Source organism: uncultured Martelella sp. (genome assembly GCF_963677965.2).
In the GTDB taxonomy this organism is placed as follows: Bacteria; Pseudomonadota; Alphaproteobacteria; order Rhizobiales; family Rhizobiaceae; genus Martelella; species Martelella mangrovi.
In genome coordinates this window covers 1-57,671 of the sequence record NZ_CAXXFM010000001.1, presented here as the reverse complement: position 1 = coordinate 57,671, position 57,671 = coordinate 1, and the positions used below count along the sequence as shown (strand labels likewise).

48 protein-coding genes (1 of these 48 running past the window's edge) are annotated in these 57,671 nt (G+C 60.0%); 28 read left to right on the top strand and 20 right to left on the bottom strand.

All coding sequences use genetic code 11. The features are described from left to right. The 16 genes from ACHZCU_RS00240 to ACHZCU_RS00165 form a co-directional block, all read left to right on the top strand. On the top strand, positions 1-611 hold the 3' portion of the coding sequence (locus tag ACHZCU_RS00240; protein WP_319517179.1) for a DUF2163 domain-containing protein. It extends 280 nt beyond the left edge of the window; the window shows 611 of its 891 coding nt (coding positions 281-891); its start codon lies off the left edge, out of view; it ends in the stop codon at positions 609-611. After that, complete coding sequence (locus tag ACHZCU_RS00235; protein WP_319517178.1) at positions 608-1,066, top strand: NlpC/P60 family protein; 459 nt, start codon at positions 608-610, stop codon at positions 1,064-1,066. Before ACHZCU_RS00240 ends, ACHZCU_RS00235 begins: the two co-directional genes overlap by 4 nt. Before the next feature lie 97 nt (positions 1,067-1,163). After that, positions 1,164-5,021, top strand: a complete 3,858-nt coding sequence (locus ACHZCU_RS00230; RefSeq protein WP_319517177.1) for a glycoside hydrolase/phage tail family protein — start codon at positions 1,164-1,166, stop codon at positions 5,019-5,021. Positions 5,022-5,037: 16 nt separating this feature from the next. Further along, positions 5,038-5,247 (top strand): hypothetical protein, encoded by a 210-nt coding sequence (locus tag ACHZCU_RS00225; protein ID WP_106305020.1) that lies wholly within the window; start codon positions 5,038-5,040, stop codon positions 5,245-5,247. 143 nt (positions 5,248-5,390) lie between these two features. Further along, positions 5,391-5,636, top strand: coding sequence for a hypothetical protein (locus ACHZCU_RS00220; RefSeq protein WP_106305017.1), 246 nt, complete (start codon positions 5,391-5,393; stop codon positions 5,634-5,636). Positions 5,637-5,691: 55 nt separating this feature from the next. Further along, on the top strand, positions 5,692-6,354 hold the full coding sequence (locus tag ACHZCU_RS00215; RefSeq protein ID WP_106305253.1) for a response regulator transcription factor: 663 nt from the start codon (positions 5,692-5,694) through the stop codon (positions 6,352-6,354). Continuing rightward, positions 6,351-7,730: a HAMP domain-containing sensor histidine kinase gene (locus ACHZCU_RS00210; RefSeq protein ID WP_319517176.1), complete on the top strand. Its 1,380-nt coding sequence runs from the start codon at positions 6,351-6,353 to the stop codon at positions 7,728-7,730. Before ACHZCU_RS00215 ends, ACHZCU_RS00210 begins: the two co-directional genes overlap by 4 nt. A gap of 305 nt (positions 7,731-8,035) precedes the next feature. Beyond that, positions 8,036-8,308, top strand: coding sequence for a hypothetical protein (locus ACHZCU_RS00205; RefSeq protein ID WP_319517175.1), 273 nt, complete (start codon positions 8,036-8,038; stop codon positions 8,306-8,308). Between the two features lie 104 nt (positions 8,309-8,412). Further along, on the top strand, positions 8,413-9,549 hold the full coding sequence (gene ccmI, locus ACHZCU_RS00200) for a c-type cytochrome biogenesis protein CcmI (RefSeq protein ID WP_319517174.1): 1,137 nt from the start codon (positions 8,413-8,415) through the stop codon (positions 9,547-9,549). Beyond that, positions 9,546-9,995 (top strand): cytochrome c maturation protein CcmE, encoded by a 450-nt coding sequence (gene ccmE / locus ACHZCU_RS00195; RefSeq protein ID WP_319517173.1) that lies wholly within the window; start codon positions 9,546-9,548, stop codon positions 9,993-9,995. Before ccmI ends, ccmE begins: the two co-directional genes overlap by 4 nt. Next, positions 9,992-11,986 carry a heme lyase CcmF/NrfE family subunit gene (locus tag ACHZCU_RS00190; protein WP_319517172.1) on the top strand — a complete coding sequence of 665 codons (1,995 nt, stop codon included), beginning with the start codon at positions 9,992-9,994 and terminating at the stop codon, positions 11,984-11,986. Before ccmE ends, ACHZCU_RS00190 begins: the two co-directional genes overlap by 4 nt. Further along, positions 11,983-12,447: a cytochrome c-type biogenesis protein gene (locus ACHZCU_RS00185; protein ID WP_319517171.1), complete on the top strand. Its 465-nt coding sequence runs from the start codon at positions 11,983-11,985 to the stop codon at positions 12,445-12,447. Before ACHZCU_RS00190 ends, ACHZCU_RS00185 begins: the two co-directional genes overlap by 4 nt. Positions 12,448-12,555: 108 nt before the next feature. Beyond that, complete coding sequence (locus tag ACHZCU_RS00180) at positions 12,556-14,091, top strand: Do family serine endopeptidase (protein WP_106304996.1); 1,536 nt, start codon at positions 12,556-12,558, stop codon at positions 14,089-14,091. Between the two features lie 135 nt (positions 14,092-14,226). After that, positions 14,227-14,916 (top strand): response regulator transcription factor, encoded by a 690-nt coding sequence (locus tag ACHZCU_RS00175; RefSeq protein ID WP_106304993.1) that lies wholly within the window; start codon positions 14,227-14,229, stop codon positions 14,914-14,916. A 14-nt stretch (positions 14,917-14,930) separates the two neighbouring features. Next, positions 14,931-16,355, top strand: coding sequence for a HAMP domain-containing sensor histidine kinase (locus ACHZCU_RS00170; RefSeq protein WP_319517170.1), 1,425 nt, complete (start codon positions 14,931-14,933; stop codon positions 16,353-16,355). A gap of 93 nt (positions 16,356-16,448) precedes the next feature. Next, complete coding sequence (locus ACHZCU_RS00165) at positions 16,449-19,424, top strand: bifunctional [glutamine synthetase] adenylyltransferase/[glutamine synthetase]-adenylyl-L-tyrosine phosphorylase (RefSeq protein WP_319517169.1); 2,976 nt, start codon at positions 16,449-16,451, stop codon at positions 19,422-19,424. A gap of 15 nt (positions 19,425-19,439) precedes the next feature. On the opposite strand, the gene ACHZCU_RS00160 is transcribed toward ACHZCU_RS00165, so the two are convergent. Continuing rightward, positions 19,440-21,305 carry a hypothetical protein gene (locus ACHZCU_RS00160; RefSeq protein WP_319517168.1) on the bottom strand — a complete coding sequence of 622 codons (1,866 nt, stop codon included), beginning with the start codon at positions 21,303-21,305 and terminating at the stop codon, positions 19,440-19,442. 227 nt (positions 21,306-21,532) lie between these two features. Beyond that, a complete protein-coding gene (pepN, locus tag ACHZCU_RS00155; protein WP_319517167.1) occupies positions 21,533-24,181 on the bottom strand; it encodes an aminopeptidase N in 2,649 nt (882 codons plus the stop codon). Between the two features lie 189 nt (positions 24,182-24,370). On the opposite strand from pepN, the gene ACHZCU_RS00150 reads away from it, so the two are divergent. Further along, positions 24,371-25,318, top strand: coding sequence for a DMT family transporter (locus tag ACHZCU_RS00150; RefSeq protein WP_319517166.1), 948 nt, complete (start codon positions 24,371-24,373; stop codon positions 25,316-25,318). Positions 25,319-25,591: 273 nt separating this feature from the next. Here ACHZCU_RS00150 and ACHZCU_RS00145 read toward each other — a convergent pair whose 3' ends face one another. After that, positions 25,592-26,857 carry an MFS transporter gene (locus ACHZCU_RS00145; protein ID WP_319517165.1) on the bottom strand — a complete coding sequence of 422 codons (1,266 nt, stop codon included), beginning with the start codon at positions 26,855-26,857 and terminating at the stop codon, positions 25,592-25,594. A gap of 221 nt (positions 26,858-27,078) precedes the next feature. On the opposite strand from ACHZCU_RS00145, the gene ACHZCU_RS00140 reads away from it, so the two are divergent. Together ACHZCU_RS00140 and ACHZCU_RS00135 are read left to right on the top strand one after the other, a co-directional pair. Beyond that, the gene (locus ACHZCU_RS00140; protein WP_319517164.1) at positions 27,079-27,927 is read left to right on the top strand and encodes a hypothetical protein; all 849 of its coding nucleotides are present in this window, start codon (positions 27,079-27,081) and stop codon (positions 27,925-27,927) included. 220 nt (positions 27,928-28,147) lie between these two features. Then, the gene (locus ACHZCU_RS00135; RefSeq protein WP_319517163.1) at positions 28,148-29,434 is read left to right on the top strand and encodes a PAS domain-containing protein; all 1,287 of its coding nucleotides are present in this window, start codon (positions 28,148-28,150) and stop codon (positions 29,432-29,434) included. 122 nt (positions 29,435-29,556) lie between these two features. Here ACHZCU_RS00135 and ACHZCU_RS00130 read toward each other — a convergent pair whose 3' ends face one another. From ACHZCU_RS00130 to ACHZCU_RS00120, 3 genes are all read right to left on the bottom strand, one after another. Continuing rightward, positions 29,557-29,715 (bottom strand): hypothetical protein, encoded by a 159-nt coding sequence (locus ACHZCU_RS00130; RefSeq protein ID WP_181190713.1) that lies wholly within the window; start codon positions 29,713-29,715, stop codon positions 29,557-29,559. A gap of 236 nt (positions 29,716-29,951) precedes the next feature. Beyond that, positions 29,952-30,791 (bottom strand): uracil-DNA glycosylase, encoded by an 840-nt coding sequence (locus ACHZCU_RS00125; RefSeq protein ID WP_394705993.1) that lies wholly within the window; start codon positions 30,789-30,791, stop codon positions 29,952-29,954. Positions 30,792-30,844: 53 nt separating this feature from the next. After that, on the bottom strand, positions 30,845-31,633 hold the full coding sequence (locus tag ACHZCU_RS00120) for an SDR family oxidoreductase (protein WP_319517161.1): 789 nt from the start codon (positions 31,631-31,633) through the stop codon (positions 30,845-30,847). Positions 31,634-31,902: 269 nt separating this feature from the next. On the opposite strand from ACHZCU_RS00120, the gene ACHZCU_RS00115 reads away from it, so the two are divergent. Then, a complete protein-coding gene (locus ACHZCU_RS00115; protein ID WP_319517160.1) occupies positions 31,903-33,561 on the top strand; it encodes an electron transfer flavoprotein-ubiquinone oxidoreductase in 1,659 nt (552 codons plus the stop codon). Between the two features lie 35 nt (positions 33,562-33,596). Here the strand turns inward: ACHZCU_RS00115 and ACHZCU_RS00110 are convergent, their stop codons facing one another. Beyond that, entirely contained in the window at positions 33,597-34,610 is a 1,014-nt protein-coding gene (locus ACHZCU_RS00110; protein WP_319517159.1) for a zinc-binding alcohol dehydrogenase family protein, read from the bottom strand. Between the two features lie 110 nt (positions 34,611-34,720). Between ACHZCU_RS00110 and ACHZCU_RS00105 the strand changes: the two genes are divergently transcribed. After that, positions 34,721-35,107 carry a helix-turn-helix domain-containing protein gene (locus ACHZCU_RS00105; protein WP_319517158.1) on the top strand — a complete coding sequence of 129 codons (387 nt, stop codon included), beginning with the start codon at positions 34,721-34,723 and terminating at the stop codon, positions 35,105-35,107. A gap of 76 nt (positions 35,108-35,183) precedes the next feature. After that, positions 35,184-36,089, top strand: coding sequence for a diacylglycerol kinase family protein (locus tag ACHZCU_RS00100; RefSeq protein ID WP_319517157.1), 906 nt, complete (start codon positions 35,184-35,186; stop codon positions 36,087-36,089). 5 nt (positions 36,090-36,094) lie between these two features. Here ACHZCU_RS00100 and ACHZCU_RS00095 read toward each other — a convergent pair whose 3' ends face one another. Then, entirely contained in the window at positions 36,095-37,591 is a 1,497-nt protein-coding gene (locus tag ACHZCU_RS00095) for an AMP nucleosidase (RefSeq protein ID WP_319517156.1), read from the bottom strand. A 128-nt stretch (positions 37,592-37,719) separates the two neighbouring features. Between ACHZCU_RS00095 and ACHZCU_RS00090 the strand changes: the two genes are divergently transcribed. Then, positions 37,720-38,418: a glutathione S-transferase N-terminal domain-containing protein gene (locus tag ACHZCU_RS00090; protein WP_319517155.1), complete on the top strand. Its 699-nt coding sequence runs from the start codon at positions 37,720-37,722 to the stop codon at positions 38,416-38,418. A gap of 290 nt (positions 38,419-38,708) precedes the next feature. Here ACHZCU_RS00090 and ACHZCU_RS00085 read toward each other — a convergent pair whose 3' ends face one another. The 6 genes from ACHZCU_RS00085 to ACHZCU_RS00060 form a co-directional block, all read right to left on the bottom strand. Further along, positions 38,709-39,821, bottom strand: coding sequence for a pyridoxal phosphate-dependent aminotransferase (locus tag ACHZCU_RS00085; protein ID WP_319517154.1), 1,113 nt, complete (start codon positions 39,819-39,821; stop codon positions 38,709-38,711). A gap of 135 nt (positions 39,822-39,956) precedes the next feature. Further along, positions 39,957-40,295, bottom strand: a complete 339-nt coding sequence (locus ACHZCU_RS00080) for a DUF1127 domain-containing protein (protein ID WP_319517153.1) — start codon at positions 40,293-40,295, stop codon at positions 39,957-39,959. 85 nt (positions 40,296-40,380) lie between these two features. Next, on the bottom strand, positions 40,381-40,524 hold the full coding sequence (locus tag ACHZCU_RS00075; RefSeq protein WP_106304947.1) for a DUF1127 domain-containing protein: 144 nt from the start codon (positions 40,522-40,524) through the stop codon (positions 40,381-40,383). A gap of 49 nt (positions 40,525-40,573) precedes the next feature. Continuing rightward, on the bottom strand, positions 40,574-41,392 hold the full coding sequence (locus ACHZCU_RS00070) for an IS5 family transposase (protein ID WP_319519719.1): 819 nt from the start codon (positions 41,390-41,392) through the stop codon (positions 40,574-40,576). A 272-nt stretch (positions 41,393-41,664) separates the two neighbouring features. Beyond that, on the bottom strand, positions 41,665-41,808 hold the full coding sequence (locus tag ACHZCU_RS00065) for a DUF1127 domain-containing protein (RefSeq protein ID WP_106304947.1): 144 nt from the start codon (positions 41,806-41,808) through the stop codon (positions 41,665-41,667). Between the two features lie 531 nt (positions 41,809-42,339). Beyond that, positions 42,340-44,922, bottom strand: coding sequence for an EAL domain-containing protein (locus tag ACHZCU_RS00060; RefSeq protein ID WP_319517152.1), 2,583 nt, complete (start codon positions 44,920-44,922; stop codon positions 42,340-42,342). Positions 44,923-45,475: 553 nt separating this feature from the next. Here ACHZCU_RS00060 and mgtE point away from each other — a divergent pair. Both mgtE and ACHZCU_RS00050 read left to right on the top strand, forming a co-directional pair. Further along, positions 45,476-46,891, top strand: coding sequence for a magnesium transporter (mgtE, locus tag ACHZCU_RS00055; protein ID WP_319517151.1), 1,416 nt, complete (start codon positions 45,476-45,478; stop codon positions 46,889-46,891). Between the two features lie 53 nt (positions 46,892-46,944). Further along, a complete protein-coding gene (locus ACHZCU_RS00050) occupies positions 46,945-47,334 on the top strand; it encodes a MerR family DNA-binding transcriptional regulator (protein WP_106304938.1) in 390 nt (129 codons plus the stop codon). Positions 47,335-47,359: 25 nt separating this feature from the next. Here ACHZCU_RS00050 and ACHZCU_RS00045 read toward each other — a convergent pair whose 3' ends face one another. Both ACHZCU_RS00045 and ACHZCU_RS00040 read right to left on the bottom strand, forming a co-directional pair. After that, positions 47,360-48,304, bottom strand: coding sequence for a DUF1624 domain-containing protein (locus ACHZCU_RS00045; protein WP_319517150.1), 945 nt, complete (start codon positions 48,302-48,304; stop codon positions 47,360-47,362). After that, positions 48,301-49,014 carry a DUF599 family protein gene (locus ACHZCU_RS00040; protein ID WP_319517149.1) on the bottom strand — a complete coding sequence of 238 codons (714 nt, stop codon included), beginning with the start codon at positions 49,012-49,014 and terminating at the stop codon, positions 48,301-48,303. The genes ACHZCU_RS00045 and ACHZCU_RS00040 overlap by 4 nt, the downstream gene beginning before the upstream one ends. A gap of 559 nt (positions 49,015-49,573) precedes the next feature. Between ACHZCU_RS00040 and ACHZCU_RS00035 the strand changes: the two genes are divergently transcribed. Both ACHZCU_RS00035 and ACHZCU_RS00030 read left to right on the top strand, forming a co-directional pair. Next, complete coding sequence (locus ACHZCU_RS00035) at positions 49,574-50,986, top strand: L-serine ammonia-lyase (RefSeq protein ID WP_319517148.1); 1,413 nt, start codon at positions 49,574-49,576, stop codon at positions 50,984-50,986. A gap of 53 nt (positions 50,987-51,039) precedes the next feature. Then, positions 51,040-51,474: a DUF1489 family protein gene (locus tag ACHZCU_RS00030; RefSeq protein ID WP_319517147.1), complete on the top strand. Its 435-nt coding sequence runs from the start codon at positions 51,040-51,042 to the stop codon at positions 51,472-51,474. Between the two features lie 285 nt (positions 51,475-51,759). On the opposite strand, the gene ACHZCU_RS00025 is transcribed toward ACHZCU_RS00030, so the two are convergent. The 4 genes from ACHZCU_RS00025 to ACHZCU_RS00010 form a co-directional block, all read right to left on the bottom strand. After that, entirely contained in the window at positions 51,760-52,536 is a 777-nt protein-coding gene (locus ACHZCU_RS00025; protein ID WP_106304921.1) for an amino acid ABC transporter ATP-binding protein, read from the bottom strand. A gap of 24 nt (positions 52,537-52,560) precedes the next feature. Continuing rightward, positions 52,561-53,682: an amino acid ABC transporter permease gene (locus tag ACHZCU_RS00020; protein WP_394706086.1), complete on the bottom strand. Its 1,122-nt coding sequence runs from the start codon at positions 53,680-53,682 to the stop codon at positions 52,561-52,563. Between the two features lie 34 nt (positions 53,683-53,716). Beyond that, positions 53,717-54,910, bottom strand: a complete 1,194-nt coding sequence (locus ACHZCU_RS00015) for an amino acid ABC transporter permease (RefSeq protein WP_319517146.1) — start codon at positions 54,908-54,910, stop codon at positions 53,717-53,719. A gap of 97 nt (positions 54,911-55,007) precedes the next feature. Beyond that, on the bottom strand, positions 55,008-56,036 hold the full coding sequence (locus tag ACHZCU_RS00010; protein ID WP_319517145.1) for an amino acid ABC transporter substrate-binding protein: 1,029 nt from the start codon (positions 56,034-56,036) through the stop codon (positions 55,008-55,010). 370 nt (positions 56,037-56,406) lie between these two features. Here ACHZCU_RS00010 and ACHZCU_RS00005 point away from each other — a divergent pair, with 370 nt between their 5' ends. Further along, entirely contained in the window at positions 56,407-57,594 is a 1,188-nt protein-coding gene (locus tag ACHZCU_RS00005; RefSeq protein WP_319517144.1) for a cystathionine beta-lyase, read from the top strand. Positions 57,595-57,671 lie beyond the last annotated feature (77 nt).

Genomic DNA, 57,671 nt, shown 5'->3' with positions numbered 1-57,671 from the left:
GAGCGCGCGTGGAGGTTTTTCTTGTGAATTGGCAAGCGCCCGATCAGCACCAGATCATGCAGGTCTACGAGGTCGGCGAAGTTTCGCGCGAAGGTGGCGGCTTCAGTGCCGAATTGCGGGCGATCACCCATCGTTTGTCACAGCCGCAGGGGCGCAGCTTCACCCGGCGTTGCGATGCCGTGTTCGGGGATGCGGCCTGTGGCTTCAACCCGCAAAGCCCCGGCTTCTTCACGACCGGAACGGTTGCCGCGGTTGAAACCGATACCCGGATTTTGGTGACGGCAGGCGGCGATTTTTCCGAAGGGTTTTTCGCCCACGGTGTGTTGAGCTTTGAAAGCGGCAATCTTGCCGGGCGTCGTTTCGACATCGAAACCAACGCGCTTTCATCCGGCGACATGCGCATTGATCTGTGGTTGCCCCTTGAGAGCATGCCGCAGGCCGGTGATCAGGTGCGCCTGACGGCGGGGTGCGACAAGGCATTTTCCACCTGCCGGAACAAGTTCGCCAATCATCTCAATTTTCGCGGCTTTCCCCACATGCCCGGTGCCGATTTCGGCTATTCCTATGTGAATGGCGAAAGCACGCATGACGGAAGCCCGATCTTCAAATGACAATGATGGGGGCACGCGCCGTCGCCGAGGCCGAAAAGTGGATCGGGACACCCTATCGCCACCAGGCTTCGGAGATTGGTGTCGGTTGCGATTGTCTCGGGCTTATTCGGGGGGTGTGGGGTCGACTTTACGGTGAGGTTCCGGGTATCGGCGCGCCTTATGCTGCCGACTGGGCCGAACGCACCGGCCGGGAACGGCTGCTGGACGCCGCTGCCCGTTATTGCGGTACGGCGATCGCTCTCGAACAGATGGCCCCCGGGGATATCCTGTTGTTTCGCTGGCGCGCGCAGTTTGCCGCCAAACACGCCGGGATCCTGAGCGCAGACGATCAGTTCATCCACGCCTACGAGCAGGCGGGGGTGATCTGCTCGTCACTCGTTCCCGGATGGCGGCGGCGGATTGCCGGCGTCTACCGGTTTCCCGATTTTCCGCCCGTGCGGTCCGGCACTGACTGACGCAGCCTGCGTTCGCAATTCTTCAAATACAAAAAAAGAGACCGGCCCTGTCTGCCTCAGGCATGGCGCGGCCCGTTTCCGGATCGAGGTTCTGGCAATGGCGACAATCGTGTTTCAGGCGGCAGGCGCCGTGATCGGCAGTGTTTTCGGGCCCTTCGGCGCAGTTGCCGGGCGGGCGCTGGGGGCGCTGGCCGGCGCTGCCATCGACAATTCGTTGTTTTCCGGCGGGCGCAGGGTCAGCGGGCGGCATCTGCCAACAGCGCGCATGGGCGGAGCCGAGGAAGGGGCTGCGATACCGCGCGTCTACGGCACATCGCGGATCGGCGGCACGCTGATCTGGGCGACGCGCTTTGAGGAGGAAGTGGTCGAGGAACGGACGGGCGGCAAGGCAGCCGCCGGCCCCACGGTCGAAAGCTTTTCCTATTTCGGCAATTTCGCCTTCGGGATCTGCGAAGGACCTGTTGCCGCAATCCGGCGGGTCTGGGCGGACGGGCGTGAGCTGGATCTTACCACGATCGAAATGCGCTTTTATGCCGGCGATGACAACCAGTTGCCGGACCCTCTGATCGAGGCCAAGCAGGGAACGGGCAATGCGCCGGCCTATCGCGGGCTGAGCTATGTCGTCTTCGAACGTCTGCCGCTTGATACGTTCGGAAACCGGATTCCGGTTTTTCAGTTCGAAGTGTTGAGGCCCACCGGCGCGCTGGAAAACCAGGTGAAGGCCGTTGCCATCATTCCGGGCGCGACCGAGCACGGACTTTGTCCGTTTCCGGTGACGGAATCGCTCGGCAGCGGCCAGCAGCGGATTATGAACCGCAACACGCTTGTGCGGACAACGGACTGGGAAGCCTCCTTTGACGAACTGATGGCGCTCTGCCCCAATCTGGAGCGCGTCGCGCTGGTGGTTACCTGGTTCGGATCGGATCTGAGGGCCGGAGCGTGCAAGATCCGTCCAGGGGTGGAAATGCCGCATCGGGTCGCAGAAAGCACGCCCTGGCGGGTTTCGGGGATCGCCCGCGACGAGGCCTATGTGGTGAGCACCCATGAGGGTGGCCCGGCCTATGGCGGCACGCCCAACGATGCTGGGCTGATGGCGGCGATCGGCGATCTCAAGGCACGGGGCCTGAAGGTGTTTCTCTACCCTTTCATCATGATGGATGTGCCCCAGGAAAACGGTCTGCCCGACCCTTACGGCGGCGCGCAACAGGCGGTCTATCCCTGGCGCGGACGCATCACCTGTCACCCCGCAGCCGGACAACCGGGGACAACGGATCGTACGGCCGAGGCGCGGGCCGATGTCGAGGCGTTTCTGGGCACGGCCGAGCCGCATGATTTTACGCCGGGGGACGATGGCGTCGGCTTTGCCGGTTCCGATGCTGGCTACAGGCGCCTCATCTTGCACTATGCGCACCTGGCGACAGCAAGCGGCGGTGTTGATGGTTTCATCATCGGCTCGGAATTGCGTGGCCTGACTGCGATTCGCGACCAGAACGACGCCTTTCCTTTTGTTGAAGGGCTGGTTGAACTTGCCGCTGACGTGCGGGGTATTCTGGGACCGGAAACGGCGCTGACCTATGGGGCCGACTGGAGTGAATATTTCGGCTACCAGCCTGCCGATGGCAGCGGTGATGTCTATTTCAATCTCGATGCGCTTTGGGCAAGTCCGGATATTACCGCCATCGGCATCGACAATTACATGCCGCTTTCCGACTGGCGCGACGACGATCTTGCCGCCGATAACCCGGACGGTTTCCGGACTGCGACCGATCCGGCCGGGCTGGAGGGCCAGATTGCGGCCGGTGAGGGCTTTGACTGGTATTATGCCAGCGACGCCGACCGACGGATGCGTGCCCGAAGCCCGATCACCGACGGGCTGGCCGGCAAGCCATGGGTCTATCGCTACAAGGACCTTGAAGGCTGGTGGACCAATCTGCACTACAACCGGGTCGGTGGCAGCGAGGCGGCAACTCCGTCTTCCTGGACGCCGATGGCCAAGCCGATCTGGTTTACCGAACTCGGTTGCCCGGCCGTCGACAAGGGCAGCGGCCAGCCGAACGTGTTTGCCGATCCGAAATCGGCGGAGTCCGCCTATCCGTATTTTTCAAACGGCAGACGTTCGGATGACGAACAGCGCCGTTTTCTGGAAACTCATCTGGACTGGTGGGCCGGTGCACAGGCTCCGGCGGGCATGGTTGATCCCGACCATATCTTCCTGTGGTGCTGGGATATCCGGCCTTACCCTGCCTTTCCGCAAAATGGCGAATTGTGGAGCGATGGCGACAACTGGGCGACCGGGCACTGGCTGAACGGCAGGCTGGGGGCAACGACGCTTGCCGACACGGTGCGCACGCTGCTTGCCGATCATGGTTTTCATGATTGCGACACCCGTTTGCTGAGCGGCGATCTGGTCGGATATCAGCAGGCCGATATCGATGCGGCGCGCGATCTGATCGAGCCGCTGCTTTCACTCTATCTGGCCGACTGTATTGAAACAGCGGGGGGACTGGTGTTTCGCTCGCGCCAGCGCGCAAGCCTGCCGTCGCGGCAGATCGAAATCCTCGCAGAGCCCGATGAAGCTGCCGGCCTGTGGCGGGAAACGCGCCTTCATGACAGCGATCTGGCGGGTGAAGCCACCGTGACCTATCTGGACCCGGCAACCCGTTACGAACAGGCAAGCGCACGGTCGAGCCGCGCTGTTGCGGCAAATGACCGGGTATTGCGATACGGGCTGCCGACGGTTCTGCCCGAGGCGACGGCGATCGAACGTGCGTCGGCACTGTTGCGCGAAAGCCGGATCGCGGTGCGCACGCTTCAGCTTGACCTGTCGCCACAGGAACGCAGTGTGGAAATCGGCGACGTTATCGATCTCAAGGATGGCCCCGCCGGACGGTTCATGGTGACCAGGCTTGAACTTGCCGACACGATCAAGGTTGAGGCACGGTCGTTTTCGCCCGGTGCAGGCAATGTCGCAAGAGTGACAGACCGGTGGCATAGCCCGGATAACATGCCCTCCGAAGGTTTCTCTCCGCGCGTCATGTTCCTGGATCTGGCACGCGACAGGGCCGGCGCTTCGGAGGATTTCGCGCGGATTGCCGTTTTTGCCAGACCCTGGCGGCGGTGCTTCATTGCTTCATCGGCGACCACGGAGGGCTATCAGCCCGGCGCGGCCGCAGAGAGGCCGGCGGCGACCGCTACGCTGGTATCGCCGCTGATGCCGGGGATAAGCGGACGTTTCGATTTCACCCGCGAACTGGTTGTCGATCTGGACTTCGGCGGTCTTGCCTCGGCAACCAAGGCCGCGGTGCTGAGCGGGGAGAACCGGCTTGCCATCCGGGCCGACAACGGCGTGTTTGAAATCGTCGGATTTCTCGATGCCGCGGAACTGTCGCCCGGCCGTTGGCGCGTGGGCGGCCTGCTGCGCGGATTGCACGGTACGGAAGATGCGATGGCCGCCGGCGCATCTGCGGGGGCCGATGCCGTCGTGCTCAACGCATCGGTTGTTCCCCTTGGCATCAGTGCTCAGCATGTTGGCCTTGCGCGCAACTATGTCGTCGAAACGGCATATGGACAGATCGATCCGCAGGCGCCCTATAGCTTTGCCGGCGGTATCCGCGCGGAAACGCCGCTTTCGCCTGTCCACTTCAGGGGCCGGCGCCTGGCTTCGGGCGATGTCGCCTTTCGCTGGATACGACGCTCCCGCATCGATGCCGATGACTGGAGCGCTGCCGAAATCCCGCTCGACGAGGAAACGGAAGCCTACCGTCTGGAAATATTCTCCGGCGAAACACGCGTGCGCAGCATCGAGACGTCATCGCCGGAATGGCTCTATCCGGAGGTCGACCAGATTGCCGATTTCGGGACGCGGCCCGAGCTGATTTCGATTCGTCTTCGCCAGATGGGTCGGAAAGTGCCGCTTGGAACGGCACTCAATGCGCAGATTTCACTTCCAGGCTGAACAGAAAGGAAATGGCATGGATTACGCAAAAAAATGGTATCTCTCCAAGACCGTATGGGGCGCACTGCTTGCGGTTGCCGCTCCGCTCTTCCAGATGGGGGGAATCTATCTGGATGAGGGCATGCAGAGCGATCTGGCCACATCGATCACGACCTTCGCCGGTGCGTCCGGTGGATTGCTTGCCCTGTTCGGGCGTATTTCGGCAAAGGATACATTGGTTCGATAGTACTGTTTGCGAAATATCCCGCCGGGCTGGAAAACCCGGCGGGCAAGCGGTTTTGTTCGGGCGGACGGGACTATTCATTTGCAGTTCAGCCAACTATTCTTATGAGTGGTGGCTGAATGAACTGCTTTGGGAAAAACTGCGCGATGTTCAGAAAGACGCATGGAATACAGATCGTGTTGGCAAGCGTTCTGCTGTTTGCAGGGCAGGTCGGGCCTGCTGATGCGGCCTCCTGCGCGGCGGCGGCCAAGGCGGTCGTGAATAGCACGGGGGGCGAGCTGTTGTCGGCTGTGCCCGCGCCGGACGGGGACGGCTGTCTGGTGACGGTTATCGTGCCCGCAAGCAATGGCAATATGCCGCGCAAGGTGACCCGCCGTGTCCCGGCGCGTTGATCCGATCCGTGTGCCGTACCGCCGATCCTGACCGCAAAACAGTGAATTGACCGAAATGCGTATCCTTCTGATCGAAGATGACGAAAACCTCAACCGTCAGCTGGCCCAGATGCTCAGGGACGCCGACTATGTGGTAGACTGTGCCTATGACGGCGTCGAAGGGCACTTTCTGGGTGATACGGAGCCCTATGACGCGGTGATCCTGGATATAGGACTGCCGGCCATGGATGGCGTGACAATTCTGGAAAAATGGCGCAGTGCCGGGCGGAAGATGCCGGTCCTGATCCTTACCGCGCGTGACCGCTGGAGCGACAAGGTGGCCGGGATCGATGCCGGCGCGGACGATTATGTGACCAAGCCTTTCCATATCGAGGAGGTGATGGCGCGCATCCGGGCGTTGATCCGCCGGGCTGCGGGGCATGCAACAGGCACGATTACATGCGGGCCGATTGAACTCGATGTGAAGGCCTCAAAGGCGACCCTTGACGGCGTGCTGTTGCGGCTGACTTCACATGAATACAGGCTTCTGTCCTATCTAATGCATCATCAGGGCGAGGTCGTGTCGCGTACGGAACTGACGGAGCATCTGTACGATCAGGATTTCGACCGTGATTCCAATACGATCGAGGTGTTTGTCGGACGGTTGCGTAAAAAGGTAGGGCCCGAATTGATCGAGACCGTCCGCGGTCTCGGTTACCGGATGCAGGTTCCTGAATGAAATGGGCGAATTCACTCACGCTGCGCTCTCTGGCGCTGACGACCGTTTGGTTTGTCATGGCGCTTGTGGTGATCGCCGTGGTGATTTCAGCCCTTTACAGAAACACGGCCGAGCGTGGTTTCCGTCAGCTTCTGCAGGCGGAAATGTTCAATGTTGTCAATTCCGTATCAATCGATGAAAAAGGAGAACTTCAGGGCACGCCGCAGCTCGGCGACCTGAAATACAAGCGGCCGCAGACCGGGTGGTACTGGGTTGTCGATCCGCTTTACGACAATACCAAGGACCCGTTGCGCTCTCCCTCTCTCGGCGAGACGGACCTGCCGACAAGACCGGAAAGCGAAGTGCCCTATGATGGCGATTTCCGCCGCACCTATATGGTTCGCGATGAGCAGGGCAATGACGTGGCCGTCATGGAAACCGTGGTCGTTATGGACGACAATGACCGGGCAACCCGGGTTCGGGTTTCGGGCAACCGCAATGCGGTGGACAGCGATGTCCGTTGGTTTTCGCGCCGGCTTTATGTTGCGCTTGCTCTCTTCGGTGTGGCCAGCGTTCTGCTCAACGGGCTGATCATCTTGTGGGCGTTGCGTCCGCTCGACAGCGCACGGGCGGCGCTCAGCCAGATTTCCGAGCGCGGCGAAGGCGAGATGAAGGGGAAATTCGCCGTTGAAATTCAGCCGCTTGCAGATGAAATCAATGCGCTTCTCGCCAATAATCGCGCTATTGTCGAGCGTGCTCGCATGCAGGTCGGCAATCTGGCGCATTCGCTGAAAACCCCGATCGCCGTGCTGTTGAACGAAGCCCAAAGCATGGAGGGGCAGGGCGGCAAGCTGATCGCCTCTCAGGTGGTTATGATGCAGGCGCAGGTTCAGGCCTATCTCAACCGGGCGCGGATCGCTGCACAGACCGAGTCCGTTCTGACACGCTGCGAGGTGGGCCCGGTTCTGGAACGGCTGGTTCGCGTTATGCGCCGTCTCAACCCCGATACGGAATTCTCGCTGTCGTGTACCAAAGGGCTTGTGCTCGCAGCCGAGCAGCAGGACCTTGAAGAGGTTGTCGGCAATTTGCTCGAAAATGCGGCGCGTTTTGCAAAAAGCGAGGTCCGGGTCAGCGCACAACGGCTTGAAGCACCTGAAGATGCCGGCGATTGGGCCGAGATTACCGTTGTTGACGATGGTCCCGGCCTTACCCCGGAGGAAATCCAGACCGCGATGAAACGCGGTCAGCGCCTTGACGAAAGTGGCTCTGGTTCGGGACTGGGGCTTTCCATCGTTGATGATATTGTGCAGGCTTATGGTGGCCGGTTTGAGCTGACCGGCCTTGAAGGGGCCGGTTTGCATGCACGGATCGTATTGCCGGCAAAGTGCAGAAAATAGACGGTTGAACACTCCGATCCGGTTGGTTGCGGGCGAATTCTGGCCATAATCTGTTTTTACGTCCAGACGATACCGGGTTGTATTTCATGTTTTCTGCACGGCACCGTCATGGTATCGGGCAGCGTGTGCCGAGATGACTTTTTCAGGTTCAGGGGATCAAAAACATCGTGAAACGAATTTTTCTGCTTGTCGCCGTTGCATCTGTGATCGCGGGTTGTTCAACAACACAGCCTGTCCGACCAGCCGGATCGGCCCAAACGGTTACGCCCGCGCAATCCGTTCCTGCTGCCTCGTTTGATGGCGGTTTGGTGGACCGTTCCGGCGTTGCGCTTTCGCCGGCCGACCATGCAAAAGCGCTTCAGGCGGAACAGTATGCGCTTGCCTCGGCGCCGGCAGGTGAAACTGTTTCCTGGCAGGGTAGAGGTGCACAGGGCAGCGTCACGGCCGCCAGTCCCTATCAGGTCGGCGACCAGAACTGCCGGCAATATACGCAGAAAGTGATCGTCCAGGGGCGCGAATATGTCGGGCGCGGCGCCGCCTGTCGTGAACCGGATGGGTTGTGGACATTGTTGAACTAGCCTGTTTCCAAGGCATCCGTATCTGCGACTTTTTGTGGCAGAGTGGAGCAATAAGCCTTTAATCTATTGGCTATTTTGCGAGGGTGGCGTACGAAGGTAGTGTTATGATTTTCGCCACCGTTGCCCTCGTCATGCTCCTTGTTGCAGCCGTTGCGGTTGCGCTTCCGCTTTTTCGGCAATCGGGACTGGCCGAGGATGACGCAGCCGCCGGCCAGGCTGCGGTCTACCGCGATCAACTGCTGGAAATTGAGCGGGAACGTCGGGACGGGCTGCTCAGCGAGCAGCAATATGAGGCCTCGCGGGCCGAGATCGGAAGACGATTGCTCGCTGTCGACGATAGCAGCAGCAAGGCTGGCGGGCCCGGCGGCAATCAGTCCTTTATGCGGTGGGGCGCCATTGCCGCAATCGTGGTTTTGATGATTGGCGGGGGGCTTGTTTACCCGCTTGTGGGAAAGCCCGGCGCTTCCGATCAGCCGCTGGCTGCCCGAATGAACGCCGATGAGCCGGACCTTGCTGTTCTGGTGGCGCGCGTGGAACAACATCTGGCGGAACATCCCGACGACGGGCGCGGATGGGATGTGATCGCGCCGATTTATCTTCGTGAAAACCGTTTTGAGGATGCGCAGGACGCCTATGCCAATGCGATCCGTGTTTCCGGCCCCACTGCCGAACGCCTTGCCGGGCTCGGTGAAGCGATCGTTGCCGTGAACGCGGGCGTTGTTACCGACGAGGCGCTGGACGTGTTCCGGCAGGCCGAGGCGATCGATCCGGACGAACTGCGGACGCTCTATTTCATTGCGCTTGCGGCTGAACAATCGGGCGATTTCGCCGTGGCCGTCGAGCGGTTCGAACGTTTGCAGGCAGCGCTGCCGGCCAATTCCCCGTGGCGGGATATGGTTGCCAGCCGTATAGCGCAGAACAATCAGCAGCTTGCCGACAATGGCGTTGTTGCAAACGGACCGGATGAAGAGGCGGTTGCCGCCGCTGCCGAACTCTCCACGCAAGCGCGCGCGGACATGATTGACGGCATGGTCTCGGGGCTTGAGCAGAGACTGGATGAAAACCCCGATGATATCGATGGCTGGATGCGTCTGATACGGTCATATGCCGTGCTTGGGCAGCAGGACAAGGCGGCTTTGGCACTTGCAGAGGCAATCGGTTACTATGGAGAGGGAAGCGAAGTGGCCGCGCGTTTGACGGCCTTTGGGGACTCGTTGCAGGTTTCGGGAGTAGAGCCTTGAATCGAAAGAAGAAAAGGCTGGCGGTTATTGCTGGCGGTGTCGGTTTTATCGCAATTGCGGTGTTGCTGGTTCTGTTCGCGCTTTCGCGCAGCGTTTCCTATTTCTACATGCCTTCCGATCTTGCCGAAAAACCGGTCGGCGAGGGAACGCGGATCCGGCTTGGCGGGCTTGTCGAGGAAGGCTCGATCAAGCGCGTCGAAAATTCAAATGTGCTTTTTACCGTGACCGACGGTGGCGGTGCCGTTGAGGTGCGCTATGCCGGGATATTGCCGGACCTGTTCCGCGAAGGGCAGGGTGTGGTGACCGAGGGCCGGTTTGACGGCGACGGTGCCTTTCACGCCGATACCGTGCTTGCCAAGCATGACGAGAATTACATGCCCAGAGAGGTTGCCGAGCGTCTGAAGGAAGACGGCGTGTGGGAAGGCGAAGGGGAGGCCGCCCCGTGACGGTCGAACTTGGACTTTTCGCACTGGTTCTGGCACTTGCCGTTGCGCTGGCGACCTTCATCGTGCCGATGATCGGCGTCAGGCGAAACAGCCCGCAGCTGATGTCGGTTGCCGTCAGTGGCACGCTGACGCTCTTTGCTCTGGTGGCGCTCTCCTTCGGCGTGCTGATCCGCAGCCATCTTGTCTCCGATTTTTCGGTCCGCAATGTCTGGGAGAACTCCCATTCGCTGATGCCGCTGGTCTACAAGTTTTCCGGCGTCTGGGGGAACCACGAGGGATCGATGATGCTCTGGCTTCTGATCCTGACATTGTTCAGCGCGCTCGTGGCGGCCTTCAGCCGGAACCTCCCCGATGATCTTCGGGCCAATGTACTTTCGATCCAGGCGCTGATTGCGACGGCATTTCTGCTGTTCATTATTTCGACGTCGAACCCGTTCATGCGGTTGTTTCCGGTGCCCGGAGAGGGACAGGATCTCAACCCGGTTCTTCAGGATTTCGGTCTCGCGATCCACCCGCCTCTGCTCTATCTCGGCTATGTCGGCTTTTCGGTCTGTTTTTCCTTTGCGGTTGCCGCCCTTGTCAGCGGGCGGATCGACGCGGCCTGGGCGCTTTGGGTGCGGCCGTGGGCGTTGCTGGCATGGCTGTTTCTGACAGCCGGTATCGCGATGGGCTCCTACTGGGCTTATTACGAGCTCGGCTGGGGCGGCTGGTGGTTCTGGGACCCGGTTGAAAACGCCTCGTTCATGCCATGGCTCGCCGGCACGGCACTTCTGCATTCCGCGCTGGTGATGGAGAAACGTGAGGCGCTGAAGATCTGGACGGTGCTGTTGTCGATCCTGACATTTTCGCTGTCTCTGCTTGGCACCTTTCTGGTCCGGTCCGGCGTTCTGACCTCCGTGCATGCCTTTGCGACCGATCCCACGCGCGGGATTTTCATTCTGGCCATCCTGGCGTTTTTCGTCGGCGGGTCACTGGCGCTGTTTGCCTGGCGGGCGCCGCTTTTACGCTCGGGCGGGCTGTTTTCGCCGATCTCGCGAGAGGGCGCGCTGGTCTTCAACAACCTGATCCTGACGGTCGCTGCAGGAACGGTGCTGACCGGTACACTCTATCCGCTTCTGCTGGAAACGCTGACCGGTGACAAGATTTCCGTCGGTCCGCCCTTCTTCAACATGACCTTCGGGTTGCTGATGATCCCGCTTCTGCTTGCTGTTCCCTTCGGTCCGATGCTTTCCTGGAAACGGGGTGACCTGAAGGCTGCAAGCGAACGCCTGCTGGTTGCCGGCATTCTTGCGCTCGTGCTGGCTGCCGGCTTCATCTATTTCCATTCCGGCGGGCCTGTGCTTTCTCTCTTTGGCGTGGCGATCGCATTCTTCCTGATATTCGGCGCGGTGAGCGATCTCTGTTATCGCTCCGGGTTCGGCCGGATGCCGCTGTCGCGCGTGTGGCCAAGGCTTGTCGGCCTGCCACGTTCCGCTTTCGGTACGGCGCTTGCCCATTTCGGCCTCGGCGTGACGGTGCTGGGCATTGTTGCCGTGTCTCTTTATGAAACCGAAGCGGTTCTGGAAATGACACCCGGGACCACCGTTGATGCCGGTGGCTATACGGTGACCTTCGACGGCACGACACCGGTCAGGGGGCCGAACTATCTCGACGAACGGGGCATGTTCACGATCTCACAAGACGACCGTGTGGTCAGGAACAGCTATTCGGCCAAACGGGTTTATCTTTCCAACAACATGCCGACCACGGAGGCCGGAATTTCCACATTCGGTCTCAGTCAGCTTTATGTCTCGCTTGGCGATGAGCGTGCCGATGGCGCCTGGGTGGTGCGGGTGTGGTGGAGGCCTTTCATCCTGTGTATCTGGCTCGGCGGTGTCGCCATGGCGCTTGGCGGCGTGGTTTCACTCACGGATCGCCGGCTTCGCGTTGGTGCGCCGGAACGCAGCCGCAAGCGCCGCACAGTTGAGGCAAGGGCAGGGGCGCCAGGATGAGCTTTCGCGTTTTTGTGATCGCGCTTTTGCTGCTGTTGCCGCTGGCAACCGCCCGGGCGGTGACCCCTGACGAGGTGCTTGACGACCCGGCGCTGGAAGCCCGCGCGCGTGCGATTTCCGCGCAACTGCGCTGCATGGTGTGTCAGAACCAGTCGATCGATGATTCGAATGCGGATCTGGCGCGTGATCTCAGGCTGCTTGTGAGGGCCCGTCTTGTCGATGGCGACAGCGACGAAGAAGTGCTCGATTATGTCGTCTCCCGTTATGGCGAATTCGTGCTGCTGAAGCCGCGCCTTTCGCCCAAGACGTGGCTATTGTGGGGCGCTCCGGGTGTTCTGATTGTGTTCGGGGGGCTTGTCTTGTGGCGGCTTTCGGCAAGCCGCCGTGCGCCGGATCGCCCGCTTTCAAAGGACGAAGAGGCCCGCCTGAACCGTCTGCTGGCTGATGGCGACGAGAATTAACAATCCGTCATTTTGTGGACAGATTTCTGTAAGGTCGTAACCTTTATAGTGCCTTTATCCGATTTGAAGACAGCTTCAAAACAGTCACTAAAGGAAAAGGTAGACCAGATGTTCGACCAGACTTCCGGACACAACAAGTTCAAGCCGATTTTGAAAGCATCGGCGGTTGCCGGTGTTGCCGCCGTTCTGTTTTCGGCAGGTGCGCCGCTTACGGTTCCCGAAGCATACGCCGACGCGGTGCACGTCGATGCGCCGAAGGTACCGGGCTTTGCCGATGTGGTTGAAGCGGTATCGCCCGCCGTTGTTTCCGTTGTCGTTGAAAGCGATGTTCAGCCGGTCGCCCAGAATGATGGTTTCGGCTTTGGCTTCGGCGGTCGCGGCTTCGACAATCTTCCCGACGACCACCCCCTCAAGCGTTTCTTCCGTGATTTCGGCGCGCCCATCGAGCCGCAAAAGCCGCCGCAGCCGCGCAATGGCGGTCCGCGTCCGGTGGCCCAAGGCTCAGGCTTCTTCGTATCCGAGGATGGCTACCTTGTTACCAACAACCATGTTGTCCGCGAAGGCGATGCCTTTTCGGTACTGATGGATGACGGAACCGAATACGATGCCAAGCTCGTCGGAACCGACCCGCGCACCGACCTCGCCGTGCTCAAGGTCGATGCTGACCGTGACTTCACCTATGTGAATTTCGCCGATGATTCCAACCTGCGGGTCGGTGACTGGGTGGTTGCTGTCGGCAACCCATTCGGCCTTGGCGGCACGGTCACTTCGGGCATTGTCTCTGCGCTTGGACGCGATATCGCCTCCGGCCCCTATGACGACTACATTCAGGTCGACGCAGCGGTCAATCATGGCAATTCCGGCGGTCCGACCTTTGACCTCAACGGTGAGGTTGTCGGTATCAACACCGCAATCTTCTCGCCGTCGGGTGGCAATGTCGGCATTGCCTTCGCCATCCCGGCGCATCTGGCGCAGGATGTTGTCAACGATCTGATCGACGACGGCACGGTCGAACGCGGCTGGCTCGGTGTGCGCATCCAGCCTGTCACGGAGGATATTGCCGAATCGATTGGCCTTGCCAAGCCGGAAGGCGCGCTGATTTCCGAACCGACCTCCGACAGCCCCGGCGCGAAAGCCGGTCTGAAGCAGGGCGATGTGATTACCGCCGTTAACGGTGATGTCATTGAGGATGCCCGTTCGCTCTCGCGGATGATCGGCATGATGGAACCGGGCGACGATGTCGAGCTTTCCGTCTGGCGGGATGGCAGTTCCCAGACGATCGACGTCAAACTCGGTGAGTTCCCGACCGAAGACCAGCTTGCCGCATCCGAAGGACAGAGCGGTCCTGCCGAAAGCTCGCTGATGACCCAGATGGGCTTTGAGGTCCGGCCGGCAGATGACGGCAAGGGCGTGACTGTTACCGCGGTTGACCCGAATTCCGATGCTGCGGCCAAGGGGCTGAGCGAAGGACAGAAGATCCTGAGCGTGAACAACAAGGAAGTTGCTTCGGCTGGCGATATTCTCAAGCAGGTCGAGGATGCCGCGAGCAACGGGCGCAAGCAGGCCCTATTCCAGGTGGAAACCGAAAACGGCAGCATGTTCACCGCATTGCCGACCGGCAGTGACAACGAGGATGCCGGCTGACCGGCTCTGACGAAATGAACGAAGGGCGCACGGGAAGGCCCCGTGCGCCCTTTTTGTTCAGCCCCTTGTGGAGTTGCTGTGATGTCTTTTGATGAAACCCATGAGGCAGCTTGTAACGCGGATGACAATGGCGATATGGTCGCCGCCATGCGCGTACTGGTTATTGAAGACGATCTTGAGGCCGCTGCCTACCTGACCAAGGCCTTTCGTGAGGCCGGCATCACCTGCGAACATGCGGGCGATGGCGAGAGCGGTTTGTTCATGGCGAGCGAAAACGAGTATGACGTGCTGGTTGTCGACCGCATGCTGCCGCGGCGCGACGGACTGTCGGTCATTTCCGCGCTGCGTGCCCGCGGCGTTCACACCCCCGTTCTCATCTTGTCGGCGCTGGGCCAGGTCGACGACCGGGTCACCGGTCTTCGGGCAGGCGGTGATGATTACCTGCCCAAGCCCTATGCGTTTTCCGAGCTTCTGGCGCGGGTGGAAGTGCTCGGCCGGCGCAAGGGCGCGCCGGAGCAGGAGGTCGTCTACCGTGTTGGCGATCTGGAACTCGACCGCCTTTCGCACGAGGTTCGCCGGGCCGGGCGCGAAATCACGCTGCAGCCACGCGAATACCGGCTGCTCGAATATCTGATGAAGAATGCCGGGCAGGTCGTCACCCGGACGATGCTTCTGGAAAATGTCTGGGACTATCACTTCGATCCGCAGACCAATGTGATCGATGTGCATGTGTCGCGGTTGCGGTCCAAGATCGAGAAGGACTTCGACAAGCCCCTGCTCAAGACGATCCGTGGTTCCGGCTATATGATCAAATACGACGCGTAGCACTGTTGGGCGTGATGAAAGAGCGTTTGCGTCTTCTTTTCAAATCGACCGCAGTCCGGCTCTCGGCCGTCTATATCCTGCTGTTCGGGCTCTGCGCCGCGGTCATGGTCTTCTATGTCACGGCCGTCTCCGAAGACCTCGTTTTGCGCCAGACGCGGGAATCGCTTCAACATGAAGTTTCCCAGTTCGATCTTTCCTACGAAAAAGGCGGCATTCGGCGGGTTTTCAATATTATCGAGCGACGCGCGCGTCAGCCCGGTGCCAATCTCTACGTTATTGCCAGCCCGCAGGGCGAGATACTGGCGAGCAATGTCGCCTCGCTCCAGCCCGGTGTCCTGAGCAGGCTTGGCTGGATCGATCAGCCCTTCCGCTATGAGGGATTTGCCGAGAACAATAGCGGAGCCCATGAAAACCTTGCCGCGGGCTATGTCATCGAGCTCGACAACGGTATCCGGCTTTTGATCGGACGCGATCTGGGCGATCCCGAGCGGCTTCACATCATCATTCGGCAGGCCCTGTTACTGGCCCTCATCATCATGGGGGTCGGTGCGCTGGTGATCTGGTTTGCAATCGGCCGCAATGCGCTCAAGCGCATGGATCGCATGTCGAGCGCCAGCAGCAAGATCATGGCCGGCGATCTCTCCCAGCGCCTTCCCGTTGCCGGTTCCGGCGATGAATTCGACCGGCTGTCCAATGCCCTCAATCTGATGCTCGACCGGATCGTACGGTTGAACGAAGGGCTGCGTCAGGTCTCCGACAATATCGCCCACGATCTCAAGACACCGCTGACGCGTCTGCGTAACAAGGCCGCCGATGCCGCCGCAACGGAAAACCCCGAGGAACGTCGCACGGCGCTTGAGGGCATCATCGCCGAATCGGACCAGTTGATCCGCACCTTCAATGCGCTGCTGATGATTTCCCGCGTCGAGGCAGGGGCGGTTGCTGCCGAAATGTCTCCCGTCAGCCTGTCTGCGATTGTCGAAGACAGTGCCGAGCTTTACGGCCCTGTTGCCGAGGAGGCCGGCCTCGCACTCGATTGTGCCATCGAACCGGAACTGTCAGTCAGCGGCAATCGTGAGCTGATCGGCCAGGCAATCTTCAATCTACTCGACAATGCCATCAAATATTCCGAGGGCAGCGGTCAGTCGATCCATCTGTCGCTGAAACGCGAGGGGGACCGGGCCGTGTTCACCGTCGCCGATAACGGTCCCGGTATTCCGCCGTCGCGGATGGACGACGTCAAACAGCGTTTCTTCCGGCTGGATGAAAGCCGCTCCAAACCCGGAACCGGTCTCGGGCTTTCCCTCGTTGACGCGGTTGCGGCCCTGCACGGGGGCGTCTTCTCGCTCAGGGAGGCCAGGGATCTGGTCGACGGCTATGCCGGTCTTGCGGCCATGCTGAGCTTTCCGCTCATTGATGCGCAACACGGTTCCGATTGAGCTCGCCGGGCATTTCTGTTGCTCTTTTGCTTTAAGCCTGCTGCACACGATGTTAGAGCCTTTCAGGACTAAGACAGCATGGCGGAGGAAAACATGAGCGAACGGGCACACAAGACACTGCGTGAGTTTTCAGGAAAGCCTGTGTTTCCGCTGAATGACGAATTGTTCATGGCTGCCCGCAGCGAGCTGTCGGCTGCGGCGGAAAAACAGGACCTCCCGGCATTTCTCGCTGACGGAGATGATCGGCTGACGACGTTTCTCGCAACCGTCTTTTCGCTTTCGCCTTTCCTGTTTGACAGTTTTCGCGCGCATCCGGAGCTGCTTGAGCACATCGACGAGCCGTTCATTCCGCAGCTTGAACGCATCACGCAGCAGGCGCGTGATGCGTGGCGCGATCCGGAGGGAAAGACCGGCGACAGTGACATCATGGTGCGGCTCAGGACTGCAAAGCGGCGCATTGCATTCTTGACGGCGCTTGCCGATCTGGCCGGAATGATCTCGCCGGAAGAAACGACGGCCTTTCTGAGTGACTTTGCAAGCGCGGCCGTCGCCGCGACAGTCGACCACCTGCTGGTTTCAGCCGCCGGGGAAAACAAGCTGACGCTGAAGGATCCGGATGCCCCCTCCGCGCAATCAGGCATCGTCGTTCTGGGCATGGGCAAACTGGGCGCTTGTGAGCTGAATTACTCTTCCGATATCGATATTGTCGTCTTTTTTGATCCTGACGCCGGGATATTCAGTGAAGGGGATGACCCGCGCTCGCTTTTGCCCCGCCTGATGCGTCGCCTCATCCGCATCCTGCAGGAGCGCACCGGCGATGGCTATGTGTTCCGTACGGATATGCGGCTACGGCCTGATCCCGGTTCCACTGCTCTGGCGATCCCTGTGGAAGCTGCGCTTCTCTATTATGAAAGCCGTGGTCAGAACTGGGAGCGTGCCGCCTATATCAAGGCGCGGCCGATTGCCGGCGATCTTGCCGCCGGCGAGACCTTTCTGGGCGAGATGATTCCATTCATCTTCCGCAAATATCTCGACTATGCGGCGATTGCCGATATCCACTCCATCAAACGGCAGATCCATGCCCACAAGGGGTTTGGCCTCGTCGCCGTTCACGGGCATAACGTCAAACTCGGGCGCGGTGGTATTCGCGAAATCGAATTTTTCGTCCAGACCCAGCAATTGATTGCCGGCGGGCGCATGCCTGAATTGAGATGCCGCAGGACGGTCGACGCCTTGGAAGCCCTGCGCGAAGCACGCTGGATCGACAAGGCGACGACCGATGAACTGACCACGGCCTACTGGTTCCTGCGCAATGTCGAACACCGCATCCAGATGGTGCGCGATGAGCAAAGCCATGTGCTGCCCGAAGATGCCGACGGTCTGCTGCGGATCGCCCGGATGAGCGGGTTTGAAACGACCGATGCCTTTTCCGAAGCGCTTCTCGATGCCCTCAAAACCGTTGAGCGGCGCTATGCCCGGCTGTTCGAGCGGGAGACCACGCTTTCCGGCGAAGCCGGCAATCTTGTGTTTACCGGCGAGGATGACGATCCCGGCACGCTGGAAACCCTGAGAAACCTCGGCTTCGAACGGCCCGAGGATATTTCCCGTGTCATCCGCACATGGCATTACGGCCGCTACCGGGCCACGCAGACGGGCAATGCGCGCCAGCGACTCACCGAGATCATGCCCGAGCTTCTGAAAGCCTTCGGCACAAGCCGCAGGGGCGATGAGGCGCTGTTGCGGTTCGATCGGTTCCTGTCCGGTCTGCCGGCCGGCGTACAGCTGTTTTCACTGCTGAAGAACAATCCGAACCTTCTGCTGCTGTTTGTCGAGATCATGTCGGCCGCACCCCGGCTTGCCGAAATCGTCGCCCGCCGCGCCCATATCGTTGACGGCATGCTCGATCCGGCGCTGATGACGGAAATCCCGACACGCGAATATCTGGTTGAACGGCTTGAAGCCTTCATGACCGGAGCGGATATTTATGAGGAGCGCCTCGACCGGTTGAGGATATTTGCAGCCGAGCAGCGTTTCCTGATCGGCATCCGGCTGGTGACCGGATCGATCAGTGGCTTTGCCGCCGGTCGTGCGCTGACCATGCTGGCGACGCTTGTCATCGATGAGGCGCTGCAGGGCGTGCTTGCCCAGATGGAAGAGGCGCATGGCACGGTCGAGGGGCAGCGCACCTGCGTGCTGGCCATGGGCAAGCTCGGCAGCTCGGAGCTGACGGCGGGATCGGATGTGGACGTGATCGTGCTTTACGATTGCGACGATCCGCTTTCCATGTCCTCGGGGCCGAAGCAACTGGATGTGCCGCGGTATTTTGCGCGCGTGACACAGCGTCTGGTGGCGGCTCTCAGCGCGCCGACGGCCGAAGGCGTGCTTTATGAAGTGGACATGCGGTTGCGGCCTTCCGGCAAGGCCGGGCCGCTTGCAACGAGGCTGGCGGCTTTCGAAAAATACCAGATGAACGAGGCCTGGACCTGGGAGCATATGGCGCTTTCACGCGCCCATCCGCTGTGCGGCGACCCGTCGCTGATGGCGGATACCGGCAGCGTGATCGATGCCGTTCTGGGGATGCCGCGCGATCGCAACACGCTTGCCCGCGCCATCGCCGATATGCGCGCGCGCATCGAACGCGACAAGCCAGCCAGAAGCCAGTGGGATCTGAAACTTATTCCCGGCGGTCTGATCGATATCGAATTCATTGCACAGTATTGCCATCTGGCCTGCCATGTGCCGCGCGGCGAGATCGGTGGCCGCGAGGTGATGACCACGGATGACGTGCTGGCGCGCTTCGGCCCGGAAATCATGGAAGATGGTGATCTGGAAGCGGTCCGCAGGGCTCTGGCCCTTTATACCGACATCGCCCAGCTTACCCGCACATGCCTGAATGAGGGGTTCGAGCCGGACACGGCGCCCTCCGGTCTTCTTGAGCGTCTCTGCAAGCTGGCCGACTGCCCGGATATGAGTGCACTTGAAGCGCTGATCGCCGACCGGGCCGGCGAGGTGCGGGCGATCTTCGCAAAATTGCTGCCGGCCGCCGAGGATGATGAGGCCGCCGGATAACGGCTTGGCAGATGCTCAGGCGACGATGCGCCGCACGACCGGGCCGTCCTGGCTGCTGTCCGGCACACGTTCTCCGCCGTTATTTTCGAGGCGCTCGACCAGTGCGTGGAGCGCCTTGCCGCCGTCGTGAATGTGGCGGGCATATTCGCAAAGCTTGCCGTTTGGCGAACGGGTCTTTTCCGTTTCGGCAATCATCAGTTCCGAAAAACCGAGGACCGCGGTGAGCGATGTGCGGATTTCTGCTGAAACGCACGGAGTGGCTGCCGTTTCGGTTCCGGTGGTCAGGGCGGGGGTGTCGGCCTGTCTTTCCTGCGCGCGTTCCAGCGAGGCGCATCGCAGTTCAAGCTTGCGGCGGGTGCTGGCCATGGCGCTGACCTTTTCCCGCAGACGTTCCTGTTCTGCCTGCAGGCGGCCCTGTTCTTGCTTGAAGCGGGTAATGTCGGTGCCGACCGTCAGCGACGATCCGTTTGCGAAGCAGCGTTCTGCAAGCTGCATCCATTCCCCGCGAGCCGTCCTGATTTCGGTTGCATCGATATTGTCACCGTGGGCGCGCCGCACGACAACCGGCCGGTCGTGCTCCTCGGTGTCGAGCAGGTCGCGCCGGACCGGGGCGTTGGCGCCATCAAGGTCATAGGCCGCCTTGAAGGCATGGTTTGCAAGATCGAGGCTTCCATCCTTGCGCCACAGTGCAAGCGGCTGGGGAAGAGCATCAAAGGCCGTTTCCAGCATGCCGGCGCGGCGGGTTGCCGCCTCGAGCGCGCGATGCCGGTCGGAAGCAACACGAATTGCAGCACCCGATACGGTGACCGTGCCGGCTTTCATTGCGGCATGAGCCCGGATTGCAAACAGGACGTAGTGACCGTCATTCTGGCGAATACGAATGTCGGCCTCGATCAGTCCGTCATCGCAGGGGTGAAGTTTCCGGGACAGTCCGCAGCGGTCGTCCGGATGAACGAGGCCGAGCAGATCGCGGTAGGAAAGTTCGCGTGCCTTCGAGCCGAGACCGAGCGCCGCGCTTGCCGAACCGTCGAGGACCGCCCGGCGGTTCGACGGAGTGAACGACCACAGCCCCGCTTCGCCATTGGCCAGCATCACATCATGGGCTCTGCGCTCGGTCGACATGAGGTCGGTCGTCGCTTCCGCACGGCTGATCTGGGTGTAATAGGCATAGACCACGACGAGCAGCAGCAGTGCCATCGCCGCAAACAGGGTGACATTGAGATTGACCTCCGCACGCCAGAAGGCATTCATGCGCTCCATGGCGTGGAGGGCGACCACCATGCCGCCGCCGCTGCCGACCAGATGCATGGAAACCTGATAGGGCGCACCGTCGATCCGGGTTTCAACCACCTGTCCGGCGGTGCGGGGATGCCGCGCCGATGTCAGTTCCGGAAACACCGAGGCAAGCGAGCGTCCGAGAAGATCTGCACGCGCTGCGGTTGCGGCAAGCACGGTTCCCGTCGTGTCGATCATCAGAAGGTCGGTATCCGGAGCGGCTGTGGCGAGCGTCGTCAACGCCTGCAACCTGTCATTGGCCTCCGCGGCATTTACCGGTTCAAACAGTGCCGGTTGATCTTCCAGCGCAGCCAGAGCCATGGCCGACGTCAGTTCGGTCGCCTGGCGCACCGCATCTTCCATCCGTGCATGGCTTGCCATCAGCGAGAAACCGCGCGCTGCGGCGACACAGATGAGAAAGGCGATGATCAGAAAGGGAATGGCCTTCTTGAGGGCCTGCTCGATGGCCGGACGGTTGGTTGCCGCCAGCACGCCAAGGGCCGGGAAACCCGATTGTTCCTGGTTTGAAGAGGCCTGTCGCGCGGTGAATCCGGCGCGCAAGCGCCCGTTCACTGCGGGCTCGTCCCACAGATCTGATCGTTTCATTTGCTCAAGTTCCCTCGTGTGATCCGCGAAACCGCCTTGCGAATCTACCCTAGTGAATCAAAGGTGATTCGGCTTGTCCAGCACCCAGAGGGAAGCTTTTGTTAACCATATATCAAATAAGGTTTTTTTGTGAGTTGACGGCCGCCTGATGCCAGGTCTGGACAACCTGCGGGGGCATCATGCGGCCGAAACGAGGACTCCGATTGCGCTTTTTGGCAAGTGCCAAATCAGCTTTTCAACATCCGATCGACAATATCCCGCAGGTTGCGCGAAAGGTCGTCATGCGCGGCAATGCGTTCGATCTGTTCGCGGGCAAGTGCGCGTCTTGACGGTTCAAGCGCCTCAAAGGAACGCATTGCCGTCATAAGGCGTGCCGTGAGCGTGGCGTTGCGCTTGTCGGACGTGAGAATGAAATCGGCGAAAAACGCATAACCCGCACCGTCGGGGCGATTGAAACCGGTCGGGTTCGAAGAGGCGAATGTGCCGATCAACGCGCGCACGCGGTTGGGATTGCCTTCATCGAAAGCCTCATCGCCCATCAGCTTTGTCACACGCTCCAGCGTGTTCTCACCGGGCACTGTCGCCAGCGTGGAAAACCACTTGTCGAGCACCAGCGGTTCACCCGCAAAGCGACGCCTGAAATTGGCAAGGGCATTCTCTGCCTCGGCGGAACCGGCAAACTGGTGGGCGAGCACCCGCATCGCCGCCAGCATGTCGGTCATGTTGTCCGCGCTCTCATAGGCCTGGCTTGCGCGGCGAGGGGACTTTTCGGCCGCGGCCGCCAGAACGAGTGCTGCATTGCGCAGCGCCCGGCGTCCGGCGCTTTGTGCATCAGGGCTGAATGCACCGCCATTGGCCATGTCTCCGGTCAGCTGCGCAAAGCTGTCGGCGCCCGCCTCGGCAATGGCTTCGATCACCGTATTGCGGGCCAGATGGATTGCATCCGGATCGATATCCGCACCGATTTCCCGGCCGATATCGAGTTCGCCGGGAAGCGTCAGCGCCAGCGCCCGGAAGGCGGGTTCAAGTGCCGTGTCTTCCGCCGTGGCCACCAGCAGATCGCTCAGTGCCGGATCGGTCGTGACCGGTCTGCCGGCCTTGACGTCTTCTGCAGCCTTGACCAGCACTTCAAGTGCCAGCGCATTGACCGTATCCCAGCGCGCCACCAGATCGCGTTCGGCGCCCGCAATACGCAGACGGTCTTCGCGCGACTGGTCAAAACGGACCTTTACCGGTGCGGAAAAATCGCGATTGACCGAGACGGCGGGCCGTGCACCGATCCCCTCGAATACGAAGGTCTGTTCGTCCTTTGTCAGCTCCAGCACATCCTTGCGGTATTCCCCGCCGGTAATCGCTGTCGGTGCCATGTCGGCGCCGTTCGGGCCGATCAGCCCGACCCGCAGCGGAATATGCAGCGGTTTCTTGATCTTTTCGTCGGGTGTCGGCGGTGTGGTCTGGCTCAGCGTCAGTTTCAGCTGCTGCTTGCGTTCGTCATAGAAGCTCGCGGCCGAGATCACCGGTGTGCCCGCCTGGTGATACCAGAGCGCAAAATGGGTCAGGTCGTGGCCGGTCGCATCCTCGAAGCATTTCAGATAGTCCTCGATCGTGACCGCGCCGCCGTCATGACGTTCGAAAAACAGATCGAGCCCCTTGCGGAACCCGTCCGGGCCCAGAAGCGTGGCAATCATCCGGGAAACCTCGGACCCCTTCTCATAGACCGTGGTCGTGTAGAAATTGTCGATTTCCAGATATTGCGTCGGGCGCACGGGATGGGCGAGCGGGCCGCCATCCTCGGGAAACTGATGGGCGCGCAGGAACTTGACCTCATCGACACGCACGACCGGGCGCGAACGCTGGTCAGCGGAGAACTCGTGTTCGCGATAAACCGTGAGCCCTTCCTTGAGGCTCAGCTGGAACCAGTCGCGGCAGGTGATGCGGTTGCCGGTCCAGTTATGAAAATATTCATGCGCCACCACAGCCTCGATCCGCGCATAGTCGTCATCTGTGGCCGTTTCGGGATCGGCGAGGATCAGCCGGTCGTTGAAGATGTTGAGGCCCTTGTTCTCCATTGCGCCCATATTGAAATCGGAGACGGCGACGATCATGAAGATGTCTAGATCATATTCCCGTCCGAAGCGCTCCTCGTCCCATTTCATGGCGCGTTTGAGCGAATCCATGGCATAGCCCGCACGTGCCGCCTTGCCGTGCTCGACATAGATTCTGAGTGCAACATCGCGGCCGGACATGGTCGTGAAACTGTCCTCGATCATCGTCAGGTCGCCGGCGACCAGCGCGAAAAGATAGGACGGCTTCTTGAAGGGGTCGTGCCATTTCGCCATGTGGCGGCCGTCGCCGAGGTCCTGTTCTTCCACGAGGTTGCCGTTGGACAGCAGCAGCGGGCAGGACTGTTTGTCGGCGATGATGGTGACGGTATAGACCGCCAGCACATCGGGCCGGTCATAAAAATAGGTGATGCGGCGAAAGCCTTCGGCCTCGCACTGGGTCGAGTAGATGCCGCTGGTGCGGTAGAGCCCCAGAAGTTCACTGTTGGCGGACGGGTTGATCCGCGTTTTGATCGTCAGTGTGAACGAGCCGTCTTCTGGAAGGTCGCGGATCGTCAGCGTGCTGGCATCGCAGTCATAGCGTTCGGGCAGGAGCGGCTTGCCGTCGAGCGCAAGGCCGGAAAGGGCCAGGCCGTCGCCTGCAAAGACCAGTGGTGCTGCCGGGTCTGCCCCGGGCCGCCGGTGCATGCGGATCTCGCTTCCCACAGTTGTCAGCGTCTCGCCGAGATCGAAAACAAGATCGATCGACTCGATGATGAAATCGGTCGGCTGATAGTCCTTCAGGTAAACGGTCCGGTTCGTGTCCGTACGCATGGGCTTCCTCTTTATAAAATTCTGTGCGGCTGTGCCGTTTGTTGCACAACAAAGCGCCGAAGCCGGAGAATTGCAAATGCTTCGCCGAATTTTCATGAAATCTGTACATCGAAGCGACAATTGGCGTAAGGAGGGGGCACCCTTGCGGCCACATTTGCCGTCAAACCAAACGTCAGACCGTATTCTTCCATGCCCTTCGAAGCCAATGCCAACCCCTTGCGGGGTATTGTTCTCAAACTGTGCTCGATCCTTGCCTTTCTCTGCATGCAGACCTGTATCAAGCTTGCGGGAGAGGGGATTGCGCCGGGTCAGGTTACCTTTTTCCGTTCGTTTTTCGGCATCGCGCCCATCATTGTCTACCTGTTCTGGCGGCATGAACTGAAGGGCGCCTACAAGACGCAGCGTCCCGTCGGGCATTTTCTGCGGTCGCTGATTGGAATCACCTCCATGGGGATGGGGTTTTACGGGTTGATGCATCTGCCCCTGCCGGAGGTGATCGCGCTGGGCTATGCGATGCCGCTATTGTCCGTTGTTTTCGCCGCCCTGCTGTTGGGAGAGGCGGTGCGCATCTATCGCTGGTCGGCTGTCGGCATCGGGCTTTTCGGCGTCATGATCATCTCCTGGCCCAAGCTGACCCTGTTTCGTGAAGGCGGGATGGGATCGACGGAAGCGCTTGCCGTAGCACTTGTGCTTGCCGGTGCGACCCTCGGTGCGCTGGCGATGATCCAGGTTCGCCGTCTGCTGATCACCGAGAAGGGGCCGACAATCGTGCTCTATTTCTCCAGCTTCGCCGCACTGCTTTCTCTGGCGACGTTGCCGTTCGGCTGGTCGTCGCTTGCGGTCTGGCCGATGGTTCTGCTCATTCTCTCCGGCCTTTTCGGCGGCGTGGGGCAGATCATGATGACCGAATCATATCGTTTTGCCGATGCGTCCACGATTGCGCCCTTCGACTACAGCTCGATCATTTTCGGTATTGCGATTTCGTTCTTCATCTTCGGTGAAATTCCCACGATGAATACGCTGACCGGCTCGGTCTTTGTGGTCGGCGCCGGCATATTCATTATCTTTCGCGAGCACAGGCTGGGCCTTGAACGCCGGAAAATCCGGCGCGTTTCACCATCGCAGACGCCGAACTGAAATGCTTATACCAAGAGTCAATGATTAGGACCCATCTGACCGGAGCGATTTTGAAAGCCGGCTAGGCGAAAACCGCAGTCGTGGCCATCGCTACGGCGAGGATTTTCAACGCCGCAGGCTTTCAAAAGCGCCCGGCCCGTAGGGTGCGGCTGGAATGGCCACCGAGGGCGTCAAAATCCTCGCGCGATGCTACGGCATCGCTCTGCGGTATTTTCCTACTCGGACGACCATTCCAGCGCGCATCATATGGGTCCTAATCATTGACTCTTGGTATTATTCGCTCTGCGAGGCCGGGTCGTATTCCGCCTCGTAGTCAACGGCGATGCTGCCTGCCGGGTCGGTACCGCGCATGGGAACGGCAATCGCATGGAAGTCGGCACGATCGTCCGGCGAAACCGACGGGTTACCGCGCATGACGCGCCAGCCGGCATAGGATGCGTAAAACGCAAAGCCGATTGCAAGATAGATCATCAGTCCACGCGGGCCTGCCACTTCCATCGCGCCACCACCGATCAGCGGGCCGGCGACAGTGCCGAAACCGTAGAGCACCATCAGGGAACTGGAGATGGTGATGTATTCGCTCGGGTCTGCACGGTCGTTGGCGTATGCGACATTGAGCGCGTAGATCGGATAGAGCATGGAGCCGACGATGAAGGCCGAGCCGTAAAGCAGCTTCGGGGTTGACGGCGACATGAAGAACATCGCGATAGCCGCAATAACGCCGATGGCGCCGCAGGCGATCATCACATAGCGCCGGTCGGTCAGGTCGGAAATGCGCCCGATCGGGATCTGCCCGAGTGCGCCGCCGGCCAGCACAAAGGCGAGCAGCGTCGCGCCCTGGCCGGTCGTAAAGCCGCTTTGTGTGGTGTAGACGCCGCCGAGACTGGACCACGTGCCTGACAGTATGCCGGCCAGTATGGCGCCGACGAAAGCGACGGGAGAACGCAGATAAAGCTTTCTGAGACCGAGCTGGACCTGTGCGATCGGGGCGGGGGACTGCGCCGTGGAAAGGGCGGTCGGCAGGATGGCGATGGCAAAGACGATCCCGCAGACGATGAACAGCGAGGTGTTCAGCGGGTCGCCAAGCGGGACCAGATACTGTCCGCCGATCGAACCGGCCAGCGTCATCATCATATAGATCGAAAATACCGAGCCGCGCGTCTCGTTGGTCACCCGCTCATTCAGCCAGCTTTCGATCACCAGATAGCAGCCGGCCACGGCAAACCCGGAAATAGCCCTGAAGACGACCCAGGCCCGCCAGTCGACAACGAGAGAGCTGATCAGGATCGAGGCTGTCAGCAGGGTGATCAAGGCGCTGAACACGCGGACATGACCGACGCGCAGCACCAGTTTCGGGGATATGATGCACGACAGCGTAAAGCCGACCGTGTAGCCGGTGGCGATGACCGAAATCAGAAACGGAGTCCAGCCTTCGGCGACCGAGCGCACCGGAATCAGGTAATTCATCAGCCCGTAACCGATCATCATCAGGACGGTCGAGAGCATCAGGGACGCGATAGAGACAAGACTGGCAAACATGGTTTTCGCTCGCTGCGGTTCGGGAACGTCTCTGGTTTCCGCCGGAAGCACGACCAGCGCGGCGAATTTTCCGCCTATAAAGTTTTGACGCCGCCCCTGCAACCGTTCGCACGGGATTTTTGCATCTGTATTTTCTAAACCGGATCAAGTAGGGTCCGGCCCTAATAAAGCCGGATTCGATATTGTTTCCGGTCAATAAGCGCCGACATCATACCCGAACAATGCCGCTTTCAGCACACACGATCGCGACCCATCCCTCATTTCTGGCTTCACTTTCGCTCTATGGCGACAGGCTGGATGGTGTCTATCAGGCGAACCCGCGCCTGGGGGCCAATTTCGCTTCGCATCGGCGCTGGCTGATTTCGCAATCGGCGCTTGCTCTCTACTGGGGCGAAAACGGCGCGCTGACCGTCAACAACCTGATCGATGTGCTGAAGCCCTTCAGGGTCGCAAGCCCCAACACGATCCGCAATCATGTCGACGAATCCGTCAAATACGGTTTTCTTCAGCCTGATCCGGCCCATAAAAGCCTGCGCCCGCGTTATTTCGCGCCGTCGGAAATCGTCTGCGGTGCAATCGGGCAGTGGCTGGGCGCAAATTTCTCGGTGCTCGATGCGGTTGACGGTGCGGATCGGGTGTCCGCGTTCGCCGCCCGGCCTGAAACTATCCCCGCCATCCAGTCCCGCCTTGCCTGGAGCTGTCTTTACGATGCGGCATGGCGTGAGCCGCCGCCGCGTGTTGCGCTGTTGCAGAAGTCGATCTCGGGCGGATTAGTGATGGACAGTATCGTAAGCATGGCCGGGCGTCAGGCGTGCAGCGACGGCCGCTATCTGATCCCCGCAATCAACGCACGCGAGATGGCTGGACGTATCCTGATTTCACGTACGCATCTGCAACGCATATTGCGCAAGGTCCTCGAGGTCGGTGCAATCGGCTGGACAGGCAAGCCGTTTGAAACCGGGATGTGGGTCGATCATACTTTCATCGATGAATATTGCCGTTGGCAGGCCGTCAAGGCGCAGCATCTGGACGCGGCCTTTGAGCATGTCGTCGGTGCGGGGGACGATTGAGCGCCGGCCGGCGATTGCCGGATTGTTCTCAACAATATTCCGTCAGCGCGCGTTTGTTCCTACATTTGACAAAAATATTGACCAATATGCGATTTATCTCATGGGGCTCTCATGATCTCATGGTATCTTTGCATATGTTCAGCGGTTGCCGCGATATGTTGATCCTGGCTGACCCGGTTTCGGCGTGTAAAACGCCCGACTAGACAAACGGATGCGATTGATGAATTCCGAACTGCCACGAACGGCCGACAACAGACCGGTGGTGCAGACGCTCGATCGGGCACCCGAATGCATTTTGCTGGTCGATCCCGAAGGGGTTATCGAGGTTGCCAACAAGGCTGCCCTGGCGCTTCTGGGAACGTCCGAGGCCGATATCTGCGGATCAAGGCTGGTATCCTGGTTTTCCGGGGATGACCGCAGCAAGCTCGAAAAGGCAATGGTGCGGGTGCTGTCCGACGAGCCGGGCAGTCGCCTTGAAGAGGTTTCGGCGTTCTTTTCCGGCAGGCCGGGCGGCGGTTCAAATCTTTCGCTTGCCCGCATGCGCCATCGCGATTCTGTTTGCGTCGTCATCACCCCTGCTGCCGGGACGGGGGACGTGCCGCGCCGGGCGGCTGCGATGCCGAAGGTCAATGAGACGGAATTTGCGCCTTCGTCTCCGGTTGCTGCCCCGCCCGCCGTGGCCGCGCAGCCGGAGGAGACGGCAAACAGTATCTCCGGCAGATCCGAACGGGCAGAACCTGCCCAACGCCTTATGCCCTGGTCTGTCGCGCGTTCCCGCCCGGCAGCGGCGCCGGCGCGACCGCAACCTGTTTCCGAACACGCGGTTGCGCGACAGCCTTCCGCCCGTGCAGACACGGATGCGCATGGCGATGCGGCCTCTTTGCACGCCGACCGGATAAGCAATTCGGAAGCTGCCGGGCAACGCCAGCCGCCGGAGGCTGACAGCGCTAACGTGCATGGCGATGGAATGGCCACGCAATCCTCCGGGGCACTGGCATCTGCGGCGTTGCGGCGTGATATTTATGCCGAGTTCGAGAGCGAACGCGACAGGCAGGAGCGACAGTCGGGTGTTCCGCTGATTGCGCCCGGCAAGTGTCTGCGCACGGCGCTGCAGCGTCACCGCGACGAAGCGGTGGCCGAAAGCATCACGCTGACAACCGCCATTGACGACGGCGAAAGGATGGTCCCGGTCGACGAGGAAATGCTGACAGCGCTGTTTTCGGATCTCGTTGAACGGCTGGTGGCCGTGTCTCCGCCCTATTGTGATGCGGAGGTCACGCTTGAGCCGGCCTTGCAAAACGGCTTCAGGGCCTTGTTTACCGATATCGGCAGAGGAATGAGCGAGAGCGAACTCGAGGCTGTTTTCAAGCAGCCGGAACTGACCATGGGCATTTCGCACACATGTCTCGTGCGTGCGCAGGAGGCGGCTTCAAAGCTCGGCCTGAAATTCACGATCAGGACTGCGGTCGAAAGCGGAACGACAGTCGAAGTTTGCTGGGATGATTGAGAGCAAGCGGTAAAAACAGAAAAAGCCGGGACAAAACCCGACTTTCCGATCAAAATCAGCACTATCCAGGCACGATTTAACGCACAACATTACTACTGTGCCGTCATCCCTGCCTGCTGAAATCAGGCGCCGAGCGCCCGCATTGCCGGGCGGCGCGTGCTGGCATCGTGATGTCCGATGACCTTGGCAAAGCCCTTGGCGATCGCGCGGTCGATGCCCCGCTGACCGTGGTATCCATTGGTCGAGCGTCCGAGTTCGAGAGAAAGGCGCGTATTCTGCATAAGGGTTGCGTCCATATCCTGTAAGTGTCTCATTGCCTTGGTTCCTGTGGATCCTCCCAAGACATGACCCTTTATCCCCGAAATGCCCCTTAGCAGCAATGGGGCCTGCCGTAGGGCAGCCATGCACCTGACGCATGCCGGAGTAAACGATGCGTAAATTACGCTCAGGCGAACAGCGTTTGACGCGCAGGGGCGGGCAATGCGGCGCGGTCTTTCAGGCCATTACGCAGGTCGCACTAACCGAGGCGTGCCTTGAAGGAGAGCAGGTCCTGCCATGCGGGTTTCTTGTTGGCGGGAGCGGCGAGAAGCTCGGTCGGGGAAAAGGTCACCAGAACCTCGACGGCATGTCCGTTGATCTCACGCGTGTGCCATTTGCCGCGCAGGTCGAACACCGTTTTGTTGCTGTCGATCATCATCCGGCAGGCAAAATTGCCGAGAACCAGAAGGATGCGCGGCTCGGCAAGCGCAATCTGGCGTTCAAGAAACGGCCGGCAGATATCCATTTCCGAATGAGTCGGGCTGCGGTCGCCGGGCGTGCGCCAGGGCAGCGCAGTGGTAACGGCAACGGCCTCCCGCGTCAGGCCGATGGCGGCAAGCATCCGCTCGAACAGGCCGCCGGCCCGTCCGGCAAGCGGAGCGCCGTTGCGGTCATCGTCACCGGTGGGAAACCCGCATACGGCCAGAATGCCGGTGTCCGGCATTGCTTCCAGCGTGATCGTCGAGCGGGCATTATGTTTGAGATTGCACCCTGAAAACCCTTCCAGCACGGTCTTGAGCTCACCAAGCGACCGGGCGCTTTCGGCTGCAAACTGCGCATCGGAAACGGCCTTGTCGTCCGGTATGGTCGTTGTGCCGACGGGCGGACGCGGTGCCTGCGGGGCCGCGGATGCAGCCGCCGGCGTCTTTTGCCGCGGTTCGGCCGGGCGGGGCTGAGGAGACTGAGAGGCGGCCGCACGGGTTTCGGAACGCACCGTCAGGTCGACGGGCGCGTCCTCGACAAGCACATCCACCCCTGCATCGGCATAAAAATGCAGAAGGGCGGCTGCCTCGTGTGCTGTCAGTTCCCGTGCGGACATCATTTCATGGGTTCCATGGGGCGACCACCCGGCCGCCCGGCAATAGGTTGATATCAGATGGCGTGGGTTGCACCGCCATCGCAGCGGATCAGGCTTCCCGTCAGATAGCTTGCCTGCCGCGAGCACAGGAAGGCGGCAACGCTTGCGAATTCCTCCACGCGCCCCAGCCGTCCGGCGGGGATCGTCGCCAGCGAGGCCTGGCGCACATCGGTCAGGCTTTTTCCGCTGCGTTCGGCATTGGCGTGGTCGAGTTCCTCGATACGGTCGGTGTGAATGCGGCCGGGCAGCAGAAGGTTTGCGGTAATGCCGTCGGCGGCCACCTCGCTCGAAAGCGTCTTGTTCCAGCCCACCAGCGCCGAACGCAACGTGTTGGAAAGCGCAAGGTTCGGGATCGGCTCGACAACGCCGCCGGAGGCAACGGTCACGATCCGGCCCCAGCCCTTTTTCTGCATTTTCGGTACAAGCGCATTGGTGAGCGTGATGATCGGGGCGACCATCGACTGGAAAAAGCGATTGAGTCTTTCAGGGCTCATTTCTGCGACCGTTCCAGGTGTCGGACCCCCGGAATTGTTGACCAGGATGTCGACGCCGCCAAGCTTTTCATCGGCAGCAGAGATCAGTTTTTCAACGAAGTCCTCCGCGGCAAGATCGGCGACGGTGTAATCGGCTTTCCCGGGTGTCGTGTCGTTGATCACCTTGCAGTTTGCGGCCAGCCGGTCTTCGGTGCGACCGCAAAGAAGCACATGTGCGCCTTCCTTTGCCAGCGCTTCGGCGATGCCTGCGCCGAGGCCACGCGATGAGGCGAGCACGATCGCTTTCTTGCCGGCAATACCAAAATCCATGAAAAACTCCTTGGCCGGAATCGGCCGATTTCAAAAAAATGAACAGCAGAATTTGGCTTTCACCATAGACGCCCGGCATGTCGTCAATCAATCATTATCGGACGCTTGCGCGGGCGTGCCGCATGCACTGCCTGTGGAAACTCGGTCTGGCCCGCCTATTGCGTGACCCTGTCGGGGCGCTTTTAATTTCACCGCAACCTCTCTAGGAATAACAGGTGGACTTGTAGGACCCGACGAAATCACGCCGATGCGGCAATGGAAGGAATAACATGGCTGAAGAACTGCCGGAACGCGAAAGCATGGAATTCGATGTGGTGATTGTCGGTGCCGGTCCCTCCGGCCTCGCCGCCGCTATTCGACTGAAACAGCTCAACGAGGATTTGAGTGTCGTCGTGCTGGAGAAGGGGGCCGAGGTTGGCGCCCATATTCTCTCCGGTGCGGTCGTCGATCCGTCCGGCATCGATGCTCTTCTGCCCGGCTGGCGGGAGGAGGAGGGCCATCCCTTCAAGACCAAGGTGGAACGGGACCGCTTCCTGCTTCTCGGTGCTTCCGGTTCGATCACGCTGCCGAATTTCGTCATGCCGCCGCTGATGAACAATCACGGCAATTATGTCGTCTCGCTCGGCAATGTCTGTCGCTGGCTGGCCGAAAAGGCCGAGGCGCTGGGTGTCGAGATCTATCCCGGCTTTGCCGCCGCCGAGATGCTCTACGATGATGCCGGCGCGGTCATCGGTGTTGCCACCGGCGACATGGGGGTCGAACGCGACGGCACGCCCGGCCCCAATTATACCCGCGGCATGGCGCTCCTCGGCAAATATGTGCTGATCGGCGAGGGCGTGCGCGGTTCGCTCGCCAAGCAGCTGATCGCCAAATTCGGCCTTGATGAAGGCCGCGAGCCGCAGAAATTCGGCATCGGCCTCAAGGAACTCTGGGAAGTCAGCCCCGAGCAGCACAAGCCGGGCCTCGTCCAGCATTCCTTCGGCTGGCCGCTCGATGGCAAGACCGGCGGCGGCTCCTTCCTCTACCATCTGGAGGACAATCAGGTCGCGGTCGGTTTCGTGCTGCACCTGAACTACAGGAACCCCTATCTTTCGCCCTTCGAGGAATTCCAGCGCTTCAAGACCCATCCGGCAATCGCACCGACCTTTGAGGGCGCCAAGCGCGTTTCCTATGGCGCGCGGGCGATTTCGGAAGGCGGCTATCAGTCCGTCCCGAAACTCTGCTTTCCCGGTGGGGCGCTGCTCGGCTGTTCGGCCGGCCTCGTCAATGTTCCGCGCATCAAGGGGTCGCACAATGCCGTGTTCTCCGGCATGCTGGCCGCAGAGAAGGTGGTCGACGCGCTTGCCGCCGGTCGCGCGCACGACGAGATTGCCGAAATCGAAGCGGAATGGCGCGACGGCGCCATCGGCCGCGACCTGAAGAAGGTCCGCAATGTCAAACCGCTGTGGTCGAAGCTCGGCACCCTGGCCGGTATTGCGTTCGGCGGCCTCGACATGTGGACCAACACGCTGTTCGGCTTTTCCTTCTTCGGCACGCTGAAACACGGCAAGACCGATGCCGCTTCGCTGGAACCGGCCGCCGACCACAATCCGATCGACTATCCCAAGCCCGATGGTGTCCTGACCTTCGACCGCCTGTCCTCCGTGTTCCTGTCCAACACCAATCACGAGGAAGACCAGCCGGTCCACCTCAAGGTCAAGGACATGGCGCTGCAGAAATCGTCCGAATACGAAATCTATGCCGGCCCGTCCGGCCGCTACTGTCCCGCCGGTGTTTATGAATGGGTCGAGGAGGACGGCACGGAGAAATTCGTGATCAACGCCCAGAACTGCGTCCACTGCAAGACCTGCGACATCAAGGACCCGAACCAGAACATCAACTGGGTGCCGCCGCAGGGCGGTGAGGGACCGGTCTATCCGAATATGTGATGGGCCCGGCGGGTTTGCGCCCGCCGGCTTTTCACTCAGAAACCGTCGAGAACGATCTTTCCGATCGTGCTGCCGCTTTCTATCCGGGCGTGGGCGTTCTTCATCGTTTCCGCCGTCATTCGCCCCAGATTTTCGCGCAGGGTCGTGGTGATCTTTCCGTCATCGACCAGGTCCGCGACCGCGTTCAGCAGCCTGTGCTGTTCGATCATGTCCGGCGTGCCGTACAGGGAGCGGGTGAACATCGTTTCCCAGTGAGCCGAAACGGCCTTGAGCTTGAACGGCATGATATCGAACTGTGCCGGGTCGTCGATCAGCGCAAGGCGACCCTGTGGCGCAATCAGCTTTGCGATTTCTCCGGCATGGTGATCGCTGCCATTGGTCGAAAACACGAAACCCGGTGCGCCCGTGCCCAGTGCGGCGATTTCCTCGGACAGAGGATTGCGGTGGTTGATGACGTGATGCGCGCCCATTCTGCGAACCCAGTCTTCGGTCTCCGGGCGCGATGCCGTGGCAATCACCTGAAGGTCGGTCAGTTGCCGCGCAAGCTGGATCGCAATGGATGCGACACCGCCTGCGCCGCCGATAATGAGGATGGCGTTTGCTGCTCCGGCGACGGGATTTGCCACCTGCAGACGGTCGAACAGCGCCTCATAGGCCGTTATCGCGGTGAGCGGCAGGGCCGCTGCTTCGGCAAAAGACAGGGTCTCGGGCATCTTTCCGACGATGCGTTCGTCGACGGCATGAAATTGTGCATTGGTGCCCGGCCTGTCGATGGCGCCGGCATAGTAGACGCGGTCGCCGGGTCTGAACAGGGTGACGTCCTTTCCGGTTTCGCGCACGATGCCCGCTGCATCCCAGCCGATGACGGCAGGGCCGCCTTCCGGCGCCGGCCGTGATGCACGAATTTTCACATCGACCGGATTGACGGAGATGGCCTTGATTTCAACGATCAGATCATGATCGCCGGCAACGGGATCAGCGACATCGGTTTCGATCAGCGCCTGCGGATCGCTGATCGGCAGGGGGTGTTCATAGCCTATTGCACGCATCGTCATTTCCTTTCTGCGGATTGAAGGCGATGCGCTTTATTTGTATAAATATCCATCCTCTGCAAGAATGCACAAATTATGTATATAGTATCAAAAAGGATACTGTCCCGATGTCCCTGCCACGAAAGAAAATGACCGATAATTTTCCCGGCTGTCCGGTCGAGGCGGCGCTCGGATTTCTCGACGGCAAGTGGAAAGGCGTGATCCTGTTTCACCTCATGGGCGGCACGCGACGCTTCAATGAAATGCGGCGTCTGATGCCCAACATCACGCCGCGCATGCTCACCAAACAGCTTCGCGAACTGGAGGATTCCGGCCTGATTTCGCGCACCGTTTATCCCGTCGTGCCGCCGCATGTCGATTATGACCTGACCGAACTGGGAAAGACGCTCGAGCCGGTCGTGCGGGCCTTGCACAGCTGGGGGCTTCGACACGTGGCATGTAAGGACAACAGGCTCGAAACCTCGGTCGAGCCTCTCGAAGGGCATAATTTTTAAGGAAATACTTTCCGTGTCGCGGGGAACGTCTTACCTGTCTGAAGCATTGTTGCAGACAATCTGTTGAGGACGAGGCATGCGCCTGAAAGGCATTTTCAACCGCGACGGCGGGACATTCAAAACGACCGATATGGACGCATTTTCGGGTCTTGCCTCCAACATCTTTCGCGATGCCGGGCATGATTTCGACTGCGCGGTCGTGCGCGGCAGCGAGATCGCGACAACCATCCGGCAGACCGTCGACACGGCGGGGTTTGACGGCCTCATCGTCGGCGGAGGTGACGGGTCGATCTCGCTTGCCGCCGGCTGCATGTATGGCACGGACAAGCTTTTGGGCGTGGTGCCGGCGGGAACCATGAATCTGTTTGCCCGCAGCCTCGGCCTGCCGGTCGATATCGGTGATGCGCTGAGAGCGCTGGCCAGCGGCAAGCCGGCGCATGTGGATGTGCCGACGATGAACGGCCGGCCGTTCATCCACCAGTTTTCCTCCGGCCTCCACGCCACCATGATCAGAAACCGTGAAAAGCTTGAATATGATTCAAGGCTTGGGAAGATTTCGGCCTCGACGCGCGCCTGGATCGATACGCTGCGCGCCATTCCGGAAATCAGCGTCAGCTATGAGTGCGCCGAAGCAAGCGGCGAGGGGGCTTTTGCGCTTGTCGGCGTTGCCAACAACCGGATCCATGGCAGTCCGGCGTTGTTCACCGACCGGCCGCAGGGCGGCAAGCTTGTGCTCTATCTGCTGAAGGCAGGGGAATTCGACTCGGTGCTGGGCTTTGCGCTCGACTATCTCGGCGGGCAGATCGAGAACAATGAAAACGTCCGCGTGATCGAGACGGAAAAGCTGACGCTGGATTTCCACACCGCGGACATCGCCCAGTCCTTCGATGGCGACCCCATCGAAGAAGTGCGTCATGCCGTTCTCGAGCAGCATCCGCGTTCGCTGCCCGTGATCGTGCCCGCCGACAGCCGGCTGGAGTAGCGGCCTTACTGGAAGGCCGTCTCGTAAAAGCTTCTGAGCTTGCGTGAATGCAGCCTTTCCGGGGGCATGGCGGCCAGTTTCTGCACTGCCTTGATGCCGATGCTGAGGTGCTGGCGCACCTGGGTGGTGTAAAAGGCCGTCGCCATGCCGGGCAGCTTCAGTTCGCCGTGAAGCGGCCGGTCGGAAACGCAGAGCAGCGTTCCGTAAGGCACCCGGAAGCGGAAGCCGTTGGCGGCAATTGTCGCCGATTCCATATCCAGCCCGATGGCCCGCGACTGCGACAGGCGCTTGACCGGCCCGCTCTGGTGGGAAAGCTCCCAGTTGCGGTTGTCGATGGTGGCCACGGTGCCGGTGCGCATCACCCGTTTCAGCTCGTAGCCCTCAAGCCCGGTCACCTCGGCAACGGCCGATTCGAGCGCCTGCTGCACTTCCGCCAGTGCCGGGATCGGGACCCATACCGGCAGGTCATTGTCGAGAACATGATCCTCGCGCACATAGGCGTGGGCGAGCACGTAATCGCCGAGCTTCTGGCTGTTGCGCAGGCCGGCGCAATGGCCAAGCATCAGCCAGGCATGGGGGCGCAGAACGGCAATGTGGTCGGTAATCGTCTTGGCGTTGGAAGGGCCGACGCCGATATTGACCATGGAGATGCCGGAATTGTCGGCGCGCTTGAGGTGATAGGCCGGCATTTGCGGCATGCGCACGCCGGTATGCCCGCCTTCCGGCTCCACCTCGCCGGGAAGCGTGATATTGTTGCCCGGCTCCACGAACGCGCTGTAGCCTTCGCCGCCCTTGGCCATGACCTCGCGGGCATAGGCACAGAATTCATCGATATAGAACTGGTAGTTGGTAAACAGCACGAAGTTCTGGAAATGCGCCGAGCTCGTTGCCGTATAGTGGCTGAGGCGCGCCAGCGAATAATCGATGCGCTGGGCGGTAAACGGCGCCAGCGGTTGCGGCTTGCCCGGCTCCGGCTCGTATTCGCCATTGGCAATCTGGTCGTCGGTGGTGTTGAGGTCGGGCGTGTCGAAGATGTCGCGCAGCGGCACATCGGCAAGAGCGGCCAGGTCGGCCTCGACATGGGTGTTCTCGCCGAAGGCGAAATGCAGCGGAATGGGAGTCTCGGATTCTTCGACCACCACCGGAACGCCGTGATTCTTGATCAGCAGGCCGAGCTGTTCGATCAGATAATCCTCGAACAACACCGGATGGCTGATGGTCGTGGCATATGTGCCCGGCGTTGCCACATGGCCGAAGGAGAGACGCGAATCGGTCAGCCCGTAGCTGCCGGTCTCTATCCTGACCTGCGGATAGCAGGCGCGGTAACGTCCCCTGATCGGCGCACCGCCGGCAAGTTCGATGAAGGCGTCGATGATAAAGCGGGTATTGCGCTTGTAGAGCACCTGAAGCGCTTTCACGGCCGCGCTCGGATCGGTGAAGCTCTGCGGTTCCGCCGGGTCGGGGGCAATGATGTTTGCGGTCAAAGATTCGTTATCGTGCATGGCGACCCTCGTTGAGACAGGTTACGGTCAAAACCGCAGCACGGCAGGTTCGCGCCTGCCTTTTTGCGCTGAGATTCGATCTATATCGAACACAACAGTGTTTTGCGACACGAAGAGGATGAATTTTCATGACCGCACCGATCGAACTTTTTTACTGGCCGACCCCCAACGGCTACAAGATCACGATTTATCTGGAAGAGGCGGGCGTTCCCTATAACGTCAATTATGTGAATATCGGCAAGGGCGACCAGTTCAAGCCGGAGTTTCTGAAGATTTCACCCAATAACCGGATGCCGGCGATCATCGATCCCGAAGGCCCCGGCGGCGAACCGGTATCGGTGTTCGAATCCGGCGCGATCCTTCAATATCTCGGCCGCAAGTTCAAAAAATTCTATCCCGAGACCGAGCGCGCGCGCATCGCCGTGGAGGAATGGCTGTTCTGGCAGGTCGGCGGTCTCGGGCCGATGGCGGGCCAGGCCCATCACTTCCGCAATTACGCCCCGGAAAAGATCGCCTACGGCATTGACCGCTACACCAACGAGGTCAACCGGCTCTACGGCGTGATGGACAAACGTTTGGGGGACGTCGACTATCTCGGCGGCGATTATTCGATCGCCGACATGGCATCGGTCGGGTGGGTCAAGTCATACGAGGCGCAGGGCCAGAACCTCGACGATTTCCCGAACCTGAAGCGCTGGTTCGAGACGGTTACGGCCCGCCCAGCGGTCAAGGCCGGGCTTGCCGTCGGTCAGGATGAGCGCGAGAAGATGAACCTTGCCTCGGACAAGGATGCCCAGTCGGTGCTGTTCGGCCAGAAGGCGCGCTGAGCACCTCGGTTTGCTGACAAAGCTGCCTCTCACTCTGGGGCCCGTCACTCCCGGTCCCCTCACTCTGAGTCATCCTCGGGCTTGACCCGAGGATCCAGGGTCACACGATGTACGCTTGCCTGAAACCCCTTCTTATCTAGAGGTGAGTGGAATGGATGCTCGGATCAAGTCCAAGCATGACACCGGTGGGGACGGCTGACGGAGGCAACAATCCGCAGGTCTTTGGGTTTGTCAGCAGTCTGAGGCGCGCTGAGCCCCCGCCATCCCTGGCAATGTTTCAGGCGCTTGTCTCAGCCGAGCGCCTGAAGCACAGCCGGCAGTTCCTGGGCAAACAGTTCCATGTCCTCGTTCGGCCCTGTCGAAACGCGGATGCAGCGATCAAGCGGGGCCACGCCCGGCATGCGGATGAACACGCCGCGTGCGCCGAGCGCATCGACGATGGCGCGCGAATAGGCACCGTCACGACCGCAGTCGATGGCCACGAAATTGGTTGCCGAGGGCAGCGGTTCCAGCCCGTTGTCGCGTGCGATCCGGGCGATTTCGTCACGCGACTCGCGAATACGCCCGACAACGCTCTGCAGGTAGGCCTGATCGGCAAGGGCGGCTTCGGCGGCAACCAGCGTCAGGCGCGGCATGCCGAAGTGATTGCGGATCTTGTTGAAGGCGGCAATCGTGTCCGCCGCGCCGATGATATAGCCGGCGCGCGCGCCGGCCAGCCCGTAAGCCTTGGAGAAGGTGCGGAAACGCAGAATGTTCGGGCGGTCGAGAAAGCGATCAATGCCCGGAAAGGCTTCCGCCGGGCCGCATTCGCAATAGGCCTCGTCCAGCACCATCATGCAGGTTTCCGGCAGTTCCTCGACGAAACGGACCACATCATCCTCATGCCAGAAACTGCCCATCGGATTGTCGGGATTGGCAAAGTAGACCATGGTCGCGTCATGCTTCTTGACGGCGGCCAGCAGCGCGTCGAGGTCTTCCCGGTCGTTTTTGTAGGGAACGCTGACCCGCTCTCCGCCGAAACCGTCGACATGGTAGTTGAAGGTCGGATAGGCGCCGAGCGAGGTCACAACCTTGGTGCCCGGCGAGACGACCAGCCTGACGGCCATGCCCAGAAGCCCGTCGACGCCTTCGCCGATCATCAGGTTTTCCGGCTCGCAGCCATGATGCTTCGCCAGCGCCTGACGCAGCGACAGGTGTTCGGAATCTGAATATTTCCAGATGTCGCCGGCGGCCTCCTGAATGGCGGTCAGCACGGAAGGCGCGGGGCCGAAACCGCTCTCATTCGCGCCGATACGGGCGATGACGGGATAATTGCGAGTGCGCTCGAGTGCTTCCGGTCCGACAAAGGGGACGGTGGAGGGCAGCTCTTTGATCAGGGCGGTGAAGCGCGGGAATTCGGCCATGCTATGCGTTCCGGTTCATTTGAAAAGGCGCCTCAACATAGTCGCTGCTCTCCGGAAGGCAAGATGTGCACTGGCGGTGCCAAACGCAAAACGGCGCCCTGAGGCGCCGTTTCGAGACTGTCATTTCAGCTGATTTCAGCGAAATGCACGCGATGCGACACGATCGATGTCGCTCGGCAGCAGGCCGATATCCTTGAGTTCAGCGGCAGTCAGGTTGCGCAGCTGTGCACGGGTGCGACGGTAGCTGAACCATTTCATGGTGAAGTGGAAGGGATGCATGGGTGTTTCCTCGAATTTTCCGGCAGCGTTTGTGCTGCATTGATTTTGAGCGGAAAATACAATGGAACCCGCTGAAGGTCTTGTGCGGTTTTTATGCAACTGCCATGCATTTGTGCAATAGGTTGCATATTTTTCGGCCTCATTGACCGTGATGGACAGTTTTGAGGCATCTCTATTTGATGAATTCAAGTTCATACAAAGCCGGTCGTGTCGCAAACCAAAAAAAGCCCCGCGCCGAGGCTCGGCGTGGGGCTTTTGCAAATCGTGTTTTTAAAGGCGCTTAGAATGCGGCCTTGCGGGCAACGCGACGAATGTCTTCGCGGTTGATGCCCAGGTCGGACAGTTCGCGTGCATTCATGCGACCGAGTTCGGAAACGGTCTGACGATACTTGATCCAGTTATTGAATGAACGAGCCATGCTCATGATTTTCTCTCCTCTTTTCTGTGGCGCTGCTTTGCGCCTCAGAGTCTGTTCAAGAAAGCGGATATCGAGCGAGCCGCCTTGTCATGAGCTTGATCATAGCGGTCTGAATGAAGGCGAGGCTTGTTGCTGAGAACCGCTCGAAATCCTTTGCCAAACGGCGGTTTATCCCGAGCCACGCCAATGTTCGTTCGACAATCCAGCGCTTCGGCAGAACCTGAAAACCTGCTTGACTGCGCTTGACGATCTCCATCGGTCTCGGGCTTGCCTCTTCGACCCTTTGGCCTTGATAGCCGCCATCACCGCAGATTTTTTCGATGAAGGGAAAACGATTGGCGATTTTGTTGAACACGAACGCTGCTCCGTCACGATCCTGAATGTCTGCCGAGTGAACCTCGGCCTTTAGAAGCATACCGAGCGTGTCGACCAGGATGTGCCGTTTGCGGCCCTTGACCTTTTTGCCGGCATCATAGCCGACATCACGGCGGGCATCCGGGCCAGTCTTCACCGACTGGCTGTCAATGATGGCAAACGACGGCTGTTCCTCACGCCCCTCCAATCGCCGGGTCCGGCAATAGAGCGCGTCATGAATACGTCGCCATGTCCCGTCCCGGCAGAACCGTTTGAAATAGTGATGGACTGTGCTCTTCGGCGGAAAGTCGTGAGGCAGCAAAGCCCATTGGCAACCCGATTGCAGCAGGTAGAAAATGGCGTTTATCACGGCGCGAAGCGAAGTCCTGCGCCTGCGGCCGCGCGACGGCTGAGATGGCATAAAAGGCGCGATCATGCTCCATTCCCGATCCGTCAGGTCACTTGCGTAGCGCAGGCGGCTTCTGTCATGGTGACGCCGGGTGAAGGGTGTCCAGGCCATTCGATATCTCCGTATTTGTCGCAAAATACAAAGAATCTGATTGCCGCCCTTCACTCAACCCCGCGACGTCATCGCCATTCTTGGACAGACACTCAATCTCTGATGACTTGGACATAGTTCATTCGGTGCGAGGCAGTCAGTGGGTTTGCGGTAAAGCCGCTATGCAGCGCGTGCATGGCGCTGAAAGCGCCGGATTGCTGGCCTTCTGGCACACAAAAAAGCCCCGCGCCGAGGTTCGGCGTGGGGCTTTTGCAGATCGCGTTTAAAGGCGCTTAGAATGCGGCCTTGCGGGCAACGCGACGAATGTCTTCGCGGTTGATGCCGAGATCGGACAGTTCGCGTGCATTCATGCGACCAAGTTCGGAAACGGTCTGACGATACTTGATCCAGTTGTTGAACGAACGAGCCATGCTCATGATCTTCTCTCCTCTTTTCTGTGGCGCTGCTTTGCGCCTCAATCTCTGATGACTTGGATATAGTTCATTCGGTTCAGGGCAGTCAGTGGGGTTACGGTAAAGCGGCCATGCACACAGCGCATGACGTTTCAGAACCTGGCCGGATGCGACCGCAAAGGGATCGGTTTTGGCCATGCGTAGAGGTGAAGAAAGTGAAAGGCAGTTTTTGAAGAGCGCAAAAAAATAACGCTCACCGGGGGAGGAGGATCCGGTGAGCGTCATTTGCGTTGGTCGACGACTGGGAGGAGGAGCGCCGTCAACCCATCGAAGCGCGCTGGGAGGAGGAGGAGTGCGCGGCTTCGAATTTCTACCCGGAGACCGGGCCAAGTGATCTAACGTTCATCAAATCGTTTTGATTTCGGCTCAATCACTGTCTTGATCTCTATATACGTTTTTTCTTGTGATATGTGCAGTGCCATCTCGGCATAGAAGGTATGCGCATCATGCATGTCGCGGGATGCAGCCACGGCGGGCTGAAAATTCCGGTGCCATTTATGCCGGGTCGCTACGGGCGCGCAGAAAGGCGATGAGTTGATCTTCATCCATCGGCCGCGAGAAATAATAGCCCTGTTGCAGAACGCAGCCCAGCGCTTTCAGCTTCTCGGCATGGGCCTGCGATGTCACGCCTTCGCAGATGACTTCGATGCCGAAGGATCTGGCGATGCGGGCAATCGTTTCGACAATCAGCAGGCTTTCCTCTGAATCGATGATCGGCGCCACGAGCTGTCCGGCAATCTTGAGCCGGTCCGGTCGGACCCGGGTCAGTCCGACGAGAGAGGCGTATCCCGAACCGAAACCGTCAAGATCGATGCCGATGCCAAGCTTTCTGATGGCGTTGACCGTCTTGATCAATTCGGAATCGGGGCTGTCGAAAGGGATGGATTCCAGCAGTTCGAAATTTACGACGCCTGCCGGCAGGCCGAGGGCGGAGAGCTGATCGAGGAGTTGCGGATCGCGCAGGCGCTGGGCGGAAATATTGACGGATATGCCGGATAGCGGCGTGCCGTCCGCCGCGCAGCGCTCCATTGTCGAAAGCGCCCTTCGGAAGACGGTATCGTCAATTTCATGCAGCAGGCCGAGCTGTTCGGCCACGCCGAGGAAGATTTTCGGTTCCTGCAGGCCGCGGCGCGGATGTTGCCAGCGGGCCAGCGCCTCGACCCCCGCAATCGACGATGTTTCGACATCGAATATCGGCTGGTAATGGGCGGTGATTTCTCCCGCTTCGACGGCTTCCTGAATTTCATCGACAAGACGTTTGTGGGAAAATGTCTTGTCCATCAGATTGCTGGTATAGTTGACCGTGCGCCCGCGTCCGCGGTTCTTTGCCTCGTAGAGGGCAAGATCGGCCTTGATCAGCAGATCGGAAGCGGAATCCCTTGAATCCTGCGCTGTCGCGATGCCGAGGCTGACGCCGAGCCTGCACATGCGTCCGGCGATATGCACCGGCTTCGAAAACGCTGATTCAACCGCTGCGGCAAAGCTCTCCGCATCGCTGTCGGCTGGCATCAGGGCAACGAATTCATCGCCGCCCGTTCTGGCCAGAAAGTCGTTCGGACCGAGATTTTTCGTGAAGATATCGGCGGCATAGCGCAGAACATCGTCGCCGAAGAAATGGCCCATCGTATCGTTGATGGTCTTGAAGCCATCGAGGTCGATAAGCACAATCCGCATGCCTTCCGGCAGTGCATCGCCGGTTTGTGCGGCCTCCAGGCGTTTTTCGAAATGGCGCCGGTTGGGAATGCCCGTCAGCGTGTCCTGAAGCGCGATCTGCTCCATCCGCGCACGGGCGTCCTCAAGCGCGACATTCTGGGCTTCGGCCCGCACCTTGGCCTCGCTCAATGCTTCCTGAAGAACCTTGTCGGCCGAAACGTCCCAGTTGACGCCAACGATTTTGCGGCGGCCGTCGGCGCTGCGATAGGCGTTTCCGGCCGAGCGAATGGTCTTTTCCTGGCCGTCGACGTCGATGATCCGGTATTCGCTGCGGAAACCATTGTTCTTTTTGATGGCTTCCCAGCTGAAGCGTCTGAAACGTGTGCGATCTTCGGGATGAAGCCACGCGCGCCAGCTTTCGAAGCTCTGTATGTTGCTTTGCCCCTCGATACCGTAGATTCTGAGGATCTGGTCGTCCCAGATCTGCTCGCCGGTCTCCATATCATGCTCCCACAGGCCGATATTGGAGGCGTTGAGCGCAACATCGAGATGGAGAGAGAGGTTTTCCACCTCCATCATGCTGCGGCGAATATTGATATTGTCGCGCAGGCGCGCCCTGAGCAGCATCAGCAGGGCCGCCAGCGGCGCTACGAAAACCAGCAGCAAAAGGCCGACGGCGAGGCGGAATGCCAGAATCCAGTCAAACGGGCCTTCGGAAAGTGCACGCGGCGAGACGCTGACGGTCCATCGGGCATTGGCGATGTTGATGTTCTGGCGGGCGGCGTTTTCCAGTGGCATATCATCGCCGACAGAGGCAATTTCGGTCGGGTCGGGAGCAATGGCGGTCTGCACGCTCAACTGCGTCGTTGCTTCCAGTTCAAGCAGGCCAATGGCTTCGAGGATCGCCTCGAACCCGACGACAAGTTCGAGATTGCCGTTGGCGGAAGCGTAGCGATAGACCAGAACCCGCTCGCCGTTTTGCAGCGTGTAGGGGCCGAAAATCTTGCGCCCGTCGGCGTCTTCGGAGGGAACCGGCAGGGCCAGCATGGCATCGGATACTGCCTGAGGCACAACGATGCTAGCGCCGTCATCGCGCAGAATAACAGCCTTTGTCCACGGTGCACTTGCCAGATATGTGCTCACGGATGTGCGGTAGATATCGGGATTGCCGTCGTCGAAGGTCGAGATCAGCGCGCGGCCGACATTGTCGGTCATCTGCAATATCGTCTTCAAGGCCTTGGCAAAGCCTTCCGCCCGTGCTTCGGCCTGTTGCTGACGTTCCTGGCGGATTGCATCGTGGATAAACAGGCTGCCGAATACCGTTGCCGCCGCCAGAGACCCGAAGAACAGGACGGTCAGAACGGCAAAAAGCCGGATCGTTGAACGCCGATCGCGCGGTATTCCGCCTTTTTTCAACGTCGCCATGGCGGAATCCGCAGAAATGTGCCGATTCGCGATTGCATCGCATGCTCCCCTGTTGCCTGCGTTCTGCCCGCTTGCCTTTTGATTTGCCGACGGCGCCGGGCTCTGAATGATCACGGGTTTCGCACCTTACCCGCTATTGTCTGCCAGTTTATCTGTTTTTCGCACGGCAGACGATGCACGACAGCAAGGAAGGGCTTCCCGCCATGTCGATGCACTCTGATAGGAGCCGTTCCGTCGATAGTCAAACCGGCATTCCGGTGACGGGCAGGAACCTTCGACCACCGGATCGGTCCAGATCCTGCAGAATAGTCTCGGCCAGCAGCAACGGGGGAGCTGTTCCGCGCGCGCTTCCGCATCAAGCCGGGGCGGGGCCGTGCCTTTTTGGTCGTTTCGCCCGATAGTGCTGGCTGTTCATTCCGCCGGGTCTGTTACATCTGCGTAGTAAGAAAAGGTTATGCCGGAGCGATTTCATTTCCGGGTGAAACCCATTAAGAGGTGAGCGCGGCTGGAACCGCGCGGTGAGGGCAGCGTTGCTGACAGAAAGGTTTCCAAAATGAGCCATCTGGATGAAGAATTGCCGGGTCAGTCGGAAGCGCGCGAACAGGTGCGTGATATCTATAACGAGGAAGGTGCGGTCAGCGCCGAATTTCTGGCCGGTGTCCAGCAGGCGATTGCCGAAGCGGATACCGATTTCCTGCACGAGCAGGTCGCAAGCCTTCATGAGTCCGAACTTGGCGACGTTATCGAGGCGCTCGATTACGAAAGCCGCCCGGAGCTGGTGCGCCTTCTCGGCGCCGAATTCGACCTGACGGCGCTGACCGAGGTGGACGAGGCGATCCGCCTCAACATCATTGAATCGCTGCCCAGCGAACAGCTCGTCAGTGCGCTGAGCGCGCTCGATTCGGATGATGCGGTCTATATTCTGGAAGACCTTGCCGATCAGGAGCGCGAGGATATCCTCGCCAGACTGCCGTTTACCGAGCGCATACGGCTGATCCGGTCTCTGGATTATCCCGAAAGCTCCGCCGGCCGGCGCATGCAGACGGAATTCGTGGCGGTTCCGCCGTTCTGGACGGTAGGGCAGACCATCGACTACATGCGCGAGGACGACGACCTGCCCGATTCCTTCTCGCAGATATTCGTGGTGGATCCGACGTTCCGCCTGCTCGGCGCGGTCGATCTCGACAGCATTTTGCGCACCAAGCGGCAGGTCAAGATCGAGACGATCATGCGCGAGACCAACCATCCGATCGACGCCGAGCTCGATCAGGAGGAGGCCGCGCAGGTGTTTGAACAGTACGACCTGCTTTCCGCGGCCGTCGTCGACAATAACAACCGGCTCGTCGGTGTCTTGACCATTGATGATGTGGTCGACGTCATTCACGAGGAAGCGGACGAAGATATCAAACGCCTCGGCGGTGTCGGCGACGAGGAACTGTCCGATAACATCGTGCGTGCGGTGCGTTCGCGCTTCGGCTGGCTGCTGATTAATATGGGCACCGCGTTTCTTTCGGCCAGCGTCATTGGCCTGTTTGACGAATCAATCGGCAAGATGATCGCGCTGGCGGTGCTGATGCCGGTGGTGGCCTCCATGGGCGGCAATGCCGGGACCCAGACGATGACGGTGACGGTGCGCGCGCTCGCCACCCGCGACCTCGATATCTACAACGCTGCACGCATTATTCGCAGGGAAGCCGGTGTCGGGTTGTTTAACGGGCTTGCTTTTGCACTGCTAATTGCGTTAGTCGCTGGTTACTGGTTTGATAACCCACAACTTGGCGGCGTCGTTGCCGCTGCCATGATTATTAACATGTTTGCTGCTGCAATGGCCGGAATTCTGATCCCTCTTCTTCTCGACCGGGCGGGCGCCGATCCCGCCATCTCCTCGTCCGTGTTTGTGACTACAACCACAGATGTTATTGGCTTTTTCTCGTTCTTGGGAATTGCGACCTGGTGGTTTAACATTTAATTTCGGAACGTTTACTAAATTAGTCACTTGATCATCGACGGTGGGGGTTCGTTTTGCAAAGACGATTTTACTCGATAACCGAACTGACACGCGAATTCGGCGTTTCGACGCGCACGCTGCGGTTCTACGAGGATGAAGGCCTGCTGCAGCCCGAGCGCCGTGGACGGACACGCCTGTATAGCGAAAATGAACGGCTGCTGATCAAGGAGATACTCCGCAGCCGCCGTATCGGACTGACGCTGGCGGAAATCCGGAATATCCTGACGCTGTTCCATCGTCCGCCGACGGAGATGGATCAACTCAAGCAGACCATGGACGAGATCAAGTCCCGGCGCGAGGATTTGCGCCAGAAGCGCCGTGATATCGATGAGATGATGACCGAACTTGATAACGCCGAGGAAACCTGCCTTGCGCGTCTCGCCGAAATCGGCGTCGGTACCTGAGCCCGCTCTGTTTGCTGGCCTTTTCCTAACGAATGCTGCACGACATCGCTATCCGTCCGAGTGCAACCGCATCCCCGTCGCCGGTCTGGTTGCGCATCAGCGGGCCCAACAGTCCTTCCTGCTTCAAGGACTCAAGCGTGCAGCTGCAATAGGACTGGCAAAAGGCCGCGTCGTCGGTCGCTTCGCAACTCGCCTGACAGCTGGAAAGATAAGCCGGTGCCGGATCCGGCGGCAGCACTAGTGTTGCCGCATAGACAAGGCCGAACAGCAGTGGCTGGTGCACAAGATAGAAGATCAGGCTGTGACGGCCGAAAAAGGTCAGCAGGTTTTCTGTCTTCGGAAGCTGCCTTTGCTGCTTCAGCCAGGAAAGCGTGAGCTTCGAGACAGCAAGGCCTGCCAGAAACGGCCCGATCCACGGCAGGAGCGGCACATAGTCGTTCGAGGACGGCGGATGTGCGGCCATGCCGATCCAGGCGAAGTACCATGGGTCAAGGGCGTCGAAGCTGACGACGTGCGGCAGCAATGTCGCGGCCACGGCAACGACCAGCGTTATGACGGCCGGCACATGCCGAAACAGCAACCCGATGATCGACGCCGCGGCGATGGCATGGAGAATGCCGAAATAGATGAGTGCGTTGGGTGTCGAGAAGTACGACACGATGGTGATGGCGATGCTTGCCAGCACCAGAATGCCGAGGCGTTTTGCGAACGCTTCGGGCCTGAGCGATTTTCCATGTGCCATCCAGAGGCTGTAGCCCGCCAGAAACAGGAAGCTTCCGGCAATCAGATGGGCGAAAATTGCCCAGCCGCCACGCGTTGAAAGGCCCGACGGCACATAGCCGAAAAAATCGAGGTCCCAGGTGAAGTGGTAGACGGCCATGGCGACCAGCGCGATACCGCGGGCGGCATCGATGGCATGGATCCGGCGACGGCGTTTCGCCCCGGTGTCGGGCGTTGGAATATCGCTCATTCTGCATCCCCGTTTTCGGAAAGCGTGGCCTGGAGGATGGTCTTGCGCGCATCCGAGAAATATTGGCGGCGCAGCAGGATCGTGAACACGAATGCCGTGGACGCCATGAAGAAATAGGGGCCGAGGAACCAGCCGAGATAGCCGATCGACAGGAAGATCGCGCGCAGGCCGGTGTTGAAATGGCGCGCGGCGATGATGTTGACCTCTGCGACCCGTTCGGCCATGCGGGCCAAAGTCTGCCGGTCTTCAACTGCCGTTGCGCCCATGGGCAGGCCACCGAACAGAATGGTGTTGTAGTTGAACAGCCGGTAGGACCATCCGAACTTGAAGAAGGAATAGCCGAAGATCGCAGCCAGCCCGCAGGCTTTCATTTCGAAAGCCGCGCGCGTGCTCGGTATCAGGCCGGGCAAATCGTCAAACAGCACCTGCGCGGTGTCGGCTTCGCCCATCAGCGCGAAACAGCCGCCGATTGCGAAAATCGAGGTCGATGCGAAAAAGGCTGTTCCGTTCTGAAGTCCTGAGAGAATCTGGGTGTCGATCATGCGTAGATCGCGCGCCAGCGCCGTCTGCATCCAGCGTTTTCGGTGGATCAGCATGGCGCCGGTGAGGCTTTGGCGTTTGATCAGTGCAAAGCGTCCGCTGACCAGCCCGTCGAAAACGAACCAGCAGCCAAGAAAAAAGCAAAGCGCGACAAAGTCTGTGCCTGTCATGAATCCGGCTCTCGAGAAAACGGCTTTTTTACGGCGCCAACAATGGGTTGGCGGCCGATGTTGTGACGCGACATGCTTGTTGTGTCGGCAGACCGGGGGGAATGCAAGCACGGATTTTCGAAATTTATTGAAATACCCCGTTGCAGATTGTGTGACAGTTTAATAAAGCGATAACCATCAGTGCACATCCTCCCAAAAAGTGCACTAGGGTCAAGACAATCGGAGCTATTATGGAAGACACCGCGCACAAGTCCTGCTGGGGTGTAACCCTGCGGGCTGTTATCGGTTTTGGTGCTGTCCTCGGACTTGCCTATCTCATTGTCGCTGTTTGATCAGCTTGTGAATTTTTCCTGAAGCAACGGCGGTCTTCCATAAGGTCGCCGTTGTTTTTGTTTCTGATATCCTCGTTGTTGACCTGCGATTGCCGAAACGGTGGCTCTCCCACGGGTTTCGTGTCGTGAACCGATGCGCGCATGTCGGTTCAGGGCGCGTCCGTCGACTGCGTCTGCCGCCTAATCGGCAACAGGGTATTTCTATGTAAGACGATGGAGAGATCGGCGTGTTTCTGTCCGTTTTCGAGGTTTTCAAGATCGGTATCGGTCCATCGAGTTCCCATACGATGGGGCCGATGTCGGCTGCCAATCGTTTTCTCGACCTTCTGGAATCGAGTGACTGGCCGCGGCCGGTCGGTGCGGTGGTCACGCATTTGCAGGTCAGCCTGCACGGTTCGCTGGCCTATACCGGCGTCGGCCATGCCACCGATCGTGCCGTCATTCTCGGGCTTGCCGGCGAGCGGCCGGATACGGTCGATCCGGACCGGATGGACGCGGTCATCGCCGCAATCCGTGAAGCCGGGGCGGTGGAGCCGCCGGGGCATCCCGCCTATGGTTTCGACTGCGATGCGGATGTGATCTTCAACAAGAAGGAACCATTGCCGGGCCATGCCAACGGTATGACCTTCTATGCGCTCAATGCCGACGGCGCGGTTCTGCTGCGGCAGATCTATTATTCCGTCGGCGGCGGTTTCGTGCTGACCGATACCGAACTGGCGGCCTGGAAAGAGCAGAAGGACTTTCCCGCAGGCGAAAGCGATGCGGAAAAGGTTCCCTTTCCGTTTCGCTCGGCGGTCGAAATGCTGGATATGGCAAAACGCTCCGGCATGACCATTGCCGCCATGAAGCGCGCCAACGAGGAAGCGCGCATGGGCCGGGCCGAACTCGATCAGGGCCTTGATGCGCTGTGGGATGCGATGGACGGCTGCATCGATCGCGGGCTGAAGGGCGAGGGCGTGTTGCCGGGCGGGCTGAAGGTCCGTCGCCGCGCCGGCCAGCTTTATGACAAGCTGTCGCAGGCCAAGCTTTCCAACCAGTTCGATCCGCTGATGGCCAATGACTGGCTGTCGATGTTCGCGATGGCGGTGAACGAGGAAAATGCCGCCGGCGGACGCGTCGTCACCGCGCCGACCAATGGCGCGGCCGGCGTTGTGCCGGCGACGCTTCGTTATTTCAGCGAATTCCAGAATTCCGCCGGAAAGGCGGGCATTCGCGATTTTCTGCTGACGGCGGCAGCGGTCGGCGGCATCATCAAGACCAATGCCTCGATCTCGGGAGCGGAAGTCGGCTGTCAGGGCGAGGTCGGGTCGGCCTCGGCCATGGCGGCGGCGGGGCTTGCAGCCGTCATGGGCGGCACGCCGGAACAGGTGGAAAATGCCGCCGAAATCGCGCTCGAGCATCACCTTGGCATGACCTGCGACCCGATCGCCGGCTTGGTGCAGGTGCCCTGCATCGAGCGCAATGCGCTGGGCGCGGTCAAGGCGGTGACGGCGGCCTCGCTGGCGCTGAAGGGCGACGGCACCCATTTCGTGCCGCTCGACAACTGTATCGAAACCATGCGCCAGACCGGCAATGACATGCACGAAAAATACAAGGAAACCTCCACCGGCGGTCTTGCCGTCAATGTGGTGGATTGCTGATCTCCGGCGCATGAATGCCTTGACGCATGCGCCACGCCGCGCTTGATAGAGGCATGAGCCTTCATCTTCTGAAATTATGCGTCGGCGCGACCGGGATTGACGATTTGCGCGGCTGGGTATCGCAGCGTTCCATGGCGGCGATTGCGGCCGGTCTGGAGCCGCATACCGTGCACACCACGCGGATGACCCCGAAGCGGCGCGAGGAGTTGCTCGACGGCGGCTCGCTCTATTGGGTGATCAGCGGCCAGATCCGCGCGCGTCAGGCGCTGCTCGACATCACCAACCACACCGACGGGGAGGGGATCCAGCGCTGCGATCTGGTGCTTGCCCCGCAGGTGGTCGATACCGTTCCGGTGCCGCGCAAACCGTTTCAGGGCTGGCGCTACCTGAAAGCCGAAGACGTCCCCCGCGACCTCGATTTCGGCGACGGCGGCGATGAGATGCCGGATGAATTGCGGGCCGAACTGGCAGAGCTGGGTCTGCTTTGACCCAACCATAAGAGCAGGCCGGAAAGCCCGGCTTTTTGACGCCGCCTCTTCCTTTACTGCGTCATCCTCCGGCTTGACCGGAGGATCCAGGGCAATCCGACGAACGTTTGCGAAAGCAGATTTGTGCTCAAGGCACTGCGCCGAATGGATGCTCGGGTCAAGCCCGAGCATGACGCCTGTGAGGCGGCCGGCTTCAATGTGAACCTCTACGGCTTCGGCTGTGTCAGCAATTCAGCGGGCCGCTAAGCCCGCCTTTTCCATCTCGCTCGGCTGTCGTCCCGCCGATCAGTGCAGGATCTGGCTCAGGAACAGCTTGGTGCGCTCGTGCTGCGGGTTGTCGAAGAACTCGTGCGGTGAATTCTGTTCGACGATCTGGCCCTGGTCCATGAAGATCACGCGGTTGGCGACCTGGCGGGCAAAGCCCATTTCGTGGGTCACGCACAGCATGGTCATGCCTTCCTCGGCAAGGCCGACCATGGTGTCGAGCACTTCCTTGATCATTTCCGGGTCGAGCGCCGAAGTCGGCTCGTCGAACAGCATGATCTTCGGGTTCATGCACAGCGAGCGGGCAATCGCCACGCGCTGCTGCTGGCCGCCGGAAAGCTGGCCGGGATATTTGTCCGCCTGCTCGGGGATTTTCACCCGGGTCAGGTAGTGCATCGCGATTTCTTCGGCTTCCTTCTTCGGCATCTTGCGCACCCAGATCGGCGCGAGCGTACAGTTTTCCAGGATCGTCAGATGCGGGAACAGGTTGAAGTGCTGGAACACCATGCCGACCTCGCGACGGATTTCATCGATCTTCTTCAGATCGTCCGTCAGCTCGATATTGTCGACGATGATATTGCCCTTCTGGTGTTCTTCCAGTCGGTTGATACAGCGGATCATCGTCGATTTGCCTGAACCGGAGGGCCCGGCGATGACGATGCGTTCGCCCTTCATCACCTTCAGGTTGATGTCGCGCAGGACGTGAAAGTCGCCATACCATTTGTTGACGTGGATCATCTCGACCGCAACCTCGGTATCCGAGACGGTCATGTGAGAAGTGTCGACGGTTTCTACCATGAATTTATCCTCAAATACGCGAAGCTAGCTTCGGTGACCGGTGTCGAGATGGCGTTCCATGAAGCTGGAATAGCGCGACATGGCGAAGCAGAAGATGAAGAACACGAAGCCGGCGAAGATCAGGCCGGTGATCGGCGTGACAGGGGAGGCCCAGCTTGAGTCGGTGAAGTTGAACTTGATGATGCCGAGCAGATCGAACATGCCGATGATCGAGACCAGCGAGGTGTCCTTGAAGATCGAGATGAACTGGTTGACGATCGCCGGAATGACCAGCTTGATCGCCTGTGGCAGGATGACGAGACGCATGGTCTGCCAGTAGCCGAGCCCGAGCGAGGCGGCCCCTTCGAACTGTCCCTTGGGCATGGCCTGCAGGCCGCCGCGAATGGTCTCGGCCATATAGGCGGAGATGAACAGCGACACGCCGACGATGGCACGCAGGAACTTGTTGATGGTCATGCCTTCCGGCAGGAACAGCGGCAGCATCACGCTCGCCATGAACAGGATGGTGATCAGCGGTACGCCGCGCACCACCTCGATGAACATGATCGACAGCGTCCGCATCACCGGCATTTTCGAACGCCGGCCGAGCGCCAGTATGATGCCCAGCGGCAGCGACACGGCGATGGCGAAATAAGACAGGATCAGCGTGACCATCAGCCCGCCCCAGTCCGACGTATCGACGACCGGAAGGCCGAACACCCCGCCATAAAGGATGAAGAAAGCGAAAATGGGCAGGATGATGAACAGCGCCAGCGCGTTCCAGCCCTTGTGCGGCGCCTTCGGCATCAGCATCGGGATCAGCAATGCGGTAAACACGATGCCGATGAGAATCGGTCGCCACATCTCGGGGTCCGGATAGCGCCCGAACATGATCTGGTCGAACTTGGCCCCGATAAAGGCCCAGCAGGCACCGCTCCAGCCATCCGGCTGGGCCCCGCCCTGGGCAATCGTCGCGCACGCTGTGCGATCCGTCCCCGTCCAGGCGGCATTGATGAACAGCCACTCCACCACGGGCGGCACAGCCCAGATCAGAAACACGATCGCGATGATCGACAGGAGCGAATCTTTCGGGCTGGCGAACAGGTTGGTGCGCAGCCAGAGTGCAGCACTGCCTTCTTTTTGCGGCGCAGGTTGCTGTTCCTGCATTTCCTTGCGGACATAAGCGATTTCGTGCGCCATCTTATCTCTCCACCAGAGCCATCTTGGCGTTGAACCAGTTCATGAAGATCGATGTCAGAATGGAAAGCGTGAGGTAGATGATCATCCAGATGGTCACCACCTCCACGGCCTGTCCGGTCTGGTTCAGGACCGTCTTGCCGACGGCCACGATATCGGCATAGCCGATGGCGACCGCGAGCGAGGAGTTCTTGGTCAGGCTCAGATATTCACTGGTCATCGGCGGAATGATGATGCGCATGGCTTGCGGCACGACGACGAGGCGGGTGACCTTGCGCGGATGCAGGCCGAGCGCGTTGGCCGCTTCCGTCTGGCCCTTGGCGACGCCGAGGATGCCGCCGCGGATGATCTCCGCCATGAAGGCGGCGGTATAGAGCGACAGCGCCAGATAAAGCGACATGAATTCCGGGCCCAGAACCGCGCCGCCCTGCAGGTTGAAACGGCCCTTGACCGGAATGTCGAACGTGACCGGCATGCCGGCGATGAAATAGCCGAGGACCGGCAGCACGATCAAAATTCCAAGGCTTGACAGAAAGGTCGGAAATTGCTGGCCGGTGGCCATCTGGCGCCGTCTTGCCCAGATGTTCATCGCGATGATGAGAGCGATGGCGGCAATGGTGGCGACGCCGATCAGCCATGAGCCGGGGCCGAACACCGGGCTCGGGAAGGCGAGGCCGCGATTGTTGAGATAGATATCGAGCGGCAGCGACAGCGAGTCGCGGGCGGCCGGCAGCAGCGCCAGAACGCCGGTATAGAAGAAGAAGATGACCAGCAGCGGCGGAATGTTGCGGAACACCTCGACATAGACCTGGCTGAGCTTGGCGATCAGCCAGTTCGAGGACAGCCGCCCTATGCCGACGATGAAGCCGACGATTGTCGCCGTGATGATCCCCGCCACCGACACGATGATCGTGTTGACGATACCGACCATGAGCGCACGGCCGTAGGACATGTCATTATTGTAGGGGATCGGAATTTGCGCGATGTCGAAACCGGCGCGATTGTCGAGGAAGCCGAAGCCCGACGCGATACCGGCAGCCTGTAGGTTTCGAATTGTGTTGTCGGTGACCCACCAGACGAAGGCAACGACCGCCAGAACCGTTACGAACTGGTATACGAAGCCGCGGACGGCGGGATTGTAAACAAGTGCGGCAACCCGCGACTCCTGAAAAGGAGCGTTGCTTGACGTTTCAGCCATATTTTCCCCGGTTGCCCGTGTTGGGCTATTTTTATGGGAGCACAGGGCAGGTGGCCGCCCTGTGCCGGATCCGAGACAATATCAGAACAGATCCCGCTTAGCGGATCGGGGGGCCGTACTGCAGGCCGCCATTGGTCCACAGGGCGTTGAGACCGCGTTCGATCTTCAGCTCGCTGCCCTGGCCGACATCAGCTTCGAAGACTTCGCCGTAATTGCCGACGGTCTTGATGATGTTGTAGGCCCATTTTTCGTCGAGGCCGAGATCGGCGCCCATCTTGCTGTCGGTTTCGGTGCCGAGCAGGCGCTTGATGCCCGGATTGTCCGAGGATTCAGCGATTTCGTCGACATTTTCCGAAGTGATGCCGAATTCTTCGGCATTGACCATGGCGAAGTGAACCCAGGAGACGACATCGCCCCACTGGTCGTCACCCTGGCGCCATGCCGGGCCGAGCGGCTCCTTGGAGATGATTTCCGGCAGAATGACATAATTGTCCGGGTCCGTCAGCGTCAGACGGATGCCATAAAGGCCGGACTGGTCGGTCGTGTAGACATCGCAACGGCCCTGGTTGAAGGCGTTGTTGACGTCTTCGAGCGCTTCGAAAACAACCGGATTGTATTCCATATCATTCGACGCGAAGTAGTCGGCGAGGTTCAGCTCGGTCGTGGTGCCGGACTGGACGCACACGGCAGCGCCGGAAAGCTCCTTGGCGGACGAAACGCCGAGATCCTTCGGAACCATGAAGCCCTGGCCGTCATAGTAGTTGACGGTGCGGAAATCGAGGCCCAGCGAGGTGTCGCGGGAAAGCGTCCAGGTGGTGTTGCGCGTCAGCACGTCGACTTCGCCGGACTGAAGTGCCGGAAAGCGGTCGGTGGCGGTCAGAGCAACGAACTTGGCCTTCGACGGATCGCCGAAAATGGCCGCTGCGATGGCGCGGCAATAGTCAACGTCGAGACCGGACCAGTTCCCCTCGCTGTCAGGCGCGGAAAAGCCCTGGAGGCCCGTGCTGACTCCGCAGGTGACATTTCCCTTTTCCTTGACGTCGTCGAGCGTCGCGGCCGAAGCACCCTGGACCCCGAGGCCGAAGACTGCTGCGCCGAGAGCGACAGACAGAAGCGTCTTTTTCATTTTCCCAACCTTTGTTTATCGTTGAAATCTTAAGTTGCGCCTTTCACTGGTAGCCTCCAGTTAAGCAGCGACAACTGCCCGCAAACCCCTCGGTGCGAGCCCGTGTATCACAGTCGTAATTTTCCAGATGGTCAATACTCGCCATTGAAAAATGGACTGAATTTGCGAAAAACGTCCACTTTCGGTCAAAAAATGTGCAGGTAGATAAAAACTGGGCAAAGCTGTGCTGGTAATTCGGGCAGGTATTCCTGATATTAGTCTAATCCTTTAGTCGTAGTTTTTGTTTTTATATTTGCCGCTTGACCACCCGGCGACGACGATTCAAAACACGGGGCGACTGCACTTTCCCACAACTCAGCGGAACATCCTCATGGCTTCACAAAAGACTGCCGGCAAAGGTACCGGCGATAATACCAATCTCGCGCATGCCGGCCATGATCCGGAAACATTCTACGGCTTCGTCAACCCGCCGGTCGTGCATGCCTCGACGGTGCTGTTCCCCGATGCGAAAACGGCCGTCGGCGGAACCCAGAAATATACCTACGGCACCCATGGCACCCCGACGACGGATGCGCTGTGCGCGGCGCTGAACACGATCGAGAATGCCGCCGGCACGCTGCTCTACCCGTCGGGGCTGGCTTCCATCACCATGCCCTGGCTTGCTTTCCTGTCGCCCGGCGACCACATCCTGATCGTCGATTCGGTCTATGACCCGGCCCGTCGCTTTGCCGATAACGTCCTGAAGCGCATGGGGGTCGAGGTCGAATACTATCATCCCGCTCTCGGCCTCGAGGTCGAGAAGATGTTCCGGCCCAATACCCGCATCTTTCATACCGAGGCGCCGGGGTCGAACACGTTCGAGATGCAGGATATCCGTGCCCTGTCGGATCTGGCCCACGCGAAGGGCGCCATCGTTTCGATGGACAATACCTGGGCAACGCCGCTTTTCTTCAAGCCGCTCGACTTCGGCGTCGATCTCTCGCTGAATGCGGCTACCAAATATCCCTCCGGCCATTCGGATATTCTGATGGGGACGGCGTCGGCAAACGAACGCTGCTTTGCGCAGCTTGAGGAACACTACACCTGGACCGGCATGTGCGCCGCGCCCGATGACAGCTACCAGATCCTGCGCGGGCTTCGCACCATGGGCGTGCGGCTCGCCCATCACCAGAAAAGCGCGTTTACCGTCGCGCGCTGGCTTGAAGAACGCCCGGAAGTCTCGCGCGTGCTGCATCCGGGGCTGCCGTCATTTCCCGGTCACGATATCTGGAAACGCGACTTCAAGGGCGCCAGCGGGCTGTTCTCCTTCGTGCTGAAAGCGGAGGAGGGCGCATTCCGCCGCCGTCAGCACGCTTTCCTCGATGCGCTCGACATTTTCGGGATCGGTTATTCCTGGGGCGGGTATGAATCGCTGGCCGTGCCGGTCAACCTTTCCAACCGCACCGTCTGCACCGCGCCCGAGGATGGCCCGGTCATCCGCCTGCAAATCGGGCTTGAGGATGTCGACGACCTGATGGCGGATCTGGAAAAGGGGCTTGCCGCGGCGTCCGCCGCCTGAGTCCAGTCGCAACAGCGAACGTAAAAAAGGCCGGCGGCCCGGGGAGGGCGCGCCGGCTTTTTTTGATCAACGGCGCT

Coding starts and splice junctions, on each gene's coding strand:
- ACHZCU_RS00235 (WP_319517178.1), top strand. CDS start 608: ATGACAATGATGGGGGCACGCGCCGTCGCCGAGGCCGAAAAGTGGATC.
- ACHZCU_RS00230 (WP_319517177.1), top strand. CDS start 1,164: ATGGCGACAATCGTGTTTCAGGCGGCAGGCGCCGTGATCGGCAGTGTT.
- ACHZCU_RS00225 (WP_106305020.1), top strand. CDS start 5,038: ATGGATTACGCAAAAAAATGGTATCTCTCCAAGACCGTATGGGGCGCA.
- ACHZCU_RS00220 (WP_106305017.1), top strand. CDS start 5,391: ATGTTCAGAAAGACGCATGGAATACAGATCGTGTTGGCAAGCGTTCTG.
- ACHZCU_RS00215 (WP_106305253.1), top strand. CDS start 5,692: ATGCGTATCCTTCTGATCGAAGATGACGAAAACCTCAACCGTCAGCTG.
- ACHZCU_RS00210 (WP_319517176.1), top strand. CDS start 6,351: ATGAAATGGGCGAATTCACTCACGCTGCGCTCTCTGGCGCTGACGACC.
- ccmI (WP_319517174.1), top strand. CDS start 8,413: ATGATTTTCGCCACCGTTGCCCTCGTCATGCTCCTTGTTGCAGCCGTT.
- ACHZCU_RS00185 (WP_319517171.1), top strand. CDS start 11,983: ATGAGCTTTCGCGTTTTTGTGATCGCGCTTTTGCTGCTGTTGCCGCTG.
- ACHZCU_RS00180 (WP_106304996.1), top strand. CDS start 12,556: ATGTTCGACCAGACTTCCGGACACAACAAGTTCAAGCCGATTTTGAAA.
- ACHZCU_RS00175 (WP_106304993.1), top strand. CDS start 14,227: ATGGTCGCCGCCATGCGCGTACTGGTTATTGAAGACGATCTTGAGGCC.
- ACHZCU_RS00170 (WP_319517170.1), top strand. CDS start 14,931: ATGAAAGAGCGTTTGCGTCTTCTTTTCAAATCGACCGCAGTCCGGCTC.
- ACHZCU_RS00165 (WP_319517169.1), top strand. CDS start 16,449: ATGAGCGAACGGGCACACAAGACACTGCGTGAGTTTTCAGGAAAGCCT.
- ACHZCU_RS00160 (WP_319517168.1), bottom strand. CDS start 21,305: ATGAAACGATCAGATCTGTGGGACGAGCCCGCAGTGAACGGGCGCTTG.
- pepN (WP_319517167.1), bottom strand. CDS start 24,181: ATGCGTACGGACACGAACCGGACCGTTTACCTGAAGGACTATCAGCCG.
- ACHZCU_RS00150 (WP_319517166.1), top strand. CDS start 24,371: ATGCCCTTCGAAGCCAATGCCAACCCCTTGCGGGGTATTGTTCTCAAA.
- ACHZCU_RS00145 (WP_319517165.1), bottom strand. CDS start 26,857: ATGTTTGCCAGTCTTGTCTCTATCGCGTCCCTGATGCTCTCGACCGTC.
- ACHZCU_RS00140 (WP_319517164.1), top strand. CDS start 27,079: ATGCCGCTTTCAGCACACACGATCGCGACCCATCCCTCATTTCTGGCT.
- ACHZCU_RS00135 (WP_319517163.1), top strand. CDS start 28,148: ATGAATTCCGAACTGCCACGAACGGCCGACAACAGACCGGTGGTGCAG.
- ACHZCU_RS00130 (WP_181190713.1), bottom strand. CDS start 29,715: ATGCAGAATACGCGCCTTTCTCTCGAACTCGGACGCTCGACCAATGGA.
- ACHZCU_RS00125 (WP_394705993.1), bottom strand. CDS start 30,791: ATGTCCGCACGGGAACTGACAGCACACGAGGCAGCCGCCCTTCTGCAT.
- ACHZCU_RS00120 (WP_319517161.1), bottom strand. CDS start 31,633: ATGGATTTTGGTATTGCCGGCAAGAAAGCGATCGTGCTCGCCTCATCG.
- ACHZCU_RS00115 (WP_319517160.1), top strand. CDS start 31,903: ATGGCTGAAGAACTGCCGGAACGCGAAAGCATGGAATTCGATGTGGTG.
- ACHZCU_RS00110 (WP_319517159.1), bottom strand. CDS start 34,610: ATGCGTGCAATAGGCTATGAACACCCCCTGCCGATCAGCGATCCGCAG.
- ACHZCU_RS00105 (WP_319517158.1), top strand. CDS start 34,721: ATGTCCCTGCCACGAAAGAAAATGACCGATAATTTTCCCGGCTGTCCG.
- ACHZCU_RS00100 (WP_319517157.1), top strand. CDS start 35,184: ATGCGCCTGAAAGGCATTTTCAACCGCGACGGCGGGACATTCAAAACG.
- ACHZCU_RS00095 (WP_319517156.1), bottom strand. CDS start 37,591: ATGCACGATAACGAATCTTTGACCGCAAACATCATTGCCCCCGACCCG.
- ACHZCU_RS00090 (WP_319517155.1), top strand. CDS start 37,720: ATGACCGCACCGATCGAACTTTTTTACTGGCCGACCCCCAACGGCTAC.
- ACHZCU_RS00085 (WP_319517154.1), bottom strand. CDS start 39,821: ATGGCCGAATTCCCGCGCTTCACCGCCCTGATCAAAGAGCTGCCCTCC.
- ACHZCU_RS00080 (WP_319517153.1), bottom strand. CDS start 40,295: ATGAACTTGAATTCATCAAATAGAGATGCCTCAAAACTGTCCATCACG.
- ACHZCU_RS00075 (WP_106304947.1), bottom strand. CDS start 40,524: ATGAGCATGGCTCGTTCATTCAATAACTGGATCAAGTATCGTCAGACC.
- ACHZCU_RS00070 (WP_319519719.1), bottom strand. CDS start 41,392: ATGGCCTGGACACCCTTCACCCGGCGTCACCATGACAGAAGCCGCCTG.
- ACHZCU_RS00065 (WP_106304947.1), bottom strand. CDS start 41,808: ATGAGCATGGCTCGTTCGTTCAACAACTGGATCAAGTATCGTCAGACC.
- ACHZCU_RS00060 (WP_319517152.1), bottom strand. CDS start 44,922: ATGGCGACGTTGAAAAAAGGCGGAATACCGCGCGATCGGCGTTCAACG.
- mgtE (WP_319517151.1), top strand. CDS start 45,476: ATGAGCCATCTGGATGAAGAATTGCCGGGTCAGTCGGAAGCGCGCGAA.
- ACHZCU_RS00045 (WP_319517150.1), bottom strand. CDS start 48,304: ATGAGCGATATTCCAACGCCCGACACCGGGGCGAAACGCCGTCGCCGG.
- ACHZCU_RS00040 (WP_319517149.1), bottom strand. CDS start 49,014: ATGACAGGCACAGACTTTGTCGCGCTTTGCTTTTTTCTTGGCTGCTGG.
- ACHZCU_RS00030 (WP_319517147.1), top strand. CDS start 51,040: ATGAGCCTTCATCTTCTGAAATTATGCGTCGGCGCGACCGGGATTGAC.
- ACHZCU_RS00025 (WP_106304921.1), bottom strand. CDS start 52,536: ATGGTAGAAACCGTCGACACTTCTCACATGACCGTCTCGGATACCGAG.
- ACHZCU_RS00020 (WP_394706086.1), bottom strand. CDS start 53,682: ATGCAGGAACAGCAACCTGCGCCGCAAAAAGAAGGCAGTGCTGCACTC.
- ACHZCU_RS00015 (WP_319517146.1), bottom strand. CDS start 54,910: ATGGCTGAAACGTCAAGCAACGCTCCTTTTCAGGAGTCGCGGGTTGCC.
- ACHZCU_RS00010 (WP_319517145.1), bottom strand. CDS start 56,036: ATGAAAAAGACGCTTCTGTCTGTCGCTCTCGGCGCAGCAGTCTTCGGC.
- ACHZCU_RS00005 (WP_319517144.1), top strand. CDS start 56,407: ATGGCTTCACAAAAGACTGCCGGCAAAGGTACCGGCGATAATACCAAT.